The 44579-nt window shown below is 71.7% G+C and carries 40 protein-coding genes and 1 pseudogene; 4 read left to right on the forward strand and 37 right to left on the reverse strand.

The window, feature by feature from the left end:
• The first annotated feature begins 192 nt into the window (after positions 1-192).
• The gene (locus tag ACH65_RS03460; protein WP_049621187.1) at positions 193-1095 is read left to right on the forward strand and encodes a LysR family transcriptional regulator; all 903 of its coding nucleotides are present in this window, start codon (positions 193-195) and stop codon (positions 1093-1095) included.
• A gap of 41 nt (positions 1096-1136) precedes the next feature.
• On the opposite strand, the gene ACH65_RS03465 is transcribed toward ACH65_RS03460, so the two are convergent.
• Positions 1137-2390 (reverse strand): MFS transporter, encoded by a 1254-nt coding sequence (locus ACH65_RS03465; RefSeq protein ID WP_049621188.1) that lies wholly within the window; start codon positions 2388-2390, stop codon positions 1137-1139.
• 370 nt (positions 2391-2760) lie between these two features.
• Here ACH65_RS03465 and ACH65_RS03470 point away from each other — a divergent pair, with 370 nt between their 5' ends.
• Complete coding sequence (locus ACH65_RS03470) at positions 2761-4731, forward strand: M1 family metallopeptidase (protein WP_153242465.1); 1971 nt, start codon at positions 2761-2763, stop codon at positions 4729-4731.
• Between the two features lie 88 nt (positions 4732-4819).
• Here ACH65_RS03470 and ACH65_RS03475 read toward each other — a convergent pair whose 3' ends face one another.
• The 13 genes from ACH65_RS03475 to ACH65_RS03535 form a co-directional block, all read right to left on the reverse strand.
• Positions 4820-5140, reverse strand: a complete 321-nt coding sequence (locus ACH65_RS03475; protein ID WP_049621189.1) for a hypothetical protein — start codon at positions 5138-5140, stop codon at positions 4820-4822.
• A gap of 64 nt (positions 5141-5204) precedes the next feature.
• On the reverse strand, positions 5205-6110 hold the full coding sequence (hypB, locus tag ACH65_RS03480; RefSeq protein WP_082190127.1) for a hydrogenase nickel incorporation protein HypB: 906 nt from the start codon (positions 6108-6110) through the stop codon (positions 5205-5207).
• Positions 6111-6123: 13 nt separating this feature from the next.
• Positions 6124-6498, reverse strand: a complete 375-nt coding sequence (hypA, locus tag ACH65_RS03485) for a hydrogenase maturation nickel metallochaperone HypA (RefSeq protein ID WP_049621190.1) — start codon at positions 6496-6498, stop codon at positions 6124-6126.
• Positions 6491-7558, reverse strand: a complete 1068-nt coding sequence (locus ACH65_RS03490) for a hypothetical protein (RefSeq protein ID WP_049621191.1) — start codon at positions 7556-7558, stop codon at positions 6491-6493. Before ACH65_RS03490 ends, hypA begins: the two co-directional genes overlap by 8 nt.
• A 10-nt stretch (positions 7559-7568) precedes the next feature.
• Positions 7569-8069 (reverse strand): [NiFe]-hydrogenase assembly chaperone HybE, encoded by a 501-nt coding sequence (gene hybE / locus ACH65_RS03495; RefSeq protein WP_049621192.1) that lies wholly within the window; start codon positions 8067-8069, stop codon positions 7569-7571.
• Entirely contained in the window at positions 8062-8289 is a 228-nt protein-coding gene (locus tag ACH65_RS03500; protein ID WP_049621193.1) for a rubredoxin, read from the reverse strand. Before ACH65_RS03500 ends, hybE begins: the two co-directional genes overlap by 8 nt.
• A 5-nt stretch (positions 8290-8294) precedes the next feature.
• Positions 8295-9197, reverse strand: a complete 903-nt coding sequence (locus tag ACH65_RS03505) for a hydrogenase expression/formation protein (protein ID WP_049621194.1) — start codon at positions 9195-9197, stop codon at positions 8295-8297.
• A gap of 30 nt (positions 9198-9227) precedes the next feature.
• The gene (locus ACH65_RS03510; protein WP_049621195.1) at positions 9228-9722 is read right to left on the reverse strand and encodes a thioredoxin domain-containing protein; all 495 of its coding nucleotides are present in this window, start codon (positions 9720-9722) and stop codon (positions 9228-9230) included.
• Complete coding sequence (locus ACH65_RS03515; RefSeq protein ID WP_049621196.1) at positions 9719-10057, reverse strand: HypC/HybG/HupF family hydrogenase formation chaperone; 339 nt, start codon at positions 10055-10057, stop codon at positions 9719-9721. Before ACH65_RS03515 ends, ACH65_RS03510 begins: the two co-directional genes overlap by 4 nt.
• Before the next feature lie 3 nt (positions 10058-10060).
• Complete coding sequence (locus tag ACH65_RS03520; protein ID WP_049621197.1) at positions 10061-10705, reverse strand: HyaD/HybD family hydrogenase maturation endopeptidase; 645 nt, start codon at positions 10703-10705, stop codon at positions 10061-10063.
• A gap of 3 nt (positions 10706-10708) precedes the next feature.
• Positions 10709-11434, reverse strand: coding sequence for a Ni/Fe-hydrogenase, b-type cytochrome subunit (gene cybH, locus ACH65_RS03525; protein ID WP_053096138.1), 726 nt, complete (start codon positions 11432-11434; stop codon positions 10709-10711).
• A 59-nt stretch (positions 11435-11493) separates the two neighbouring features.
• Positions 11494-13347 (reverse strand): nickel-dependent hydrogenase large subunit, encoded by a 1854-nt coding sequence (locus ACH65_RS03530; RefSeq protein ID WP_049621198.1) that lies wholly within the window; start codon positions 13345-13347, stop codon positions 11494-11496.
• A 34-nt stretch (positions 13348-13381) separates the two neighbouring features.
• Positions 13382-14467 (reverse strand): hydrogenase small subunit, encoded by a 1086-nt coding sequence (locus ACH65_RS03535; RefSeq protein WP_049621199.1) that lies wholly within the window; start codon positions 14465-14467, stop codon positions 13382-13384.
• Between the two features lie 365 nt (positions 14468-14832).
• Between ACH65_RS03535 and ACH65_RS03540 the strand changes: the two genes are divergently transcribed.
• The gene (locus ACH65_RS03540) at positions 14833-15795 is read left to right on the forward strand and encodes an NADH-quinone oxidoreductase subunit B family protein (RefSeq protein WP_049621200.1); all 963 of its coding nucleotides are present in this window, start codon (positions 14833-14835) and stop codon (positions 15793-15795) included.
• Positions 15796-15816: 21 nt separating this feature from the next.
• Complete coding sequence (locus ACH65_RS03545; RefSeq protein WP_049621201.1) at positions 15817-17418, forward strand: nickel-dependent hydrogenase large subunit; 1602 nt, start codon at positions 15817-15819, stop codon at positions 17416-17418.
• Positions 17419-17710: 292 nt separating this feature from the next.
• Here ACH65_RS03545 and fdhD read toward each other — a convergent pair whose 3' ends face one another.
• The 23 genes and pseudogenes from fdhD to ACH65_RS03650 form a co-directional block, all read right to left on the reverse strand.
• Positions 17711-18523 carry a formate dehydrogenase accessory sulfurtransferase FdhD gene (gene fdhD, locus ACH65_RS03550; protein WP_049621202.1) on the reverse strand — a complete coding sequence of 271 codons (813 nt, stop codon included), beginning with the start codon at positions 18521-18523 and terminating at the stop codon, positions 17711-17713.
• Positions 18524-18577: 54 nt separating this feature from the next.
• Positions 18578-19564: an ABC transporter ATP-binding protein gene (locus ACH65_RS20970; RefSeq protein ID WP_053096140.1), complete on the reverse strand. Its 987-nt coding sequence runs from the start codon at positions 19562-19564 to the stop codon at positions 18578-18580.
• A complete protein-coding gene (locus tag ACH65_RS19630; RefSeq protein ID WP_049621203.1) occupies positions 19564-20346 on the reverse strand; it encodes an ABC transporter permease subunit in 783 nt (260 codons plus the stop codon). Before ACH65_RS19630 ends, ACH65_RS20970 begins: the two co-directional genes overlap by 1 nt.
• Positions 20343-21257 carry an extracellular solute-binding protein gene (locus ACH65_RS19635; RefSeq protein WP_049621204.1) on the reverse strand — a complete coding sequence of 305 codons (915 nt, stop codon included), beginning with the start codon at positions 21255-21257 and terminating at the stop codon, positions 20343-20345. The genes ACH65_RS19630 and ACH65_RS19635 overlap by 4 nt, the downstream gene beginning before the upstream one ends.
• Positions 21254-21604: a hypothetical protein gene (locus ACH65_RS03570; protein ID WP_049621205.1), complete on the reverse strand. Its 351-nt coding sequence runs from the start codon at positions 21602-21604 to the stop codon at positions 21254-21256. Before ACH65_RS03570 ends, ACH65_RS19635 begins: the two co-directional genes overlap by 4 nt.
• Positions 21601-22173, reverse strand: coding sequence for a molybdenum cofactor guanylyltransferase (mobA, locus tag ACH65_RS03575; RefSeq protein ID WP_049621206.1), 573 nt, complete (start codon positions 22171-22173; stop codon positions 21601-21603). The genes ACH65_RS03570 and mobA overlap by 4 nt, the downstream gene beginning before the upstream one ends.
• A gap of 39 nt (positions 22174-22212) precedes the next feature.
• Positions 22213-23454, reverse strand: coding sequence for a molybdopterin molybdotransferase MoeA (locus tag ACH65_RS03580; protein ID WP_049621223.1), 1242 nt, complete (start codon positions 23452-23454; stop codon positions 22213-22215).
• Between the two features lie 8 nt (positions 23455-23462).
• Complete coding sequence (moaCB, locus tag ACH65_RS03585) at positions 23463-24461, reverse strand: bifunctional molybdenum cofactor biosynthesis protein MoaC/MoaB (protein WP_049621207.1); 999 nt, start codon at positions 24459-24461, stop codon at positions 23463-23465.
• A 3-nt stretch (positions 24462-24464) separates the two neighbouring features.
• On the reverse strand, positions 24465-25439 hold the full coding sequence (gene moaA / locus ACH65_RS03590; RefSeq protein WP_049621208.1) for a GTP 3',8-cyclase MoaA: 975 nt from the start codon (positions 25437-25439) through the stop codon (positions 24465-24467).
• 190 nt (positions 25440-25629) lie between these two features.
• A complete protein-coding gene (locus ACH65_RS03595; RefSeq protein ID WP_049621209.1) occupies positions 25630-26601 on the reverse strand; it encodes a LysR family transcriptional regulator in 972 nt (323 codons plus the stop codon).
• A gap of 182 nt (positions 26602-26783) precedes the next feature.
• The gene (locus ACH65_RS03600) at positions 26784-28109 is read right to left on the reverse strand and encodes a cytochrome c (RefSeq protein ID WP_049621210.1); all 1326 of its coding nucleotides are present in this window, start codon (positions 28107-28109) and stop codon (positions 26784-26786) included.
• Positions 28106-30376, reverse strand: coding sequence for a xanthine dehydrogenase family protein molybdopterin-binding subunit (locus ACH65_RS03605; RefSeq protein WP_049621211.1), 2271 nt, complete (start codon positions 30374-30376; stop codon positions 28106-28108). The genes ACH65_RS03600 and ACH65_RS03605 overlap by 4 nt, the downstream gene beginning before the upstream one ends.
• Complete coding sequence (locus ACH65_RS03610) at positions 30373-30930, reverse strand: (2Fe-2S)-binding protein (protein ID WP_082190131.1); 558 nt, start codon at positions 30928-30930, stop codon at positions 30373-30375. The genes ACH65_RS03605 and ACH65_RS03610 overlap by 4 nt, the downstream gene beginning before the upstream one ends.
• A gap of 52 nt (positions 30931-30982) precedes the next feature.
• Positions 30983-31591, reverse strand: coding sequence for a nucleotidyltransferase family protein (locus ACH65_RS03615; protein ID WP_049621212.1), 609 nt, complete (start codon positions 31589-31591; stop codon positions 30983-30985).
• Positions 31588-32685, reverse strand: a complete 1098-nt coding sequence (locus ACH65_RS03620) for an XdhC family protein (protein WP_049621213.1) — start codon at positions 32683-32685, stop codon at positions 31588-31590. Before ACH65_RS03620 ends, ACH65_RS03615 begins: the two co-directional genes overlap by 4 nt.
• 173 nt (positions 32686-32858) lie before the next feature.
• Positions 32859-33938, reverse strand: coding sequence for a ThiF family adenylyltransferase (locus ACH65_RS03625; protein ID WP_336884796.1), 1080 nt, complete (start codon positions 33936-33938; stop codon positions 32859-32861).
• Between the two features lie 96 nt (positions 33939-34034).
• A pseudogene (locus ACH65_RS21150) lies at positions 34035-34439 on the reverse strand (molybdenum cofactor biosynthesis protein MoaE); the annotation flags it as partial.
• Positions 34436-34678 carry a MoaD/ThiS family protein gene (locus ACH65_RS03630; RefSeq protein ID WP_049621215.1) on the reverse strand — a complete coding sequence of 81 codons (243 nt, stop codon included), beginning with the start codon at positions 34676-34678 and terminating at the stop codon, positions 34436-34438. The gene ACH65_RS03630 and the pseudogene ACH65_RS21150, both read right to left, overlap by 4 nt.
• Before the next feature lie 211 nt (positions 34679-34889).
• On the reverse strand, positions 34890-35858 hold the full coding sequence (locus ACH65_RS03635; RefSeq protein WP_049621216.1) for a glycosyltransferase: 969 nt from the start codon (positions 35856-35858) through the stop codon (positions 34890-34892).
• Between the two features lie 83 nt (positions 35859-35941).
• The gene (locus tag ACH65_RS03640) at positions 35942-38200 is read right to left on the reverse strand and encodes a penicillin acylase family protein (protein ID WP_049621217.1); all 2259 of its coding nucleotides are present in this window, start codon (positions 38198-38200) and stop codon (positions 35942-35944) included.
• On the reverse strand, positions 38197-39519 hold the full coding sequence (locus ACH65_RS03645) for a glycosyltransferase (RefSeq protein WP_049621218.1): 1323 nt from the start codon (positions 39517-39519) through the stop codon (positions 38197-38199). The genes ACH65_RS03640 and ACH65_RS03645 overlap by 4 nt, the downstream gene beginning before the upstream one ends.
• Positions 39516-39665: a hypothetical protein gene (locus ACH65_RS19640; RefSeq protein ID WP_153242466.1), complete on the reverse strand. Its 150-nt coding sequence runs from the start codon at positions 39663-39665 to the stop codon at positions 39516-39518. The genes ACH65_RS03645 and ACH65_RS19640 overlap by 4 nt, the downstream gene beginning before the upstream one ends.
• A 73-nt stretch (positions 39666-39738) precedes the next feature.
• Positions 39739-43758: a non-ribosomal peptide synthetase gene (locus tag ACH65_RS03650; protein ID WP_064504808.1), complete on the reverse strand. Its 4020-nt coding sequence runs from the start codon at positions 43756-43758 to the stop codon at positions 39739-39741.
• Positions 43759-44579 lie beyond the last annotated feature (821 nt).

The following is a 44579-nucleotide window of genomic DNA, read 5'->3' on the forward strand; positions in this document are numbered from 1 at the left end:
GGAAGGCGCGCCCTCGGGGTGTCCTTCTCTTTGGTTACTTTCTCTTGGACAAGCAAGAGAAAGTAACTCGCCCTCCGGCAGGAGGGCGAAACCCCGGCCAAAGGCCGGCCAGCTCACGACACCCACTCACCCAATCAACGCACCCACCACGAAACACTTGCCCCCGCCCCCTCGACCCGCCACCGTTCCCCCATGGACATCGAACTGCGCCACCTGCGCTACTTCCTCGCCGTAGCCGACGAACTGCACTTCGGCCGCGCGGCCGAGCGGCTGGGCATGTCGCAGCCGCCGCTCAGCCAGCAGATCCGCCAGCTCGAACAACTCGTCGGCGCGCGGCTGTTCACCCGCAGCAACCGGCGCGTGGCGCTCACCGAGGCCGGCGAGGCGTTTCTCGAGGAGACGCGCGCGATCCTGGCGCGGGTGGAGCGGGCGATCGACCTGGCCCAGCGTGCGCAGCGCGGCGAGACCGGCGAGCTGCGCATCGGCTTTACCCGCGCCACGCCGCTGTCGGGCTACATCCCCAACGCCATCCACGCCTTCCGCCAGCGCCTGCCCGGCGTGCAGCTGCTGCTGGAGGAAATGAACTCGCTGCGGCAGATCGATGCCCTGCTCGAACGCCGCTTGCAGGTGGGCATCCTGCGCGGACGCAAGCTGCCCGAGGCGCTGGTGTCCCGGCGGCTGTTCCGCGATCCACTGCTGGCCGTGATGCGCGCGGACCACCCGCTGCTCAAGGGTGCCGGCGCGCGCCGCAAGCTGCATACCGAGGCGCTGGCGCGCGAGCCGTTCGTGCTCTTCGCGCGCAGCGCCGGCACCGGCATCCACGACCACGTGATTGCGCTGTGCAACGACGCCGGCTTCATGCCGCGCGTGGCGCAGGAAGCGCGCGAGGCCTCCACCATCATCGGCCTGGTCGCGGCCGGCATGGGCGTGTCGATCCTGCCCGCCACCTGCAGCCACATCCAGGTGGACGGCGTCCGCTTCGTGCCGCTGGCCGATCCGTTGGCGATATCGGAAGTACACGTGGCGCACCGGCGCGACGAGCATTCGCCGCTGGTGGCGCAATTCGTCCAGCTATTGCTGAAGAGCGCGCACTGAGCGCCGGCCCGTCCTGCACCGGCGCAGGACGGCGCCCTCGCCTACGGCGACTTGGCGCCCGGCAGCGGCGCCACGTGGTACAGCCGCCAGGCGCTCAAGAGGCCCACCAGCAGCAGCAGCCCCACGAAGGCCGCCACGCCGTTCCAGCCGTGGGCGCTGTAGAACACGCCGCCGGCGGCACCGGCCACGCTGGAGCCGAGGTAGTAGCAGAACAGGTACATCGACGCGGCCTGCGCCTTGGCCGCACCGCCGCGGCGGCCGACCCAGCTGCTGGCGACCGAGTGGCCGCCGAAGAAGCCGAAGGTCACCGCCACCACGCCCAGCGCGATCAGCACCAGCGAATGGGAGACGGTGAGCAGCACGCCCGCCAGCATCAGCGCGAGCGCGGTCCACAGCACCTTGCGGCGCCCCAGCCGGCTGGCGAGGTGCCCCATCCACGCCGAGCTGAAGGTGCCCACCAGGTAGACGCCGAAGATCAGCCCCACCACGGTCTGGCTGAGGCCGAACGGCGGGGCCAGCAGGCGGTAGCCGAGGTAGTTGTAGACGGTGACGAAGGCGCCCAGGAACAGGAAGCCCACCCCGAACAGCCACGGCAGGGCGGCATCGTGGAACAGGCCGCCGAAGGTGCCGAGCAGGCGCCCCAGGTGCAGCCGGCGCGGCTCGAAGTGGCGCGAGGGCGGCAGCGAGCGCCAGAACATCAGCGCCGAGACCAGGCCGATGGCGCCGACCACGCCCACGCCCGCGCGCCAGCCGAAGTAGTCGGCCAGAATGCCGGCCACCAGCCGCCCGCCCATGCCGCCGATCGCGTTGCCGCTGATGTACAGGCCCATGCCGAGGCCGAGCGACTCGGCGTGCATCTCCTCGCTGAGGTAGGTCATCGCCACCGCGGGCAGGCCGCTTAAGGTCAGGCCGAGCAGGGTGCGCAGCACCAGCAGCGCCTGCCAGTTGGGCGCCAGCGACGTCGCCAGCACCAGCACCGAGGAGGACAGCAGCGAGATCACCATCACCCGCTTGCGCCCCATGGCGTCGGACAGCGCGCCGGCGACCAGCATGGCCACGGCCAGCACGGCGGTGGTGAGGGAGAGCGAGAGCGCGCTCATCGCCGCGCTCACGCCGTAGTCGCGGCTGAACTCCGGCATCAGCGGCTGCACGCAGTAGAGCAGCCCGAAGGTGGCCAGCCCGGCCGAGAACATGGCGAGGTTGGTGCGCCGGAACGCCGGCGTGCCGTGGCGGATGTGGCTGGCCGAGGCATCGGCCGCCGCCGGGGAAGTGGAGGCTGGGGAGTACCCGTCCATCGTCGTGCCCCATGCCGGGGATGCAGTGGTGACGGTGGACAAGGATAAGGGCCGAGATCGAGACGGTCGATAACGCGGAATATCTCGTTTGATATGCAGGAAGTATCAATGCCACGGCGGCGGAAAAGCCCGAACCGCCCAAATCGCAGGCTTGAAAGCCCGCGCGGCTCGCCGATTCGCCTCGCCCGCCTCAAGGTCGGCGCAAGGCGCGGCGATCTGCCGCAGCCCTCTTTTGCGGATGGCCGTCCAGCCACCCGGACACCCGTGCCGGAAGTCACGGTGTCCTCGCCGGAGGGCCATGTCATGCTGCGGAGCGACACGCCACACCGGCGCGCCCCGCCGCGCGCCCGACTCCGGAGCCTCCCCCACGATGAAGTTGTCGCTGCCCTCCCTGGCGCTGGCCTGCATGGCCTTCGCCGCGCCGCTCGCCGCCGTGGCCGACCAGGCCGCCCCGCCCGCCTTCGACCCGCTGCAGACCTTCGCCCCGTTCGCCATGCCGCAGCCGGCGAACGTGTACCGCTCGGCCAGCGGCCGGCCCGGCCCCGCGTACTGGCAAAACCGCGCCGACTACAGCATCAAGGCCACGCTCGACCCGCAGCGCCGCCAGCTCAGCGGCGAGGTGACCATCGCCTACACCAACCATAGCCCCGACGCGCTCGACGCGCTGTGGCTGCAGTTGGACGAGAACCACTACCGCGAGGACGCCCGCGCCAACTTCACCAGCGGCCACCACCCCATCGAGCACACCGGCGGCTACCAGCTCGCCGACGTGGCGGTGGACACCGGCCACGGCTTCCAACCCGCGCACTACGTGGTGGACGACACCCGCATGCGGCTGGACCTGCCCCAGCCGCTCGCCGCCAAGGACGGCACGGTGAAGCTGCGCATCCGCTACAGCTACATCGTGCCGCCCACCCGCACCGGCCGCACCGACTGGCTGGCGACCAAGAACGGCGACCTCTTCGAGATGGCGCAGTGGTACCCGCGCATGGCGGTGTACGACGACCTGCGCGGCTGGGACACGGCGCCCTACCTCAACAGCGAGTTCTACCTGGAATACGGCGACATCGACTACGCCGTCACCGTACCCGCCGACATGATCGTGGTGGGCTCGGGCGAACTGGTGAACCCGCAGGAGGTGTTGACCAAGACCGAGCTGGCGCGCCTCGAACAGGCCCGCCACAGCGACGCCACGGTGCTGATCCGCACGCCGGCGGAGGTCACCGACCCGGCCAGCCGCCCGCACGGCGGCCCGCTGACCTGGCGCTTCCGCATGCGCAACACGCGCGACGTCGCCTTCGGTGCCTCCAAGGCCTACGTGTGGGACGCGGCGCGCATCAACCTGCCCAGCGGCAAGACCGCGATGGCGATGTCGGCCTACCCGGTGGAGAGCGTGGGCCAGCAAGGCTGGAGCCGCTCCACCGAATACCTCAAGCACTCGGTGGAGCACTTCTCGCAGCGCTACCTCGAATACCCCTACCCCAACGCCATCGCCGAGGCCGGCACGGTGGGCGGCATGGAATACCCGGGCATCGTGTTCGACTCCTACAAGAGCACCGGCAAGGACTTCTACGCCCTGACCGCGCACGAGATCGGCCACACCTGGTTCCCGATGATCGTGGGCTCCAACGAGCGCCGCGATGCGTGGATCGACGAAGGCTTCAACACCTTCATCGACGTCTACGCCGCCGACGCCTTCAACCACGGCGAGTTCTCGCCCAAGCGCGATCCCGAATACGCGCCCAAGGGCGGCAACCCGGTGGACGAGATCCAGGCCGTGCTGGACGACCCGGAGGCGCCGCCGCTGCTCACCCCGGCCGACCAGATCAAGGAGAAGTACCGCCACCCGGTGACCTACTTCAAGTCCGCGCTGGGCCTGGTGCTGCTGCGCGAGCAGATCCTCGGCCCCGACCGCTTCGACCCGGCCTTCCGCGCCTTCGTCCACGACTGGGCCTACAAGCATCCCTCGCCGTCCGACTTCTTCCGCAGCATGGACAGCGCCGCCGGCGAGGATCTCTCCTGGTTCTGGCGCGGCTGGTACGCCAACAACTGGAAGCTCGACCTCGCCGTGACCGGCGTGGGCTACGTCGACGGCGACTACCGCAAGGGCGCCCTGGTGACGGTGCAGAACCTCGATAAGCTGGTGCTGCCCGCCATCTTGCAGCTCACCTACGCCGACGGCAGCACCCGGCGCGTGCGGGTGCCGGTGGAGACCTGGCTGCAGCACCGCAGCTTCGACGTGCGCGTGCCCGGCGACAAGGCCGTGCGCGAGGCGGTGATCGACCCAGACCACGTCCTCCCCGACGGCCACCGCGACAACAACCGCTTCGCGCCGCGCTGAGCGGCGCCGCCGCATGCGTGCCGGCCTGCGCCGGCGCATGCGGCGCATCGCCGGCCCCGTGCGGCGGGACGGCCGCCGGGCGCCTGGATCAGATGCGCCAGAGCCGGCACCACCAGTCCGGGTCCACCGGAATGGCCAGCTCCGGCAGATCGCACCAGCGCCGGTGCACCAGGTAATAGAGGCACTCCTGGCAGCGCATGCGGTCCTCCCCGTAGGGCTTGTCGATCAGGCCGCACAGCACCAGCTTGGCGCGCAGGTCCGGGCCGCCGCCCTTGCGCCCGCGCAGGGCGTCGAGCAGCTCGGCGAATTCCTTCTCGGTCTCGGGAAACGGCTCGGTCTGCGTCGCCAGGCCATCGGCGAGCAGCCGGCTTATCTCGCGCCGGCACCGTTCGTCCTCACCCCTTGCCACGGCAGCAACCCGACAGGCGGTTCAACGACGGTGCGCGCTCAGCGCGGCTGCGGCCGCGCCGGGGTCAGCGATGCGCGGGGCCGGCCGCCGCGTGGCCGGCATGGCTGTGCGGGCGGCCCGACACGTGATCGTATGCGTGCAACAACCAGCCCACCCATTCATCCAGCCCAGTTCCCACGGTCGCCGACACCTGCATCACCAGGATGCGCGGGTTGACCCGCCGCGCATTGGCGATGCAACGCTCCACATCGAACGAGACATAGGGCAGCAGGTCCACCTTGTTGAGCAGCATGACCTGGGCCGCGGCGAACATGTCGGGGTACTTGAGCGGCTTGTCCTCGCCCTCGGTCACCGACAGGATCGCGACCTTGGCCGCCTCCCCCAGGTCCCACATCGCGGGACAGACCAGATTGCCTACGTTCTCGATGAAGAGAATACCACCGCCCGCCATGGGCAGGCCGGCGTTGGCGCGCGCGACCATCTCGGCGTCGAGGTGGCAGCCCTTGCCGGTATTGACCTGGATGGCGGGCACGCCGGTGGCGCGGATGCGGTCGGCGTCGTGGCTGGTCTGCTGGTCGCCCTCGATCACCGCCAGCTTCGTCGCCGGCTCGCGCTCGCGCAGCCGCTGCAGCGTGGCGCACAGCAGGGTGGTCTTGCCCGAGCCCGGGCTGGAGACGAGGTTGAAGCTCAGGATACGCTCGGCGGAGAAATGCTCGCGGTTGCGTTCGGCCACGCGATTGTTGGCGCCGAGCACGTCCTGCTCGATGCGGATGGCGCGCGTCTGGCTGAGGCCGGGCACCGAGACGCCGGCCGGGCCTGCGCCGTAGTGCAGGTCACCGCCGGCATGGCGCAGCACGCCGGCCGCCCCGGCCGGCGCCCACGGCGCCGCGGCCGGCACGGCGTGGGCGCCGGCGGGATAAAGGCGCAGGCCGTGCCCGTCGTCGCCGTTGCATCCGCAGATGGTGCACATGGTGTGATTCTCCTCAATGGGTGTGGGCGGCCGGCGGCGCCGGCGCGTCGGCCACCAGCAGCTCGCGCACCCGCAGTTCGGTGCCGGACACCGGTTGCAGCTGGTGCCCGCCGCACTGCGGGCAATCGTCCAGCCGGGTATGGATGGGAACCGGCGCCGCGCACTGCATGCACCACGCCTGCGCGGCGTGCTCGCAAAGCTGCCATTGTGCGCCCTCCAGCAGGGTGCCGGGTGCCAGCGCGTCCAGCGCGAAGCGCAGCGACTCGACCTCGATGCCGGCCAGGCAGCCGATGTCGAGCGTCAGCCGCGTCACGCGCGCGAAGCCGGACTGGCGCGCGGCCTGCTCGACCAGCCCCAGCACGCTCTCGGCGATGCTCGTCTCATGCATGTGCGGCGACCTCGCAGGCAGGGGCGACGGTGAAGGCGAGGCAGGGATCGAACGCCGCCGCCAGCGCGGCGCAACGCGCCGCGTCGCCGGCCGGCAGCGCGGCGATGCACCCGGCCAGGCTGCCGTGCGGGTGGAAGTTCCACTCGGTGGGCGCCACCGCGCGGTAGCCGGCCACGCGGCCGGCGGCATCCTGGGCGGCCACGTGCAGCAGCACGCCGCGGGCGGTTTCGGTCCAGGCGTAGCCGCAGCCGGGTTCCAGCGCACCGCCGCCGCTGTGCAGGCGGGCATCGCCGGTGGCGAGGCGCGCCACCTCCTCCAGCCGGTCGAGCAGGCGCTCCAGCACGGTGGACGGCCCGGGCATGGCGCGCCGGCGTGCGAGGCGCTGCCAGCAGCCGGTTTCCCGCGTGCCGTGCCATTGCGGGTAGACCGCGAAGTCCGGCTCGTGCCAGGCCTGCCGCGCCAGCTCCGCGATGCGCTCGTCGAACAGCAGGCTCTCCACCCCGGCCGCCGCCGGCAGTGGTTGCGCGAGCAGCCCGGGCGCGCAGGCGGCCAGGGTGCGCGCCGGCGCGGTGCCGGCGCGGTGCAGCCAGTCGCGCATGGCCTCGGCGCCGGCCATGCGCCGCGCCAGCCAGGTTTCCGGCGGCTCGCCGTAGAGGCAGGCTTGCAGCGTCTTCAGCCAGTCGCCGGGCGTGCCCGGCGGCGCCTGCCACAGCCGGCGCAAGGGTTCCTGCGCCGCCGGTGCGTCAAGCACGGCGCCCAAGCAGCGCGGCCAGTCCAGGAGGATGTGCCGCAGGTGCTCGCGCATCGCCGCCTCCACCAGCCGGTGCCGCGCGGCAAGATCGAACACCGTCTCCGCCGCCTGCCCCTGCGCGAGGGCCAGCGCCCACTGCGCCACCTGGGACTGGGCCCCGGCGCAAAGGCTGAAGAGCTGCCCCATCAGCGCCGGCACCGCCGCGGCCGGGCGGCCTTGCAGCAGCTGCCCGAGCGGCAGCCGCCGCGCACCGGTGATGGCCGGCCAGCGTCCGGGGCGCAGATGGAGCGGCGGCAGCAGCTCGGCCATCGGCAAGACCTCAGCGCGCCGCCAGCGCGCGGCCGCCCAGGCGGCCGAAGAAGCCGCGGCGCGCGTAGTGCTCGGGCTCGTCCTCCGCGCAGCGGCGCAGTTGCGCCAGCACCGCCAGCGCCACCGCGCGGGCATCCTCCTGACTGGCGAAGGCGTCCATCGGCGAGTACAGCGAGCACTGCTCGAACGGCCCCGCGTCCGGCTCGCAGGCGCCGAGGAACAGGTAGCGCCCCTCGCCCCAGTCGTAGCGGCGCGGCTGCCCCACCGGCGCCGCCGCGGCGGGCTCGTCGGCGGCCCACACCAGGTTCATGCACCAGGGCGTGAGCAGCACGCCGAAGACGCCGCCGTCGGCGGGCAGGCTCGCGCTGCCCGAGCGGCGCGCGAAACCGACCGCCTCCACCGCCAGCGCCGGGTTGAGCACCGGCAGGCCCGCCATCCGCGTCGCGGCCACGCGCCGGTAGGCGCCGGCCAGCGCGGCGGCGAAAGCCTCGGGGCAGCGCCGCTCAGCCATCGGCCAGCACCATGAACTGCTCGGCGTCGCCGTCGCACTGCGGGCAGCGCCAGTGCGCGGGCAGCGCGTCGAACGGCGTGCCGGGCGGCACTTGCCACACCGGGTCGCCCTCGGCCGGGTCGTAGACGTACCAGCAGATCTTGCACTCCATCCGCGCGCCGGGCGGCAGGCGGCCGGCGTCGCCCAGGTAGGAGCCTTCGAAGCGGGAGGGGGCGTCCATCGCGTTCAGTCCGTGCCGAAGGAGGACGCCAGCACCTCGGCAAAGCGGCCGACCGAATCGGCCAGGTCCTCGGCCGCGGCGCACACGGCGTCGGGCATGGCCGAGACTTCGATGGTGTCGAGGATGATGGCGTCCTGCGAGTTGTAGTACACCACCCGCCAGCAATGGGGGATGGCGGTGCTGGTCACGCGGCAGTTGCCGTAGCCGCGCGAGAGGATGGTGAGCGGGCCGCGCCCCAGGCGCTGTTCGAGGCAGGCGATGTCCTCGGGCGAAAGCGGCAGCAGGGTCAGGTTGACGACGTGGGCGGGGCCGTCGGCGCGGCGCAGCCGCAGCACGTCGGCCAGTTCGGTGAGGATCGAGGGCGCGTTCATCACCGACGGCGGCACCTCGGCCGCGGTAAGGTCGAGGGAGGCCGGCGGCTCCAGCGGCCGCGCGGCGACCGCTCGCAGCAGGGTCGGCACGCAGGCGGCCTCCACGTAGTCCTCGACCAGCCGCCCGTCCTCGAACACCGCCACGCGCCAGAGCCCGGCGAAGACCGTCTCCTGGATGTCGGCGGTGCGCGGGCCCTCGATGCGCGCGCTCACCTCGCCCTCGCCCAGCAACTGGTCGAGCAGCCGCCGGTCCGCCGCGGCGCAGGCGCGCAGGTCCACCCGCACGCCGGCCCCTGCCTGGCCGGCCAGCACGCTCTCGCGCGCCGCGGCCAGGGCCTCGAACACCCGGTCGAGCAGCTCGCGCGCCGAGCTGGCGGCCGGCAGTTCGTGCCATGCGCCGAGCCGGGGCGGCTGGTAGGTGGACATGCCTTGCGGCATGGACATGTATTGCAGGGCCTCGTCCTCGAACTGGCTACCGGGGCCGACGACCGCGACCGGGATCGGCAGCGGCTTGAGTTTGGAATAAGGCGTAGTCATCGCTCGTTTCTCGAATGGACGTCCAGACGGCTAGCCGCCGCAGCCGGACGCGGCGCCCTCGACGCGCACGGGAATGCCGATGCCGGGCGGGCGCCGGGTCGGCGCGGCCAGGATGCGGACCGCGTCCGCGAGATACACCTCCCAGTCGCACATGCCCGCCACGGTGTCCACGTACTGGCCGTCGCGGACGAAGACCAGCGAGGGCCGTCGCCCCACGCCGTAGCGCGCGGCGACGGCCTGCTCGCTATCGGCGCGCACCACGCCGATGCGAAAGCGCGGCGCGCCGCCCTGCCCCAGCGCGGCGCGCAGTTCGGGCAGCACCACGGCGACGTCGGTGCACTCGGGGTAGCGCACCGGCTCGCCCCACACGAACAGCACGGCATCGCCGGGGAGCGCCAGCCAGCCCTCCAGGCTCTCCTGCCCGACCCAGCCGCTGCCGGGCAGGGCCGCCAGCCGCTCGATCAGCGGCGACACGGCCGGCGGCACGGCCACGGCGGTGGAGGCGAACATCGAGACGTCGTTCATCGCGGGCTTTCCAGGTCGGTGGGTGGCGGCAGGCCGGTCAGCGCGGCCAGCGAGGCGGCAGGCATCTGCGAGGGGAGCGCGAAGCCGGGCACCGCGCCGGCGCCGGCGGCGTCGCCCTCCATCGCGCTCGCCAGCATGGCGAGCACGGCGTCGATCTCGGCGGCGCGCGCAGCGCTCAGCCGCTCGATCGCCGAGTCGAGGAACACCAGCAGCCGCTCGCCCGGCCGCACCGGCCCGACCAGCGCGATGTTCACGCGGCGGCGCTGGCCCTCGCGCTCGCAATCGGCGTGGCCGGGATGCACCGCCACCACCGTCATCGGCAGGCCCATGCACATCGCTCAGCCCTCCGTCGCCGCCTGCGGCGCGGCGCGCGGCAGGAAGCGTTCGTCGCCGATGCGGCAGGCCGCCTCGGCGCTGGGGCGGTCCTGTTCGTAGCGCCGCATCGACAGCGTGGGCAGCGTCACCGCGGCGGCGCCGTCCAGCGGCGCGGCGCGGCGGCGCGCGGCGAAACCCCAGCGGGCGAGGATCGCCAGCGCCTGCTCCAGCGCCGGCCCGATCGCCGCGCGCACCGAGGGGCGCAGGCTGCCGCCGTAGTCCTCCAGCTCCTCCGGCTGGCAGCCCAGCAGCACCACTTCCCGCGGGAAGCGGCCGGTGAACTCGGCCAGCTGCAGTACTTCCTGGAAGCCGGTCTGGTGCAGGCTCATCTTCCTTGCGCCGAGGTAGCGCGGCACGTCGTCGTCGCGCACCTGCACCAGCTGGCCCGGCGGCAGGCCGAAATCCACCGCGTCGAAGATCAGCAGCCGCTGCGCCGCCTGCACGTAGCCGAGCAGGCACAGGCCCTGCGTGCCGCCGTCGACGAGATCGAGCCCGGGGCCGAACTCGTACTCGCCATCAAGGCGCTCGACGCAGCGCACGCCGAAGCCCTCGTCGGCCCAGAGCAGGTTGCCGATGCCGAGCACGGTGGCGGAAGGTGCGTTCGCCATCGCTCACTCCTTCGGGCTGCGGTAGCCGTTGACCATGGTGCTGATCACCGTCTCCCTGCCCATGATGTCCTCGCGGATGGAGGCGTAGATGTGGAAGACGATGAAGGCCACCAGGTACCACATGCCCAGGCGGTGCCAGGTGTGCACGTCCTGCGGCTGGCCGAACAGCGGCACCACCCAGCCGAACAGGCGGTCGGCCCAGGAGCCGGCCTGCTCGCCCTCGCCGTACAACGCGAAGCCGGTGAAGACCATGAACAGCGAACCGAACAGGAACATGCCGAACATCGCGATCCGCGCCAGCGGGTTGTGGCCGGCACCGGTGTGCCCCTCCCTGGAGATCAGCGCGTACCACTTGAGCATCGCCACCACTTCCTGCCAGAAGCTCCTGGTGAACACCGGCAGGTAGAACAGCTCGCGCGAGAAGGCGTTGCCGACCAGCGCCCAGTAGATGCGCCCCAGCAGGCCGATGGCGAACACGTAGGCGGCGGTGAAGTGGACGAAGCGGAGGGTGCCCATCAGGTAGTTGGCGCTGGCCTCGCCCGGCTGCGTGGGCAGCGGCTTGCCGATGAAGTAGCCGGTGACGCACAGCACCAGGATCGCCAGCATGTTGACCCAGTGCCAGATGCGCACCGGCGCCTCGTAGACGTAGACCGAGCGCGGCCGCGCGGCTGTTGCCGCCGTGGCCTGCGGCGCGGCCGCCGGCTTGCTCGCCGTGATTTCGATTGCCATGTTCTGCCCTTCGCGTCAGTGCTGCTTGCTGGATGGCTGCCGGACCGGTGGCGGTGCGCTCAGCGCACCGTCACCTTCGCCAGTTCCTGCCCGTCCGGGCTCATCACGTGGGTGGCGCAGGCCATGCACGGGTCGAACGAGTGCAGCGTGCGCAGGATCTCCAGCGGCTGCTCGGGATCGCTCACCGGCATGCCGAGCAGCGCCGCCTCGAAGGCGCCGATCTGCCCCTTGGCGTCGCGCGGGCCGCCGTTCCAGGTGCTGGGCACGATGCACTGGTAGTTCTCGATGCGGCCGTCCTTGATCCGGATCCAGTGGCAGTTGGCGCCGCGCGGCGCGGCCACCGGGCCGGCGCCCTTGGCCTCGGCCGGCCAGGTCGAGGGATCCCACTTCTCGACGTTGGCGGTGCTGGTGTCGCCGTTCCTGATGTTGTCCACCAGCTCGGTCCAGTCGGCGAGCATCATCTCACCGCAGTACTGGCTCTCCATCGCGCGCGCCAGGGTGCGGCCGATGGTGGTGGGCAGCAGCTGCTTGAGACCGAGTTCGGTGGGCGCGAAGCCGAGCAGCTTGGGCACGTCCTGGTTGATCATGCGGGCGCTGTAGTCCACCTGCTCCTTCATGCGCAGCGCGTAGCGGTTGCCCTTGAGGGCGTGCGCGTAGCCGAGCACGTAGCGCGCCAGCGGCCCCACCTCCATCGCATGCCCGCGCCAGCGCGGCGACTTCACCCAGGAGTACTTGGCCGACTCGTCGACCTGCTCCAGCGCCGTGCGGCTGCCCTTGGTGCCGGGGCCCAGCTCGAAGTGCGGCTCGGTCACGCCGTCCCAGGGGTGCAGGCCGCGGCTCTCGTCGGCGTACTTGTACCAGGAGTGCGCCACGAACTCCTGCACCTGCTCGGGATCGCGCGGGTCCACCGGGTGGATCTCGTCCCAGTTGCCGCCGAGGATGGCGCCGCCGGGCAGCTGGTCGGTGGACTTGTCGTACTGCACGTGCGGGTAGTCGCCGTAGTCCATCAGGTTGGTGGCGGCCAGGCCGCCGCCGTAGAGCCAGCCGGCCTGCTTGTAGAGGGTGCCGATGGCCAGCACGTCCGGCAGGTAGACGTTGTTGTTGAAGGCGATGATCTCGTCGATGCGCGCCTTGACGAAGTTGAGCCGCTCCATGTTGATCGGCGCGCCGGCGGCGAGGTCGCCGTCGAGGTTGATGGCGCAGGGCACGCCACCCACCAGGTAGTTCGGGTGCGGGTTCTTGCCGCCGAAGATGGTGTGGATCTTCACCCACTCCTTCTGCAGGTCCAGCGCCTCCAGGTAGTGCGTGACCGCCATCAGGTTGGCCTCCGGCGGCAGCGCGTAGGCCTTGTTGCCCCAGTAGCCGTTCATGAACGGGCCGAGCTGGCCGCTGTCCACGAATTTCTTGATCCGGCTCTGCACGTCGCGGAAGTAGCCCGGCGAGGACAGCGGGTGCGCCGGCGACACCATCTGCTGCAGTTCGGAGGTCTTCTTCGGGTCGGCCTTGAGCGCGTTGACGATGTCCACCCAGTCCAGCGCGTGCAGGTGGTAGAAGTGCACGGCGTGGTCGTGCACCTGCAGCGTCTTGGCCATCAGCTCGCGGATCAGGTGCGCGTTGGGCGGGATCTGGATCTGCAGCGCATCCTCCACCGCCCGCACCGAGGCCAGCGCGTGGCAGCCGGTGCACACGCCGCAGATGCGCTCGACGAAGGCCCAGGCGTCGCGCGGATCGCGGCCCTTGAGGATCACCTCCAGCCCGCGCCACATGGTGCCGGTGGACACCGCGTTGCGGATGACGTTGTGCTCGTCGATGTTGGTCTCGATGCGCATGTGGCCTTCGATGCGCGTGACCGGATCGACCACGATGCGCCGGCCGCTGTTGTCGAGGCTGAAGCCCTGGGTCTGGTATTGCATTGCTCGCTATCTCGTTGGCTGTGGGCGGCCGCGCTCAGGCGACGGTCTGGTTCTGGTCGGCGGCGCGCTTGTCGGCGACGCGCTTGAGCACACTGGCGGCCGCATGCGCGGCGGCCGCGGCGCCGACCACGCCGGCCATGGCGCCGCCGATCTGGTCGGCGTTGGCCTCGATGCCGAAGCCGTGCACGTCGGTGAGGCGGTCGTAGAAGGAGCCCTTGTCCCAGAAGCCCTCCTCCGAGCAGCCGATGCAGCCGTGGCCGGCCTGGATGGGGAAGCTGGTGCCGCCGTTCCAGCGCACGGTGGAGCAGGCGTTGTAGGTGGTGGGGCCCTTGCAGCCGACCTTGTAGAGGCAATAGCCGCGGCGCGCGCCTTCGTCGTCGAAGCTCTCCACGAACTGGCCGGCGTCGAAGTGCGGGCGGCGGTAGCACTTGTCGTGGATGCGCTGCGAATAGAACATCTTCGGCCGCCCCTGGCGGTCCAGCTCGGGGATGCGGTCGAAGGTGAGCATGTAGGTGATCACGCCGGTCATCACCTCGGCGATCGGCGGGCAGCCGGGCACCTTGATGATCGGCTTGTCGGTAATGACCTTGTGCACCGGCGTGGCCTGGGTGGGGTTGGGCCGCGCCGCCTGCACGCAGCCCCAGGAGGCGCACGAGCCCCAGGAGATGATCGCCTTGGCGTCCTTCGACACGCGCTTGAGCTGCTCGACGAAGGGGCGGCCGCCGATGATGCAGCTCATGCCGTCCTGGTTGAGCGGCGGATTGCCCTCCACGGCCAGGATGTAGTTGCCCTTGTACTTGGCCATCACCTCCTCGAGGATCGCCTCGGCCTGGTGGCCGGCGGCGGCCATCAGGGTGTCGTCGTAGTCGAGCGAGATCATCGACAGCACCACGTCTTTCACCAGCGGGTGCGCCGAGCGGATGAACGACTCCGAGCAGCAGGTGCATTCGAGGCCGTGCAGCCACAGCACCGGCGTGCGCGGCTTGGTCTCCATGGCGTGGGCGATCCTGGGCATGAACGCCGGGCCCAGGCCCAGCGACGTGGTCGTCAACGCGCAGTACTTGAGGAAGCTGCGCCGGGTAATGCCCTGGCGCCGCATGACTTCGTAAAAGGTTTCCATGGACTCGCCCTCGGGACTGAGCAGAGCTGCTGCCGCAAAAAAGAAGGAGTTGGGGGGATGGGCGCGGATGCGATGCGATGGGGACGCGGCATGCCGGCGACAGGTGCCCGCGGCACCCGGCGGATGAAGAGGTTAAGAACGCGAAAAAACGCGATCAACACCCGTCGCAAAAACGGAAACTAGGTGAGCACTCCGGGCCCGAAAGGCCGGGGGTGCAAACAAGGTTTGCAATCTGCGCGCAAAGCCCCCGGATCGTTTGGTGCCGGCCCGCGATCGCGGGCACAATCGCGCGGTACGCGACGCGCGGCGCAGGCCGCCCGCGCGCCGCGGCGACTTTGGCTAAGCAGCAGGACGAATGAAGGACGATGGCCAATCTCTTGTGGCTCCAGGGCGGCGCCTGCTCCGGCAACACCATGTCGTTCCTCAACGCCGAGGAGCCGAGCGTGTGCGACCTGGTCACCGACTTCGGCATCCGCGTGCTGTGGCAGCCCTCGCTGGGCGTGGAGCTGGGCGATGCGCTGAAGGCGCTGCTGCACGCGGTCATCGACGGGCGCACGCCGGTCGACATCCTGGTGTTCGAGGGCTCGGTGATCAACGCGCCCGGCGGCACCGGCACCTGGAACCGCTTCGCCGGCCGGCCGATGAAAGAGTGGGTGCAGGCGCTGGCCGCCCGCGCCCGCTACGTCCTGGCGGTGGGCGACTGCGCGAGCTGGGGCGGCATCCCGGCGATGAGCCCGAACCCGTCCGAGTCGCAAGGGCTGCAATTCCTCAAGCGCGAGCACGGCGGCTTCCTCGGCGCGGATTTCCGCTCGCAGGCCGGCCTGCCGGTGATCAACATTCCCGGCTGCCCGGCCCACCCGGACTGGATCAGCCAGGTGCTGGTGGCGTTGGCCACCGGCCGCGCCGACGACCTGCAGCTGGATGAGCTGCAACGGCCCAAGACCTTCTTCCAGTCGTTCACCCAGACCGGCTGCACCCGCAACATGCACTTCTCCTACAAGGTCTCGGCCACCGAGTTCGGCCAGCGCAAGGGCTGCCTGTTCTACGACCTGGGCTGCCGCGGGCCGATGACCCACTCGCCGTGCAACCGCATCCTGTGGAACCGGCAATCCTCCAAGACCCGCGCCGGCATGCCGTGCATCGGCTGCACCGAGCCGGAGTTCCCCTTCTTCGAGCTGCGGCCCGGCACCGTGTTCCGCACCCAGACGCTGATGGGCGTGCCGCGCGACATGCCGCAGGGCGTGGACGCGCAGAGCTACCGGGCGCTCAGCATCGCCGGCAAGCACGCCGCGCCGCAGTGGGCCGAAGAAGACCTGTTCGTGATCTGACCGACCGGTGCCTCCCTACGCATGAGTTCCCGCATCCAGACACTCGACATCTCCCCGGTGGGCCGGGTCGAGGGCGACCTCGACGTGCGCGTGGAAATCGAGGACGGCGTCGTCACCAGCGCCTGGACCCAGGCCGAGCTGTTCCGCGGCTTCGAGATCATCCTGCGCGACAAGGACCCGCAGGCCGGCCTGATCGTCACCCCGCGCGCCTGCGGCATCTGCGGCGCCTCGCACCTGACCTGCGCGGCCTGGGCCCTGGACACCGCCTGGAGCACGGAGGTGCCGCGCAACGCGATCCTGGCCCGCAACCTGGGGCAGATCGTGGAGACGCTGCAATCCATCCCGCGCTCGTTCTACGGCTTCTACGGCGTGGACCTCGTCAACAAGAACTACCGCCACAGCGCCTATTACGAGGAAGCACTGCGGCGCTTCGCGCCGTTCACCGGCAGCGCCTACGAGCGCGGCATCGGCGTGTCCGGCAAGCCGGTGGAGATCTACGCCCTGCTCGGCGGGCAGTGGCCGCATTCGAGCTACATGGTGCCCGGCGGCGTGATGAGCGCGCCGACGCTGACCGACGTCACCCGCGCCTGGTCGATCCTCGAATACTTCCGCCGCAACTGGCTGGAGCCGGCGCTGCTCGGCTGCTCGCTGGAACGCTACGAGGAAATCCAGAGCTACGACGACTTCCAGGCCTGGCTGGACGAAAACCCGGCGCACGCCGGCTCCGACCTCGGCCTCTACTGGCGCATGGGCCTGGACATCGGCCTGCACCGCTACGGCCGCGGCCACCAGCGCTACGTGAGCTGGGGCTACCTGCCCCACGAGGACCGCTACCAGCACCCGACCATCGCCGGCCGCGCCGCCACGCTGGTGGCCCGCGGCGGCGTGTACGACGCCGCGCTCGACCGCTACCTGCCGATGGAGCAGGACGCCACCCGCGAGAACCTGCTGCACGCCTGGTACGACGAGGGCGGCGAAGACGTGCATCCGTTCGAGCGCGAAACGCGGCCCACCCAGGACAACGCCCACGACTACGCCGGCAAGTACACCTGGTCCAGCGCCGTGCGCCACGCCGAGTTCGGCCGCCTGGAAGCGGGCCCGCTGGCGCGCCAGCTGATGGCGGCCCAGCCGGGCGCGGAACCCTGGCAATACCGCAACGGCTTCCTCCGCGACTGCCTGCGCCGGCTCGGCGGCGCCAGCGCCCACCTGCGCGTGCTGGCGCGCCTGCACGAAACGGTGATGCTCTACCGCCAGGCCGAACGCATCCTGCGCGAGTTCCGCCTCAACGACCCGTGGTACATCAAGCCGCGCGATCGCGACGGCCGCGGCTGGGGCGCCACCGAGGCGGCACGCGGCGCGCTCAGCCACTGGATCGAGGTCGAGGGCGGCAAGATCAAGAACTACCAGATCGTGGCGCCCACCACCTGGAACGTGGGCCCGCGCGACGCCGAGGGCGTGCGCGGCCCGATCGAGGAGGCGCTGATCGGCACCCCGGTACGCGACCCCACCGACCCGGTGGAAGTGGGCCACGTGGCACGCTCGTTCGACTCCTGCCTGGTCTGCACCGTGCACGCGCACGACGCCTTGAGCGGCGAGGAACTGGCGCGGTTCCGGCTGGGGTAAGCGCCTGTTCGCGATCTCCCTGCTGGTGTCCGCGAGGGAGGGCTTGCTGTGCTGTTGAAGCCCTGTCGCAAGCTGGCCGGCTTTCGGCCGGCCCGATTGCGACAAGCGCTTCAGTTCAATCCAGATGTGCGGCCCTGGGTGACCAGCTTCGCTGTGGTGAAGCGCCTCCGGCCTGCGCCGGAACGACGAGCAAGAGCGGAGTCACTGCGTCCGCACACATGGCTACCGCAAAAAAACGCACTCCATTGGCCCCAGCGCATCCGGCAGGATCGTGAACAGGCTCCGAGAAGGCTCAGGGAATCGCGTCGCGCAGCCGCTGCGGATGGCTGTACACCACATGCCGGCCAGGGCGCACGAAGCCGGTCAGGGTCAAGTTGCTGGCCTGGGCCAGCCCCACCGCCAGCGCCGTGGGCGCGGAGATCGCGGCCAGCAGGCCGACGCCCAGGCTGGCCGCCTTGGTGACCATCTCGTAGCTGGCGCGGCTGGTCACCAGCACGAAGCCGCCGCGCATGTCCACGCCTTCGCGGCTCAACGCGCCCAGCAGCTTGTCGAGGGCGTTGTGGCGTCCCACGTCCTCGCGCACGTGGAGGATCCCGCCTTCGGGCGACGCCCACGCCGCCGCGTGCACGGCACCCGTGCGGCGGTTGAGGGGCTGGTGCTGCGCCAGCGCGTCCAGGGCCCGCTCCAGCGCATCGGCGGCGAGCACCGGCCCGTCCGGCACCTTCGGCAGGGGCCGCAGCACGTCTTCCAGGTGACGGCTGCCGCAGAGTCCGCAGCCGCTGCGCCCCGGCAGCAGGCGGGCCGATCCGGCGTCCACGGCCTCTACGCCGCCGGCGTCGATGTCCACCACGTAGCCTTCCAGCTGCTCGTGCACGGTCACGCCGCGGATGTCGCTCGCCTGCGCCACGCGCCCCTCGCTCAGCGAGAAGCCGTGGGCGAAATCCTCCAGGTCGGCGGGCGTGGCCATCATCACCGCGAAGGCCTCGCCGTTGTAGCGCAGCTCGACCGGCGCCTCCTCGGCCAGCCAGTCCTCGCCCTGCTGCTGGCCTGCGCCCTGGTGAACGATGACGCCGCGACGCGCCAGGCCGAGAGGCGCTGCGCTCATGAGGCCACCGCGATGCGTACGTGATCGAGCATGCCGGCGATCATAGGCTCGTCTTCATGCGATGGGCCAGCAGCGGATCGCGTCCGGCGGCAGCGACAGCCTGGGCGCCGCCGGCAGTTCGAAGCCCGGCGGCGGTTCCACCCACAGCCGCGCCTGCCCGCAGCGCAGGCCGAGGTAGCTGCCGTGCGCGCCGGTCTGGCGCAGCTCGAACGACGCGGCGATGGCGCCCTCCGGCGCCGACGCCGGCTCGTGCACCCGCACCGCCGCGGGCGCGATGTGCCAGTCCACCGGCGTGCCGTCGGGCAGATCCGTGTGCACCGGCACGGCCGTTTCCGCCTGCAGCCAGGCCAGACGCTGGGCCCCGGGCGCGCCGACGATGCGCCCGCGCTGCACGTTGCGCAGCCCAAGCAGCCGCGCCACCGCGCCGCTGGCCGGCCGCGCGTGGACTTCTTCCGGCGTGCCCAACTGCACGATGCGCCGGCGGTGCATCAGCACCAGGCGGTCGGCGACCGCGGCCAGCGCGGGGTCGTGGCTGACGGCCAGCGTGGGGATGGCGGCCTCGTGCACTTCCGCGATCAGCTCGGCCAGCACCTCGTCGCGGGTGGCCGGGTCCAGGGCCGAGGTGGGCTCGTCCAGCAGCAGCAGGCGTGGGCGCCGGGCCAGCGCGCGGGCCAGCGCCACGCGCTGCTGCTGGCCGCCAGACAGCGAGGCGGGCCAGCGCTCGGCCAGCGCCGCCATGCCCACGCGCTCCAGCCACGCCATCGCCGCTTCGCGGCGGCGCGGGCCGCGCAGGGCGAAGGCGACGTTCTCCCAGGCGCGCAGGTGCGGGAACAAGGCATGCCCCTGCGGCAGGTAGCCCACGGCGCGCCGCTGCGGCGGCAGGCCGTCGAACGGTTCGCCGCGCGCCGGCAGCAGGCCGGCGATGGCGCGCAGCAGCAGCGACTTGCCCTCGCCACTGGCGCCCAGCAGGACGGTGACCCCTGCCACCTCGAAGCGAGCATGCAGCGCCACCGGATGCTCGATGCGGTAGTCGACGAGCATCACGACAGCCGCCTGCGCACCGCCATGCCGAGGGTCAGCGGCAACGGCAGCGCCACCAGGAAGAACACCCACAGCAGCGGGTACACGGCGTCCAGCCCGAAATCCTGCAGGTTCACCCACAGCTTCACCGGGATGCCCTGCGGGTAGTAGGCGACGATCAGCACGGCGCCGAACTCGCCCAGCGCGCGCACCCAGGCCAGCGCCACGGCGGCCGCCAGGCCCAGCCGCGCCAGCGGAAGGCTCACCTGGACGAAGCTGCGCCACGGCGAAAGCCCAAGTGTCAGCGCGATCTGCTCCAGTTCGCGCGGTACGCCCTCGAACGCCGTGCGCGCCGCCATCACGTAATAAGGCAGCGCGGCATAGCACTGCGCCAGCACGAAGGCCGGCGCCGAGTTGGTGAGCAGCAGCCCAGCCCGCTCCAGCAGGCGGCCGGCCGGCCCATAGGGGCCATACACGGCGGCCAGCAGCAGGCCCATCGCCAGCGGCGGCGTGAGCAGGGCCGCGAGCAGCAGGGCATCGACCAGCCATTGGCCGCGCACGCGATACCGCGCCAGCCACCAGGCGAGCGGCGTGCCCAGCGCCACGATCGGCACCAGCGCCAGCAGGCTGTAGCCCAGCGACACCCGTACGGCGCCGCCGTCGCCATGGGCGAAGCCGAAGTGCCGCCAATCGGTGGCCAGCAGCAGGCCGGCGAAGGGGACGGCGAGCAGCAGCAGGGCCAGCGCCGCCGGCAGCGCGGACAGCCGCGGGCGGAAAGGCGCCGGCCCGGGCGATGACGTCACAGGGCGTCGCCGTGCGGCGGGTCGTAGCCGCGCTCGCGGAACATCGCCTGCCCTGCGGCCGCCTGCAGCAGGCGCACAAAATCGGCGCCGAGCGCGGGCTGCCCGGCATTGCCCAGCACGGCGGCGTAGAACACCAGCGGCTGCGCCTTCAGCACCTTGCCGTCGGCCAGGCTGAGGCTGGCCTGCGCGTACCAGGACGCCTGCATGGCCGGCTGCGCCAGGTCGATCTCGTCGGGGAGATCGACGGTGGGCAGATGATGCGAATAGGCCGCGCTGGCATAGCCGATGGCCGCGTCGATCTGGCCGGCCTGGAGCCGCGACATCAGCGAGGGCTCGGCGAAGATCTGGCCCGGGTTCTGCAACGCGCCGGCCACCTGCTCCAGCAGGTGCGGCTGGCGGTAGTAACGCTCGGCCAGCTGCAACGCGAGCAGGGCATTGGCGCCTTGCGGATCCACCGCGGGGTCGGTGCGGCCGAAGCGCAGGCCGGGTTGGCGCAGCACCTCGTACCAGGTTTTCTCGCCGCGCTTCGCGGCGGCGAAATCCGCGGCGAAGCGGCTGCCGGGGCTGTAGATCACCACCATCCGCGTGCTGGCCACCGGCACGACATGTTCCACCAGGCCCGCCTGCTGCAACACCTTCATCGGCCCCGGCGTGATGGCCACGAACACATCCGCCTGCATCTGTTTCGCCGCCAGCAGCCGCGCGAGCGCGAAGGAGCCCTGGCCGATGCCCTGGTAGCCGGCCTGGTGCGCCTTGGCGAAGGCCGGGCCGAGCGACTGGTCCATCACCACGCCCATCGAGCCGGCGTAGGCCACGCGCAGCACCGGCGCATCGCCGGCCGAGGCGGCCGCGCCGCAGAGCATCAGCAGCGGCGCCAGCCAGCGCGCCAGGAAGGCACAACCGCGCTTCATGCCCTGCCCTCCCGGCCGCCGCGGCGATGGCGCACGCTGTCGCGCACGTCCACGTCGAACAGCAGTTCCAGCGCCTCCCCATCGGGCACCGGCAGCGTCATCGGCAAGCCCTCGCGGCTGGGCAGGCGCGCGGCGAACGCGCGCACCTCGCCGTCGTTCAGCACCACGCGCCAGCCCTCGCCGTCGCGCTGCCAGCCGGGCGCCTCGCCCAGGGCCAGCTGCTGGCGCTCCACCCGCCCGTCGGGCCAGTGCGTGCGGTTGCCCACCGCGGCGCCGTCGAGCAGTTGCGCCAGCTCCGCCTCGTCGATGCGCAGGCGCAGCGCCTGGCCTTGCAATTGCACTTTCATCCGGTCACCTCGTTCCACCCGGCTTCGGTATTGCAGTCCGCCAGCTGCCGCGCCTCGGCGGCATCCAGCGGGATGTCTTCGCCGCCCAGGGCGGCCTGCAGGGCGCGCAGCGAGCGCCGGCGCGGTTCCTGTTGCAGCAGTTCGCGCAGCAGCGCGCGGCTGCGTCCGTCCAGGCGCAGGCGCAGCGGCAGCACGTGGCCGGCGAAGGCGAGGCAGCGCGCATCCGGCCGTTCGCGGCGCAGCCGTTGCAGGAGCGTGGCCTGCAGCCGCGGCATGTCCACCGGGATCACCAGCAGCTCGGCCTCGCCGGCCAGCACCGCAGCGACGCCGGCGAGGCCGCCCAGCGGGCCGGCCTGCGGCTGCGCGTCGGCGATGCCCGCGTAATCCGGGCGATCGCCGCTGACGCGGGCCTCGGCCACGCCGGCCTCGCGCAGCACGGCGAGCTGGTGCTCGATCAACGGCCGCCCCTGCCAGGGCAACAGCGCCTTGTCGCGCCCCATGCGCGAGGACAGGCCGCCGGCCAGCACCACGCCGATGCACGGCAAGGGCTCAGCGACCGTATCCGGCATCGGCCGTTCCGGCGGGACAGGTCCGGGCGGACCGGGCTTTCACGCCTCGCTCCAGCCCCATGACGGGCTTTCCAGATGGCCCAGGCCGTGGGCGTCCACCAGCGTCCCGGCCGGCAGTTCCATGGCTTCGCCGGGAATCCTGATCCAGGCATTGGCCTCGGCCAGCGGCCGGATGCGGTAGGACTCCTGCCCGGGCAGCACGACGGCGGCGAGCCGACCCGCGGCGTCCAGTTCCAGGCGCGATTTCAGGTAGAAGTGCAGGCGCGGCTTCTTGGCGTAGGCCGCGGCCAGCGGCACCTGCCACGGCCGCTCGCGCGGCAGGCCCAGCATGGCGCGCAGCGCCGGCTCCACGAAGAAGCGCAGCCCCGCCGCCACCGCCATGGGGTTGCCGGGCAGGCCGAAGAACAGCGTGCCGTCGGGCAGGCGCGCGAACAGCAGGGGCTTGCCGGGGCGGATCGCCACCTTGTGGAACAGCACCTCGGCCCCCAGCCGCTGCAGCGCGAGGGGCACGAAGTCGTAGCGGCCCATGGAGACCGCGCCGGTGGAGATCAGCATCTGCGCGCCGGCGGCGCGGGCACGCCCGGCCGCGGCGAGGAAGGCGTCCACGTCGTCGCCCACGGTTTCGGCGTGCACCAGCTCGGCGCCGGCGCGCGGGACCCGCGCGGCCAGGAACGGGCCGTTGGAATTGCGGATCTGCCCCGGCCCCAACGGCACGGCGGGGTCGTCGACCAGCTCGCGGCCCGTGCACAGCACCGCCACCCGCGGCCGGACCGCGACCTCGACGCGGGCCACGCCCAGGGCCGAGAGCAGCATCAGGTGCTGGGGCGCCAGCAGGCTGCCGGCAGCCAGCACGGGCTCGCCCGCGGCCACGTCGGAACCGGCGCGGCGCACGTTCTGCCCCGGCGCCACCTCGGCCAGCAGGCGCACTCGGGGGGGCGCGTCCAGCCGTTCGGTCTGCTCCAGCGGAATGACCCGATCCAGCCCGTCGGGCAGGCGCGCGCCAGTCATGATTTCCCAGGCACCGTGTGCGCGGCCGCGCGCGGCATCGCCGGCGGCCTGCTCGCCTTCGATGGGCCATGCACTGCCGGCCGGCAGCGGCTCGGCACCGCCGCCGAGCGCGTAGCCGTCCATGGCCGAGTTGTCGAACGGCGGCAGGGCAACGTCGCTCGCCACCGCCCGCGCCAGCACGCGGCCCAGGGCGGCGGCGCCGGCACAGTCCTCCGCCGGCACCGGCGTGCAGGCATCGAGGATGATCCGCTGCGCGTCGGCGGGTTCGAGCAGGGCATGGCTCATGCGTGGCCCCCGCCTGCCGCCATGTCCAGGGCATGGGCGAGGATCGGCGCGAGGATGTCCATGCCCTCGGCGACGGCCTTGGCGCTGCCAGGCAGGGCGATCACCAGCGTGCCCTGCACCAGCACGGCGTCGGCGCGGCTCAGCCAGGCCAGCGGTGTGTGCCGGCCGCTCTCGCTGCGGAACAGCTCGCCGATGCCGGCCACGTGGCGGTCGGCGACCCGCGCCAGCGCTTCGGGCGTGCAGTCGCGTGGGCCCAGGCCCGTGCCGCCGGTGCACAGCACCAGCCGGACGCCGGCGTCGGCGAGTTCGCGCAGGCGCGCGGCCAGGGATGCCTCGTCGTCCGGGCGCAACTCGGCGGGGCCGGCCTCGGCGCCCAGCGCGCGCAGGCGCTCGACCAGCAGCGGACCGGAGACGTCCTCGTAGTCGCCGCGGCTGGCGCGGTCGCTCAGCGTGACCACCGCCGCCGCCACGCCCTCCAGCCGCGCCGCCGCGCGGGGGCGGTAGTGCGCGCGCTCGGCGTCGCTGAGGCCGTCCGGGTGCAGCCACAGCCCTTTCTTGCCGCCCTCCTTGAACAGCAGCCGGATGCCGCCGATCGACAGGGCCGGCTGCACCGGCTTGGTCAGGTCGTAGAGCGTGAGCAGCGCGGCGCTGGCGCCGGCCAGGGCTTCCATCTCCACCCCGGTGCGGGCGAAGGTAGCCACTTCGCAATAGACGCGGATGGCCTGGCGCTCCGGTACGCGCTCGCAGCGCACCTCGATGTAGTCCAGCGGCAGCGGATGGCACAACGGCATCAGCTGCGGGGCGTTCTTGGCGCCCTGCAGGCCGGCGACCTCGGCCATGGCGATGGCGTCGCCCTTGGGCAGGCGCCCTTCCGCGATGTCTTCATAGGCGCTGCCGGCGTGCAGCTCGCCCACGGCCACCGCGCGGCGCGCGGTGGCGCGCTTGCGGCGCACGTCGGCCATGTGGAAGTGGGCGCGTGGTTCGCGCTCGGGCATGAATCAGCCTCCGGTGGATGCCAGGTGGGGGGTGATGCCGGTGCGGCCCTGGTGCAGGTAGTGCGTCCGCTCCTTGTGCACGAGCTGGCCGCCGATGGCGCGCACCAGGTCGTCGAGCTGGTCGTCTTGCTGCAAGAACGGGCGCAGCGGGATGCCGAACTCGCCGAACAGGCACAGCCGCAGGTCGCCCGTCGCGGTGACGCGCAGGCGGTTGCAGCCGCTGCAGAAGTCCTTCGAGTACGGCGCGATGATGCCGATGCGGCCGGCGTAATCGGCGTGCCGGTACTCGCGCGCGGGGCCGGCGTCCGCGGCGCGCGGGAGCGCCTCCCAACCCGCCTCCAGCAACTGCGTCTCCAGCGTCTCGGCGCGCACGTGGTGGTCGCGGAAGAAGGCCAGGTTGTCGCCGGTCTGCATCAGCTCGATGAAGCGCAGGCCCACCGCGTGGTCGCGCAGGTAGTCGAGCCAGGCCGGCAGCTCGCGGTCGTTCACGTCGCGCAGCAGCACCGCGTTGAGCTTGACCGAGGGCAGGCCGGCGGCCAGCGCCATGTCGATGCCGGCCAGGATGTCCTCCAGCCGGTCGTGGCCGGTGATGCGCGCGAAGCTGGCCCGGTCGAGGCTGTCCACGCTGACGTTGATGGCGTTGAGCCCGGCCTCCGTCCACTCGCCCAGGCGGCGCGACAGCAGCGTGCCGTTGGTGGTCATCGCCAGCTTGCGCACACCAGGGATGGCGGCGGCGGTGCGCAGCACCTCGGTGAGGTCGTGCCGCACCGAAGGCTCGCCGCCGGTGATGCGCAGCTTGTGCATGCCGAGCGCGGCGAAGCCGCGCAGCAGCCGCGCGACCTCGGGCAGGCTCAAGGGCGCGGCGGCCCCGGGCGCGGCGCGGTAGCCGTGCGGCAGGCAGTAGGTGCAGCGGAAGTTGCATGCCGGGACGATCGACAGGCGCAGGTAGGGAAAGCGGCGGCCGTAGCGGTCGGTCAACGCCGTCGCGGCCTCCGTCCCTGCTTCCGGCGGGCGGGAGGCGGTTGCGTTTTCCCGTTCGGGCGGGGAACTGCGGATCACGGACACGGCACGCTCTTTCCCTCGGGGCTGCGGGCCCGGCGCCAGGCGCCGAGGTACGACCCGAGTATGGTCGTCGATGGCTCGGGGCACCAAATCGTTACGGCTTGTCTCATGATAAATCTTCTTTATGAGCACGTCGCCCGGGCCCGCCCGCGGATGCGGCATGCAGGGCGTCGCCCAACACGGCATCCAGCTGCCCTTGCAGGTCGAGCCGCGACGCCAGCTGCCAGGCTTTTTCCAGCAGGGGCGGAACGATCTTCTGGCGCAGGCGCAGCATGCCGACGATGGCGCTCAAGGGCGGGTCCAGCGGATGCAAGGTGATGCCGCGGCCCAGGAAATAGTCGGGCAGCGCGCTCACCGGCATGACGCTGCACATCTCCCCGCTGCGCACCATGGCGTAGAGCACGCTGATGGTGTTGGTCTCGACGATGACCCGCGGCGCGACGCCCGCCAGCTGGAAGGCCTCGTCGATGATCTCGCGGTTGTGCATGTCGCGGCTGAACAGGCACAGCGGCAGCCGCGAGGCCTCGCCCCAGCTCATGCGCGCCTTCAGCCGCCGCCCGGGGTGCGCCCCCGCCACCAGCACGTAGCGCTCCGAGTAGAGCGGCTGCATCTCGTAGATCTGCTGCGGAATCTGGTCGAGATAGGTGATGCCCAGGTGCAACTCGCGCCGCTTCACGCGCTGGAGGATCGAGCGGGTGCTCAGCGAATGCAGCCCCAGGCGCAGCTCTGGCACCACGCGGCGGTAGGCCACCGTCAGCAGCATGGAAGCCTGAAAGGAGGACGGCACCGCCCCCACTTCCAGGTGGCCGCCCGCCACGGTCTTCGAGAATTCCGCCTCCTGGCGAAGGCCGTCGAGCGAGGCCAGCATCTGGCGAGCCCACAACAGGACCCGCTCGCCCTCGGGGGTAAAGCCGATGAAGCGCCGATCGCGGCGGATAATGGTGATGCCGAGTTCCTTCTCCAACTGCCGCAGGCCGGCCGAAAGCGCGGGCTGCGTCACCTGGCAGCTTTCGGCCGCCTGGGCGAAGTGGCGATGCTGCGCGAGTGCGACGAGGTAAGTCAGCTGGCGAACGAACAAGCAAGCCTCCATGCCGGATCGGTACCGGCTGCCACGGGAGCATGCCAGATTCCGCCATGTCCGCTTTCAACGCGACCGTGCCGCCTGGCTGCAGCCCACGCGCCCGGACAGGCCGGATCCTCCGGCCCGCCCGAAGCGTCACGTCGATACCGTGCCGGGGAGACCGCCCCATTGTGCTGCGCTCACTGCGCACGACGTTTGGCGACCTCCTCGGCGGTGAGTCCGGCCTGCTTGCCGCCGAAATGCGTCAGGACGAAGTTCCCGAGCGCGGCGACCTCGGTGTCGGTGTACGCCCGGCCGAACGACGGCATCGAGGTTTGCCCGTGGGCGGTCTGCAGCGTCGTCCCGTGCAGGATGACCTGCGTGAGGTTGTAGGCCGCCGGATCGTTCACGGCCTGGGTGCCGAGCAGCGCCGCCTCGGCGCTCTGGCGCCCCTGGCCATTCCACAGGTGGCAGCCGGCGCAGGCGCCCTGGAACAGGTGCTGGCCGAGACCGCCGCGCGCCAGCTCCTCCGCGCCCGGCGCATCGGCGGTCGAGGCCAAGGCCAGGGGCGGCTGCTCGTTCAGCTCGCTGCCCGCGGCCCCCTGCCGGGGTTCCACCGCCCGCAGATAGGCCACGAGGGCACCGATGTCTTCGGGCGTCAGGTACTGCAGGCTGTTCTGCACCACCTCGCCCATCGGGCCCGACGCCGTACCGCGCCCGGCGGCATGCCCCGTGGACAGGTAATCGGCCAGCTGCCGGTCGGTCCAGCCGCCGATGCCGTAGGTCTTGTCGGCGGTGATGTTGTAGGCCTTCCATCCCTGCAGCACCTCGCCGGACAGCGCCTGGCTGCGCTTGACCGCGAACAGGGCGTTGCGCGGCGTGTGGCACTCCTCGCAGTGCCCCAGCGCGGTGGCGAGATAGGCACCGCGATTCCACGCCGCGGACTTGCCTTCCACCGGCTCGAAGCGCGCCTTCTTCAGGAACAGCACGTTCCAGAAGCTCAAGGCCCAGCGCTGGTTGTAGGGAAAGCCGAGCGCGTTCGCCCTGGCCGGCGCATGCGCCGGCGGCAGGCTGAACAGGTAGGCCTTGATGGCGAGGATGTCGTCGCGGCTCAGGGCGGTATACGAGGTATACGGAAAGGCCGGGTACAACGGCTTGCCGTCCTTGCGCACGCCCGCGTGCAGGGCGCGCACGAAATCCTCGTCGCTCCAGTCGCCGATGCCGGTTGCCTTGTCCGCCGTGATGTTGGTCGAGTAGAGGGTACCGAATGGCGTCTTGAAGGCCACGCCGCCCGCGAACGCCTGCCCACCGGGCACGGTGTGGCAGGCGATGCAGTCGGCGGCGCGCGCCAGGTATTCGCCGCGCGCCACGGGGTCGGTGAGGTTCGCCGGCGCGCCGGCGGCAGCCGGCTGCGGCGCGCCGGTTTCCCTGCCGTCGCCCACGGTCAGCAGGGCATAGGCGGAAAACGCCACGGCGCCGGCGACCACCACGCCCAGCGCTGCAAGCAGGATGCGTGCGGGTTTCATGCGGCCCCCTTCGCCACGGCGGTGGCGGCTTCGTCGAAGGCCTCGGTCACGACGGCCTTCAAGGCATCGGCGCCCTGCACCAGCGCGGAGCGGTCGATGGGGTATTTGCGCAACCTCACGCCGGTGGCGGCGAAGAGGGCGTTGATGAGGCTGGGGAACGCCATCACCGTACCGGTTTCGCCGATGCCGCCGGGCACTTCCTTGCTGTCGACGATATGCACCTCGATCGGCGGCGTCTCGTTGATGCGCATCATGCGGTAGTCGTTGAAATTGCTCTGCTCCACCGCGCCGTTCCTGATGGTGATGCCGTTGTAGAGCGCCGCGGTCCAGCCAAAGATCAGCCCGCCCTGGATCTGGGCCTCCACCGTATTGGGGTTGACCACCACGCCGCAGTCGACGGCGGCGACGGCGCGGCGCAGCGCGATGCCGCCCTGCGGCGAGACCTCCACCTCGACGATCACGCAGAGGTAGCTGCCGAACGGCGTCGCCAGGGCCACGCCCCGTCCGACCCGCGGCGGCAGCGTGCCCGCGCCCCAGCCCGCCTTGCTGGCCGCCAGGTCCAGCACGCCGAGCGCGCGCGGGTTCTTCTGCAACAGGTCGCGGCGGTAGGCCACCGGGTCCTTGCCGGCGGCGTGCGCCAGCTCATCGACGAAGCCCTCGACCACGAACACGTTGTGGGCCGGGCCCACGCCGCGCCACCAGCCGGGGTGCAGCCCCTCGGGCAGGTCGTGCCGCACCCATTCCACCTTCAGGTTGGGCACCTCGTACGGCAGCTCGGCGGCGCCTTCGACGGCATCGGAGTCCAGGCCGTTCTTGCCCATGGCGCCGGGCGCGAACTTCGCCAGCACGGAGGCGCTGGTGATGCGGTCCCGCCACGCCACCGGCCGGCCCTCGGCGTCGAGCGTGGCGGCGATGCGGTCGTGGTAGGCCGGGCGGTAGCGGTCCTGCGCCAGGTCTTCCTCGCGCGTCCAGACCACCTTGAGCGGGTAGTCCACCTGCCTGGCGAAGGCCACCGCCTGTTCGATCGAATCCTCGAACAGGCGCCGGCCGAAGCCGCCGCCCATGTACTGGTTGTGCACCACGATGGTCTCGGGCTTCAGGCCCGTGACCTTGGCGGCCACGTCCACCGCGCGCGCGGGCACCTGGGTGCCGGTCCAGATCTCGCAGCCGTCCGGGCGCACGTGGACGACCGTATTGAGCGGCTCCATGGTCGTATGCGCCAGCAGGGGCAGTTCGTAGGTAGCCTCCACCGCCTTGCCCTTGACCCCGTCCACGTTCCCCACTTCGCGCGCCAGGATGGGCGTGCCGTTGCGGGAGGCGTCGGCGAGTTCCTTGAACAGCTGCTCGGTGGAGAAACTGGCATGGGGGCCGTGGTCCCAGCGGATGTCCAACGCCGCCAGCGCCTGCTTCGCGGCCCAGAAATGCTCGCCGATCGCGGCCACCGCGTTGTCGATCTTCACGATGGCGACGAAGCCGGGCACCTGGCGCGCGCGGGCGTCGTCCACCGCGAGCAGCTTGCCGCCGATCGTGGGGCAGGCCCTGACCGTGGCGACCTTCATGCCGGGCACGCGGATGTCGATGCCGAACGGCAGGGAGCCGTCCACCTTGCCGGCCGTATCCACGCGGCGGAGCGGCTTGCCGATCAGCGCGAAGGCGCCGGGATCCTTTTCCACCACCCGCTCGGGCACCGGCAGCCGCGCGGCGGCGGCGGCCACCTCGCCGTAGCCGGCGCTGCGTCCGCTGGCCTCGTGCCGGATGACGCCGCGCGTCACCGTGCACTGGGCGGGCTCGACCTTCCAGCGGGCGGCGGCCGCGGCGACCAGCAGGCTGCGCGCCGCGGCGCCGGCCTGGCGCAGGGTGGTCCAGCAGTAGCGGATGGTGGTGGAGCCGCCCGTGGCCTGCTCGCCGACCAGCGGGTTGGCGTAGAGCCTGCGGTTGGCGGGCGCGTGCTCGACCACGATCTGGTCCAGCCCCAGGTCCATCTCCTCGGCCAGCAGCGTGGCCTGGCCGGTGTACGCGCCCTGCCCCATCTCGATGCTCGGCATGACCAGGTGGACCGCGCCGCCGGCGCCGACGCGGATGTAGGCATTGGGCGCAAAGGCGGGGTCGCCCGCCTCGATGCGCCCCGGCTGGCCGGCGCGCCCCAGCACCTTGGCGCCGCCGCCAAGCCAGAGGAAAGCCACCACCAGCCCGCCCGTCTTCAGCGCCTGGCGGCGCGAGGGGTTGTCCGGGCCTTCGCCGGGCAGCAGATCGGGTCGCGTGTTCATGCCGCGTCCTCCTGGCGAACCGAGAGAAACGCCTGGCCGGGCGCGTCCGTGCCGCTTGAGGCCGCCGCCGCTTCGTTGGGAATGGTCTGGGGCACGAGCTTCCTGCCGGTCGCTGCCTGCTTGATCGCCTCGCGGATGCGCACATAGGTGCCGCAGCGGCAGATGTTGCCGGACATGGCGGCGTCGATCTGGGCATCGCTTGGCGCCGGCGTGCCCGCCAGCAGGGCGGTGGCCGACATGATCTGGCCCGACTGGCAGTAGCCGCACTGCACCACCTCGATGGCCAGCCACGCCTGCTGTACCTTCCTGCCGACCTCGCTGGCGCCCACACCCTCGATGGTGGTGATCGCCTTGTCGCCCACCGCGGACACCGGCAGCACGCACGAGCGCACGGCCAGCCCGTCGAGGTGCACGGTGCAGGCCCCGCACTGCGCGATGCCGCAGCCGAACTTGGTGCCGGTCAGCCCGATCACGTCGCGCAAGACCCAAAGCAGCGGCATGTCGTCCGGTACATCGACCGACTTGCGCTCTCCGTTGATATTCAAGATCAGCATGGGTGCCTCCGCGATGGACGTATGGACGGTGTCAGCGTTAGGCTTCGAAACCTTATCCGGCGTCGCCGGACTGCCAGCGCCGGTAGTCCTCCGGCGTGTCGATGTCGATGCGGGCCTCGGGCATGGGCAGCGCCTGCACCTCGCCGGCGTGGCGGGCCAGCAGGCGGCGCGCGCCCTCCGGGCCGTGCAGGGCTTCCAGCTCGTCGAAGCAGCGCGCCGGGAAAAGGCAGGGCGCGCCCCGCACGCCGTCCCCGTAGGCCGCCGCCACGATGCGGCCGGGCGCACCCTCGGCCGCGCTCGCCAGCGATGCCAGATGGTCGGCGCGAATGGCCGGCTGGTCGCCAAGGCAGACGATGACGGCGGCCAGCGAAGGCTGCCTGCCGCGCAGGCGCCGCACGCCGTAGGCGAGGGAGCCGCCCATGCCGGACGACCAATCCGCATGGAAGGCCACCTCCACGGAAAGGCCGTCCAGGGCGGGCTCGACCAGCGCCCGGTACGCGCCGGTCACCACCGTCACCCAGGGCGAGACCTGCAGGGCGGCCTGCGCCTGGCGCCGCACCAGCGGCTGGCCGCCCACGAGGAGCAACTGCTTGGGCGAGCCGTAGCGGCTTGCCTCGCCGGCGGCGAGCAGGACGATGCCGATGGCGCGGGCGCCGTTCATGGATGGATCGGCCCCTGCGTCCGGCTCAGCCGGACGCCCGAGCGCGCGTTCATCGCGGCCATGATTTCCGCCGCGACCGAGAGCGCGATCTCCGGCGCCGTCTCCGAACCGATGTCCAGGCCCGCCGGCGCGTGGATCGCCGTGGCGGCGTCGTTCACGGCCTCGCGGATGCGCCCTGCCCGCTCCCGCGAGCCGATCACCCCGAGGTAGGCCAGGGGCAGCGGCGCCAAGGCCCGGACGAAGGCGAGGTCGCGCTCGAAGTTGTGCGTCATCACCACCACCGCCGTCTGCGGGTCGAACGCAAGCGCCTGCGGCAGCGCCTCGGGCGCGGCCGCGATCAGGGTGCCCACGCCGTCGGGGGGCGCGGCAGGCGGCGAGGAGGCGAGGTGCTCGACCAGGGTGGTCTGCCAGCCCAGGCCATGCGCCAGCCGCGAAAGCGCCAGCGCCCCCTCGTTGCGCCCGACCACGACCAGCGCCGGTGTGGGCCGCCACACTTCAAGCAGTATGCCCCATTGCGCGCCGTCCGCCTCGATGCGCTCGACGGCGGTGCGCGCGTTCAGCGGGACGGCGGCGGCGAGCGTGCGGACGCGCTCGGCCAGCGCCGGAACCGGAATGTCCGTCCAATGGCCCGACGCCTGATGGATCAGGCGCCACGGGCGCGGCGCCAGCGCGGCGCCGTCGCGCGAGAACACGGTGGCCACGGCGCCGCAGGCGCGCGCATCGTGAAGCTCGGCGAGCACGTCCAGGAAACGGCCATCCGCCGGATCGAGCAAGGGCTCGACGAGCACCTCCAGCTCGCCGCCGCAGCCCATTTCCATCATGACGTCGAAGTTCGCCTCGCGATTGTAGGGCACCAGCGCCGGCGCGCCCTCGGCCATCGCGCGCAGGGCACGCAGGACGATGTCGCGCTGCGGGCAGCCGCCCGACAGGGCGCAGGTCACCTCGCCGTCGGCATGCACCAGCATGCTGGTGCCGGCCCGCCGGAAGGTGGAGCCGCGCGTGCGGACGATCGTCGCCAGCGCGGCCGGCGTTTGATGCGCGCGAAGCCGTTGGACCGCCGCCAAGAGCTGGGGGAATTCCTGCGGCGTGTTCACGGGGATTGCCTTGCGGCTGCATCAGCCATGCAGGTCCATCCGATTCGGGCCAAGACAAGAACCGTTCGGCTTCGAGCCGGCCGGCGTCGCGCATTGCACCATAAGCCGATCGGGCACCGCGTCCCTCGATTGAGTGATTCTGCGTGCGGACGGGGCCGACACGGCCATCGCCGCTACGAGGCTTTCCGCAGGGACAACGCGGCCAGGCCGCCCGCCAGCGAATACACGTTCTCCACGCCCTCCGCCCGCAGGCGCTGGACGGCGTGGGCGCTGCGGCGCCCGCTGGCGCAGATCAGCAGATAGCGCCCTTCGTTCCGCAGCACTTGCGCATGCACCGCGATCTCGCCCGAGGGCACGTGCCGCGACGGCACGCCCGGCAGCGGCAGGGCCGCGATCTCGTTGGCCTCGCGCACATCCACCAGTTGGAAACCCGCAGCGACCGCTTCGGCCAGGCTGTGGAACGACAGGTCCATCTCGCGCTGATCCTGGGCGCGTCGAAGCGCGGCACGGGCCTGGTGCGTGCATCCGCCGTGGGCGGCGCAGCCTGCCGTGGTGTCCATGCCCAGGTGCTGGATCGTGTTGTCCAGCAGGTTCACCAGCGCCAGCGTGGCGTTCTTTGGCCTGGGCAGATCCAGCAGGATCTTCAGGGCTTCCATGGCCTGCATCGCGCCCAGCACGCCCGGCACCGGCCCGAGCACGCCGGACAGCACGCAGCTGCCCACCGCTTCGGGCGAGGGCTCCTGCGGCCACAGGCAGCGCAGGCAGGGTAAGCCCGCCTTCGGGTCCACCACCTGGAGCTGGCCTTCGTACTGGTACACGCTGGCCAGGACCAGCGGCGTGCCGCTCAGCACCGCGCCATCGCTGCTCAAGTAGCGGCTGCGCATGTCGTCGGTGCACTCCAGCACCAGGTCGAACTGCGCGAACGTCTCCACGACGTTGCCCGCATGCAGCGGCTCGGCGAATGCGCGCACCTGCACGGAAGGGTTGATGGCGGCGACGCGGCGAGCGGCCAGCTCCACCTTCGGCTTGCCGATGTCGCGGGCGTCGTAGAGGGTCTGCCGATGCAGGTTGCTGGCATCCACGCGGTCGCCGTCGACGAGGCCGAGCGTACCCACGCCCGCTCCGGCCAGATAGGCGATGACGGGCGAGCCCAGGCCGCCGGCGCCGATCACCAGCACCCGCGCGGCGGCAAGCCGCGCCTGGCCGGCCTCGCCCACCTCGGACAGCCGCATCTGGCGCGAATAGTCCGGCATGAACGGCGCGGCGGGCGCGTGCCCGTGGTGGGCATGCCCATGGTGAGGATGGCCGCCCTCCTCGTGCTCGTGCTCGCGATAGGTGTGCGAGCAGGCCACCCAGCTGGTCTCGCCGGTGACGTAGTGCTCCTTCTTCCAGATCGGTAGGCGGTGCTTGATCTCGTCGATGATGTAGCGGCAGGCGCGGAAGGCCTCGTCGCGGTGCGGCGCCGACGCGCCCACCCACACGGCCATGTCGCCGATCTTCAGGTCGCCGGTGCGGTGCACGCAGTGCGCCGCGCTGACGCCGTAGCGCGCGATGGCTTCCTCGGCGATGCGTTCGCCCTCGGCGATGGCCAGCTCGACGTAGGCCTCGTATTCGAGCCCGTCCACCTCGCGCCCCTCGTTGCTGTTGCGCACCCAGCCCTCGAAGGCGCAGAAGCCGCCCGCGCCGGGATCGCGCAGGCCCTCGCGCAGTGCCGCGGGGTCGATGGCCGTGGTGGCGATGGCGAAGCGCTTCATCCGCCGGCCACCGGCGGGATGAAGACCACGGTATCGCCATCCCGCAGCAGGCGATCCCACGCGCAGAACTGGGTGTTCACGGCGACCTTGAGCGAGGCGGCGTCCAGCGAGAAGCCGTGGCGCGCGCGCAATTCCTCGTAGAGGTCCCGCAGCGAAGCCGCGCCGGTGAGAACTTGTTCGCTGCCGGTGCCGGCCTGTTCCCGCAACTGTGCGTAGTACTGAAGATTTACCAAAGCCATGCCGGTCGTTCCTGGCGGTGCTGCATGCGCCATCTTTCCTCAGGCGCGTCGGCATTGTCCAGCGATCAGCCCGGTGGGCACGGCAGGCGCGAGCGTGCCGGCCTCGATGCTTCGCGCGACAATCGCCGCCCTTCCCGCCGCCTCGTCATGGCGAAGACCGCCGGCTTTCGGCCGTCGCGAGACGCTTGCGGAAAGCGCCCGCCGCGGGCCGCTACTCCTCGATCGCCAGCGGTTCGGCGCGCTCGGCGTCGACACGCCGCGGCGGCTGCGTGCAGTAGGCCGCGAGTTTCGGATGCAGCGCCTCGAAGCGGCCGAGCCGGCCCCGGAGGCCATCCCACAGGCCGCAGGCCACAGCGGCCAGCTTCGGCCGCTTCTGCGGCTCGAACAGCAGCACGCACAGCGCCTGGTACAGGGCAAACGGGACGCTCAGCCAGTACAGCGCCCACTGCCTGCGGTAGAGCCACAGCGCATGCACGCCGTTGCGGGCGCCGTAGTAGCGCCGCCAGGCCGCGTGGTTGGTGGTGAACAGACGGCCGTGGCGCTCGATCCGGCCCGTGGTCTGGCGCATGGTCGCGGCCGCGTTCATGTACACCGGCACACCCTGCGAGGAAGCGCGCAGGCCGTATTCGATGTCCAGGTATTCGATGAAGTAGTCCTCGCGGAACGCTCCGAGCCTGCGGTAGGCCGCGGCCGAAAGCGCGGTGCCGGAGGAGATGATGAAGAGGGTCGGGAACAGCCCCTCGCTCTCCCCGTCGATGCGCCGCGGCCGCGGCCAGCGCCGCCCCGGCGGGATCACCGGCATGCAGCGGCCCAGGTGGATCTCGTGGATCTTCGGGCCGATCAGGTAGGCGTCGGTGCCCAGGCTTTCGCAGGCCTGCATCATGGTCGCGAAGAAGCGCTCGTCGATGTCCGAATCCTGGTCGAGCAGGAAGATCACCTCGCAGCCCTGCGCCAGCAGCCGCTCGGCGCCCTTGTTGTAGGCGCCGGCGAGGCCGCCGTCGTTGCGGTTGAAGATCACCGCGATCCCGCGCTGGCGCAGCACCTCGTGCAGGGCCAGGTCGGCTTCCGGCGAGTTGTCCACCGCGACCACGTTCGTGCAGGCCGCAGCGGCCTTTTCGAGGTTGCGCAGGAAATCCGCGGTGGGGTGGTAGAGCACGAAGATCAGGCCGAAGTTTTTCATGTCGCCTCGCGGAACCGCCGCCTCGTCGTTGCGCCGGGCATGCCGCCGCGCCCCGGCGCGGCGGCGCTGGTTGGGATGGACGTCTAGGTCTTTGCCGCGGGCGGCCGCAGCGTCGTCGCATGCGTGAAGGTCGCCTGCACGCTCTCCGGCCGGAGCGGCACGCGGACATAGCCGCCGCGGCGCCACAACTCGACCTGGTCGAGGTAGTTCTCGCTGCCGGGCCAGCCGTCCTGGCCGCCCAGCAGCGCGAAGTCATTGGCGTCGAGGTCGGCGAGGTCGGAGATGTGCCGCGCGCAGGAACCGAAGCTCGCCGCGTGCGGCCCTTCATGCAGCGAATGGCCGCTCTTGTGCACGGTGTTGTTGCCGCCCTCGGCCTCGAAGGCCGGCGCATTGAACAGCCGGGCCTGGCCGGGGAGGTGACCGAGCGGATGCTTCAGCGCGATGCGGTGCACTGCGCCCCAGCGCGCATACCGCGCCAGCCGCCGGGCGGCCTTCGGCAGGGCCGCGGCGACCGCCGCGCGCAGCGTGTCGGCGGGCAGCGCGGCAAGGTCTTCGTGCAGGAGACGCTGGGTCATCCACACGGTCCGGTAGGCGCTCAGGCGACGGCGCTCGCCCGCCCGCCGGGCCACGCCGGCCAGCAGCAGCTCGAAGGCCAGCGCGCCGGCCGAGTGTCCGCCGTAGTCGCCGTCCCACTGCCGCAGCGCTTCCAGCAGCCGGCGCTCGCGGTCGCGGCGGACCTCGGCGGGCAGCGCCGCCAGCAACAGGTCACGCAGGCGCAGGCTGCCCGGACCCGCCACGTCGCGCTGGACCAGGCGCAGGTCGCTGGCGTCCAGCCGCTCGTCCCCGCCGAGCAGTGCGGCCAGCCGCTCGCTGCGGTCGTTCGGCGAGAAGAAGTAGCCGACCGGGAACTCGCCGCCGCGCGGCCGCTCGTTGGCCGAGGCCACGAAACCTTCGGGTGGGTCCAGGCGCACCGGCATCGCGCTGGTGTCGGCGATCCGCGACCAGCTGGCGTCGGCCTCCACCGGCAGCACCAGGTCGGCCGGCGCCTCCATCGGCCGGCGCGGCAGGTGCCCCACCAGCACGTGGGCGACCCGCCCGTCCGCGCCGGCGAACACCATGTTCGCGCCGGATACGCCGAAGCGGCGCAGCGCGCCGTGGAAGCCCTCGAAATCGCGGGCCCGCGCCACGCCGAGCATCGCCCCCAGCTCGCTGCTGGGGCGGTGGCCCATCCAGCGCAGGGCCAGTGGCCGCTTGGCCGCCAGCAGCGGGCCGTCGGAGACGATGGGGCCGTAGGCGCTCTCGCGCAGGCGCAGCGTGCGACGGCGGCCGCCGCGCACGCGGATCGTCTCGGTGCGTTCGCGCAGGGCCGCGGCGGGCAGGTGGGACACATCGAACAGGTCGCTGCCCTGCGCATGCAGGCTGGTGCCGCCCCAGGCGATCCAGCGGTTGCGGCCGAGCAGCATGAACGGCAGCCCGGGCATCATCAGACCCGCGCAATGGAAGCCGGGCGAGCGCATGCCGGCGATGATCCAGGCGTTGGGCAGGTGCAGCGGCAGGTGCGGGTCGCTGGCGATCATCGCCGCCCCGCTGCGGCTGCGCCACGCGGCCACCGCCGCGGAGTTGCTGCCGCTGCGGAGCATCGCGCCCACCGCCCTGCCGCCGAGATCGCGCTCGCGCGCGGCCGGCGCGGCCGGCATGCCGCCCGCCACCAGCCGCGGCCACAACGCCTGCCACACTTCCGGCGCCAGCCGCTCGCGCAGGGGCAGCAGGCGCAGCCACACCAGCCAGCTGATGTCGGCCGACGCCAACCGCCCCAGGGTCAGCAGGTCGCGCAGCGTCCACGGCTCCGGTTCGATGCCCAGCAGGGCGAATTCGGGCGGCTTCTCGCCGCCGTCCAGCAGCACGTGGTTGATCCCGGCCACGAAGCCTTCGGCCAGATCGCGCTCCTCCTCCGTCATCGCTTCCAGCATCGCCGGCACGGCACGGCCGAAATCGAACAGGCGCAGCGAGCGGTCGATCTCCACGCCCAGCGGGCCGATCATCTCAGCCACCCGGCCGAAGGCGATGCGCCGCATCAGCTCGATCTGGCCCAGCCGCAGGTGGGCGTGCACGGCGCCCAGCGCGACCATCAGGTCGCGGTCGCTCGCGGCCTCGATGAAAGGCACCTGGTAGGCGTTCCAGCGGATCGTGACGGGCGCGCGCACCGGCGCATCGGTGCAAGGCAACATCTCCAGGCGCTGCGCCAGGCTGCGCGGGACCGGGCGAGGACGCAGCGCGTGCCGGCCGAACACGGCGGCGGCCACGCCGAGGCCGCCCAGCAGGTTGCCCAGGCCCAGCTTCATGCCGCCCCCTCCAGGGCGACGGCCGTCGCCTGCGGCTTCGCGGCGGGCAGCAGGTTCCACTGCCTCAGCCAGCGCAACGCCTCGCCGACGCCGTCCTCGGCGCACACCTGCTCGCCCAGCCGGCGCGCGGCGTCGCGCATCGGCGCCTGCTGGGTCGCGGCCAGCGCGGCGGCGAGGCCATCGGCGCTGAGCCGGCTACGATCCAGGGCGGGCGGCGCCACGCCGCGCTCTTCCATGCTGCGGGCCCAGAACGGCTGGTCGCCGTAGAAGGGCACGAACACCGAAGGGATGCCCGCGCGCGCCGCCGCCGCCGTGGTGCCTGCGCCGCCGTGATGGACGGCCGCGGCCATGCGCGGAAACAGCCAGTCGTGGGGTGCGTTGCGCAGGAAGAAGATCCGCTCGTCGCGGACGCCGTCGGCACCCTCGAGGCCGCCCCAGCCGGTGGCCAGCACCGCCCGCAGGCCGCTCTTGCGCACACCGGCGAGCACGGTCCCGGTGAAGGACGCGGCATCGCGGCTGACCATGCTGCCGAAGCCCACGTAGACCGGCTTGGGCCCGGCCTCCAGGAAGTCCCGCAGGGCCGGCGGCGGCTCCCACCGGGGCTGGTCGAGGAACCAGTAGCCGCAGACCTGGGCCAGCGCCGGCCAGTCCGCCGGGCGCGGCACGACGTGCCGGCTGAAGCCGTAGATCACCCGGCCGCGCGATTCGCCCTCGTTGAAATAAGGCCCGTACCAGGGATAGCCGCGCAGGCCGAGCTGCGGCCGCACGATGCCGTCGATGGCCGGCTTCATCACCTTCCACACCAGCAGCCGCAGCAGGTGGTAGGCTCCCATGTTGATCGCGCCCGGCAGCCGGCGCCGCGAGCCGGCCAGCACCATCGGCGGCATGAGCCGCGAGGGCGTCAGCGGTTGCAGCTGGGCGCGCACGAACGGCACGCCCTGCGCCTCGGCCAGTGCCTGGGCCAGCAAGGTGCTGTTGCCCACGCCGATCAGCAGCCCCGCGCCCTCGCTGGCAGCCCGGCCCTCCTCGACCCAGCGCGTGGCCCAGTCGGCGAAGGTGTCGCGGAAGATGCGGGCCATCGCCCGCATGTCCAGGCCGCGGTCGGCGATGCTGCGGTCGCCCTCGAGCAGGGCCTGGAAATCCGCGGTCAGCGGACGGAACTCCAGGCCACCGCCGCGCACCAGCTCGGCGAAGTTCGCGCTGGTGACGATGCGCACCGGATGGCCCGCGCGCTGCAGGCCCTGGCCCAGAGCCACGCAAGGGCGGATGTCGCCCTGCGTGCCGATGGTGAAGATCGCGATCGGCGCCTGCCCGCTCATGCCCGGCTTCCTGTGCTGGTGCGTTCGTCCGTGGATGCGAAGATCAAAAAGCGGCCGTCCATGGCCGCGCGCTTACCCGCACTTGCGCGCTCGTCCGTGAACGCGGCGATCAAAAGGCAGCCATCCATGGCCACCTTCTCCATCATTGCCGTGGCGCCACCGCCGCGGCCCTTCCCTGCTCCGGCCGCGACGCCTGCCGCGGCCGTCCCGTCGCATGACTCAGGCATGGGCGGGCATGGACTCCATGATCTCCTCTTCCTCCCTGACCGGTGCGGGACGCGCCGCCGGCCTGACCGCGCGCAGGCCGTCGAGCTTCTGCTGCAGGACCCGGCCGATGTGCGCGGCCGGCGCCGCGTCCAGCATGGACTGGTGATCGCTGTCGACATCGTGCACCTCGAAGCGTCCGCCCACGTAGGGATGCCAGGCCGACGGGTGGTAGTGCAGGCTGCCTTCCAGCGCCGCCGTTTCCTTCACCGCGGCGTTGAAATACACCACGTCGACGGCGACCCGCGAAGGCACGTAGCGGCGGGCCAGCTCGAGGTTGTTGCGGGTGACCGCGGTCACGTGCCTGATCAGGTCCGGCTCGTTCTTCATCAGCCCCTGCACCAGCGGCAGCGAAAGCACGTCGTATTCGCGGCAGAGCAGATCGGCCAGCTCGTCCATGCTGCGCGGCGGCTGCTCCAGGGCCAGGCGGTGGAAGCCCAGGAAGTGCAGCGCCGTCTGCACGTCCCTGGCCTCTTCGCCGCGCTGGCGCGCGGGATCGGTCACGAAGGGATAGGCGTCCAGGATCGCCAGCAGTTCCACGCGCTGCCCCTGCGCCTCGAGCTGGGCGGTGATCGCGTGGCCGATCAACCCGCCCAGCGACCAGCCCAGCAGGCGATACGGCCCCGCGGGCTGGATGCGGCGGATCTGCGCGATGTAGTCCGCCGCGATCGCCTCGATGCTGGCGGGCAGCGCCGAGTCGCCGCGCAGGCTGCGCGATTGCAGGCCGTAGACCGGCAGCCTCGCCTCGAGGTGGCGCAGCAGGCTGGCATAGCCCCAGCTCAAGCCCACCACGGGATGGATGCAGAACAGCGGCCGCTCCTGCCGGGCGGGACGCAGCGGCAGCACCGCACCCAGCGGATCGTTCGCGCTCTCGGCGCGCTGCAGGTAGGCCGCCAGGCCCGCGATGGTGGAAGCCTCGAACAGGCTGCCCAGCGGCAGCTCCACCGCGAAGTGCCCGGAGAAGCGGGCGATCATCTCCGCCGCGCTCAGCGAGTCGCCGCCAAGCTCGAAGAAGTTGTCGTGCAGCCCGACCCGCTCGAGGCCGAGGACGTCCTGCCAGAGCGAGGCCAGCTTCTTCTCCACCGCGGTGACGGGCTCGGCATAGGCCACGTCGCTGCCGCGCTCGGGCACCGGCAGCGCCTTGCGGTCCAGCTTGCCATTGGGCGTGAGCGGCAGCGCGTCGAGCACCTGCAGGCTGGCCGGGATCATGTACTCGGGCAACTGGCCGGAGAGATGGCCGCGCACGGCGCCCAGGTCCAGCGCCAGGCCAGGCCGCGCGACCAGGTAGCCGGCCAGCGAGGCCGTGCCGTCCGGGTCGCGGTGCGCCGCCACGGCCGCCTCGGCCACGCCTGGGAAGCGCGCGAGCTGGCTCTCGATCTCGCCCGGCTCGACGCGATGGCCGCGGATCTTCACCTGGTCGTCGGCGCGGCCGATGAATTCCAGCACGCCATCGTCGCGCCAGCGCACCAGGTCGCCGGTGCGGTACATGCGGCGGCCATCGGCCGCGAAGGGATCGAGCGGGAAGCGCTCGGCGGTCAGCTCGGGCCGGTTGAGATAGCCCTTTGCCACGCCGTCGCCGCCGATGTACAGCTCGCCGATGGCGCCGGTCATCACCGGCTGGCGCGACGCATCGAGCACGTACAGCCGGGTGTTGAGGATGGGCCGTCCGATCGGCGGCGCCTCGGCCCCCACCGCCCCCACCTCGAAGGCGGTGGACCACACCGTGGTCTCGGTGGGCCCGTAGAACTGGGTCAGCCGCGCGGCCATGCGCCGCAGCTTGCCGGCCAGCTCCGCGCTCAGCGCCTCGCCGCCGACCATCGCGTGCACGCCGTCCAGCCGGGTTTCCGGACTGGCCAGCAATATCCGCCACAGCGACGGCGTGGCCTGCATGTGGGTGGCCCTGCTGCGCTGGATCAGCCGCGCCAGCATCGGCGGATGGCGCACCGCCTCGCTGCTCGCCATCACCACCCGCGCGCCGACCCGCAGCGGCAGGTACAGCTCCAGCCCGGCGATGTCGAACAGGATGGTGGTCACCGCGAGGAAGCGGTCGGCGGCCGTCGGCTTCAGCTCTTGGCGCATGCCCTCGAGGAAGTTGTGCAGGTTGTGGTGGCTCACCGCCACGCCCTTGGGCCGCCCGGTGGAGCCGGAGGTGAACAGCACGTAGGCGGTGGCCTCGGGCGCGGCGAAGTCGGGCTCCGCCGGCACGCCAAGAAGCAGCTCGCCGGCGTGCGCGCCCGGCGCCAGCCACAGCATGTCGCCGCGGGCGAAACGCTCGCGCAGCGCCGGGCGGGCGATCATCGCGACCGGCCTTGCGTCCTCCAGCACCGCGGCCACGCGCTCGGCCGGCCCGTCCGGATCGATCGGCAGGTAGGCCGCGCCGGCGCGCATGATCGCCAGCAGCACGACCACGAGCTGCTCGTCGCGCGGCAGGGCCACGGCCACGATGTCGCCGGGCCGCACGCCGTCGGCGAGCAGCCGGCGGGCCTGCTGCAAACTGCGCTCGTGGAGCTCGCGGTAGCTCAGCACGCTGTCCTCGGACACCACCGCCGGCGCATCCGGCGTGCGTGCGGCCTGCTGCGCGAGCAGCGCGGGGATACTCGCGTAGTCCAGCTCGGCGGCGGTGTCGTTCCACGCATGCAGCAGGCGGTGGCGCTCCGCCTCGCCGAGGATGTCGATCTGCCCCAGCGGCCGCCCGGGCTCGGCCAGCACGCCCTCGACCAGGCGCACCAGCCGGCGGCGGTGCTCGTCGAGTTCGTCCATGCCGTACATCGCCGGGTTCGCGTCGAAGTGAAGGCACAGCGGATGGCCGTTGCCGCGGTCGAAGATGAAGACGGTGAGGTCTTCGGCCGAGCCGTTGGAGAGGTTGTGCGAGGTGGCGCCGGCCTCGCCGAACTTCAGCTGGTAGTCGAACGGCTCGATGTTCACGCCCAGCCAGGCCAGGTGCTGGCCCTGGCCGATCAGGCCGAGGTCGCGGCGCAGGTCCTCGTAGCGGTATTGCTGGTGGCGCAGCGACTGGCGCACCACCTTGGCGACCTGGGCGAACAGCTCGGTCGCGGTCGTCTCGGGGCCGAAGGCCAGGCGGATGCTCACCGCGTTGGCGACCATGCCCGGCGCGCTGCGCAGGGCATGGTTGATGCGGCCGGACACCGGCATGCCCATCACCAGGTCGTTGGCGCCGGTGGCACGGTGGTAATAGGCGCCGACCAGGCCGATCAGCACCTGCGGCAGGCTGGCGCCGGCGAGCTTGCCGAGCTCCGCCAGCCGCTGCGCGGTCTCCACCGGCAGGTAGCCGACGCTGTGGCGCAGCCCGCCCATGCTGTGGCGGCGCGAATTGCGCGACAGGGTGACCGCTTCGGGCAGGTTGGCGAGCTGCTCCTTCCAGTACTCGCGGTCGCGGCGAAAGCGGTCGGAGTCGCGGTAGGCGGCCTCGGCCTCGACCAGCGAGGCCAGCGAACCGAAGCCGCTGGGCTCGGGCTCGCGGCCTTCCAGGTAGGCGTTGTAGAGCTCGGCCATCCGGCGCGCGCTCATGCCGCCGCTGTAGCCGTCATAGGCCACGTGGTGGGCGCGCTGGTACCAGAAGTAGCGGTCCTCGGCGGCCTTGAACAAGGCGCTCACCCATAGCCAGTCGTGAGCTAGGTCCACCGGTCGGGTCAGCTCCGCGCGGGCCCAGGCCTCGGCGGCGGCCTTGGGATCGGGCTCGGCGCTGACGTCGATGTAGGGCAACTCGCCCTCATAGACTGGACGCACCACCTGCAAGGGCCGCCCGTCGCGTTCGACCACGCAGATGCGCAGCGTGTCCGCCTCGTTGGTGAGCTGTCGCAAGGCGCGCAGGAACAGCGCGGGGTCGACAGGGCCGGAAATCTCGATCAGCTCGGCGATGTTCATCGTGGCGTCGGCGGCGGCGATCTTCTCCCCCACCCAGAGGCCGCGCTGGGCCGTGGTCAGCGGCAGCGAAACACCATGCAATGCGTCCATAACTGCGCTCTCCCTTCGAAGCACCTTGGGTTCTGCAGGCGGCAGAAACCGACCATCCGGTCGCTGCCATCCGAAACCGCTACGGGCATCCGGCGTTGGTGACCACTCCTGGAACAAACCTCTCGGCCCGCATTGGACGAATGCATAAGCAATGGCCGTCAACGTCGGACCCGGAAAATTCCAGGTAACAGAGGCTTCTTCGTTGCGCGGAGCTAAGTACGCTCCGTCCCCGCCTTCGACGAACGCGGGCAGGCGGGCAAGGGGCCCACCTCAACCAGTCATTGGAGTGGCTTGTGCAACCCGGCGGTGTGATGGGTTCCGGCAGAACGCTGCCGCCACCGCTCGGACTGTCCTTTGCACTTGCGCGACGCTTCGGGGCTACAAACGCGAGTCATGGCCTACGCTCCCTGTTGCGTTTGGTGATGTCGCCGATCTCCTTGCGGCTTCAGTTTGTGCACCGCGGCGACCGGCTGTCCATAGCCGCAAGCGTGCGTTCCATCACAACTTTGTGCAAAGCAACAAAACTTGCGATGCGTCGGTGGCGGTGCCGTGCCTTTGGCTAGGCGTGCGACAAGACGGGCACGCAGCGATCGAATCTTTTTGGGTTCTCCCCATCGGCGTCCCTTGCCTGGATGGCGCGGCCTCTTTCGGGGGGCTTCCAGACATCCTTTTCATGCCAGCCCCAGCGCCATCTTCCGCTTCGTCACCAGCCGGCGCAGGTTGTGCACCAGGTTGATCAACCCCAGACACACCGTCGCCCGCGCCAGTCCCGTGCAGCGCAGCGGCTTGCCGTGACGGAACCCGTCAGTGCGCGCGAACAC

The organism is Frateuria defendens (assembly GCF_001182895.1).
Taxonomy (GTDB): domain Bacteria; phylum Pseudomonadota; class Gammaproteobacteria; order Xanthomonadales; family Rhodanobacteraceae; genus Frateuria_B; species Frateuria_B defendens.

Excerpts from the sequence above, each read along its gene's own strand:
- ACH65_RS03460 (WP_049621187.1), top strand. The coding sequence starts at position 193 with ATGGACATCGAACTGCGCCACCTGCGCTACTTCCTCGCCGTAGCCGAC.
- ACH65_RS03465 (WP_049621188.1), bottom strand. The coding sequence starts at position 2,390 with ATGGACGGGTACTCCCCAGCCTCCACTTCCCCGGCGGCGGCCGATGCC.
- ACH65_RS03470 (WP_153242465.1), top strand. The coding sequence starts at position 2,761 with ATGAAGTTGTCGCTGCCCTCCCTGGCGCTGGCCTGCATGGCCTTCGCC.
- hypB (WP_082190127.1), bottom strand. The coding sequence starts at position 6,110 with ATGTGCACCATCTGCGGATGCAACGGCGACGACGGGCACGGCCTGCGC.
- hypA (WP_049621190.1), bottom strand. The coding sequence starts at position 6,498 with ATGCATGAGACGAGCATCGCCGAGAGCGTGCTGGGGCTGGTCGAGCAG.
- ACH65_RS03490 (WP_049621191.1), bottom strand. The coding sequence starts at position 7,558 with ATGGCCGAGCTGCTGCCGCCGCTCCATCTGCGCCCCGGACGCTGGCCG.
- hybE (WP_049621192.1), bottom strand. The coding sequence starts at position 8,069 with ATGGCTGAGCGGCGCTGCCCCGAGGCTTTCGCCGCCGCGCTGGCCGGC.
- ACH65_RS03500 (WP_049621193.1), bottom strand. The coding sequence starts at position 8,289 with ATGGACGCCCCCTCCCGCTTCGAAGGCTCCTACCTGGGCGACGCCGGC.
- ACH65_RS03505 (WP_049621194.1), bottom strand. The coding sequence starts at position 9,197 with ATGACTACGCCTTATTCCAAACTCAAGCCGCTGCCGATCCCGGTCGCG.
- ACH65_RS03510 (WP_049621195.1), bottom strand. The coding sequence starts at position 9,722 with ATGAACGACGTCTCGATGTTCGCCTCCACCGCCGTGGCCGTGCCGCCG.
- ACH65_RS03515 (WP_049621196.1), bottom strand. The coding sequence starts at position 10,057 with ATGTGCATGGGCCTGCCGATGACGGTGGTGGCGGTGCATCCCGGCCAC.
- ACH65_RS03520 (WP_049621197.1), bottom strand. The coding sequence starts at position 10,705 with ATGGCGAACGCACCTTCCGCCACCGTGCTCGGCATCGGCAACCTGCTC.
- cybH (WP_053096138.1), bottom strand. The coding sequence starts at position 11,434 with ATGGCAATCGAAATCACGGCGAGCAAGCCGGCGGCCGCGCCGCAGGCC.
- ACH65_RS03530 (WP_049621198.1), bottom strand. The coding sequence starts at position 13,347 with ATGCAATACCAGACCCAGGGCTTCAGCCTCGACAACAGCGGCCGGCGC.
- ACH65_RS03535 (WP_049621199.1), bottom strand. The coding sequence starts at position 14,467 with ATGGAAACCTTTTACGAAGTCATGCGGCGCCAGGGCATTACCCGGCGC.
- ACH65_RS03540 (WP_049621200.1), top strand. The coding sequence starts at position 14,833 with ATGGCCAATCTCTTGTGGCTCCAGGGCGGCGCCTGCTCCGGCAACACC.
- ACH65_RS03545 (WP_049621201.1), top strand. The coding sequence starts at position 15,817 with ATGAGTTCCCGCATCCAGACACTCGACATCTCCCCGGTGGGCCGGGTC.
- fdhD (WP_049621202.1), bottom strand. The coding sequence starts at position 18,523 with ATGAGCGCAGCGCCTCTCGGCCTGGCGCGTCGCGGCGTCATCGTTCAC.
- ACH65_RS20970 (WP_053096140.1), bottom strand. The coding sequence starts at position 19,564 with ATGCTCGTCGACTACCGCATCGAGCATCCGGTGGCGCTGCATGCTCGC.
- ACH65_RS19635 (WP_049621204.1), bottom strand. The coding sequence starts at position 21,257 with ATGAAGCGCGGTTGTGCCTTCCTGGCGCGCTGGCTGGCGCCGCTGCTG.
- ACH65_RS03570 (WP_049621205.1), bottom strand. The coding sequence starts at position 21,604 with ATGAAAGTGCAATTGCAAGGCCAGGCGCTGCGCCTGCGCATCGACGAG.
- mobA (WP_049621206.1), bottom strand. The coding sequence starts at position 22,173 with ATGCCGGATACGGTCGCTGAGCCCTTGCCGTGCATCGGCGTGGTGCTG.
- moaCB (WP_049621207.1), bottom strand. The coding sequence starts at position 24,461 with ATGCCCGAGCGCGAACCACGCGCCCACTTCCACATGGCCGACGTGCGC.
- ACH65_RS03600 (WP_049621210.1), bottom strand. The coding sequence starts at position 28,109 with ATGAAACCCGCACGCATCCTGCTTGCAGCGCTGGGCGTGGTGGTCGCC.
- ACH65_RS03605 (WP_049621211.1), bottom strand. The coding sequence starts at position 30,376 with ATGAACACGCGACCCGATCTGCTGCCCGGCGAAGGCCCGGACAACCCC.
- ACH65_RS03610 (WP_082190131.1), bottom strand. The coding sequence starts at position 30,930 with ATGCTGATCTTGAATATCAACGGAGAGCGCAAGTCGGTCGATGTACCG.
- ACH65_RS03615 (WP_049621212.1), bottom strand. The coding sequence starts at position 31,591 with ATGAACGGCGCCCGCGCCATCGGCATCGTCCTGCTCGCCGCCGGCGAG.
- ACH65_RS03625 (WP_336884796.1), bottom strand. The coding sequence starts at position 33,938 with ATGCCGGACTATTCGCGCCAGATGCGGCTGTCCGAGGTGGGCGAGGCC.
- ACH65_RS03630 (WP_049621215.1), bottom strand. The coding sequence starts at position 34,678 with ATGGCTTTGGTAAATCTTCAGTACTACGCACAGTTGCGGGAACAGGCC.
- ACH65_RS03635 (WP_049621216.1), bottom strand. The coding sequence starts at position 35,858 with ATGAAAAACTTCGGCCTGATCTTCGTGCTCTACCACCCCACCGCGGAT.
- ACH65_RS03640 (WP_049621217.1), bottom strand. The coding sequence starts at position 38,200 with ATGAAGCTGGGCCTGGGCAACCTGCTGGGCGGCCTCGGCGTGGCCGCC.
- ACH65_RS03645 (WP_049621218.1), bottom strand. The coding sequence starts at position 39,519 with ATGAGCGGGCAGGCGCCGATCGCGATCTTCACCATCGGCACGCAGGGC.
- ACH65_RS19640 (WP_153242466.1), bottom strand. The coding sequence starts at position 39,665 with ATGATGGAGAAGGTGGCCATGGATGGCTGCCTTTTGATCGCCGCGTTC.
- ACH65_RS03650 (WP_064504808.1), bottom strand. The coding sequence starts at position 43,758 with ATGGACGCATTGCATGGTGTTTCGCTGCCGCTGACCACGGCCCAGCGC.